The organism is Neoalteromonas flava (assembly GCF_002807685.1).
GTDB lineage: Bacteria > Pseudomonadota > Gammaproteobacteria > Enterobacterales > Alteromonadaceae > Alteromonas_E > Alteromonas_E flava.
Window position 1 is genome coordinate 115,344 of the sequence record NZ_PEAX01000005.1, and the last position, 57,671, is coordinate 173,014.

The window sequence follows — 57,671 nt, forward strand, 5'->3', positions numbered from 1 at the left end:
TAAACGTTGACGCTCTTAGTGTCGAGCTGCAAAAAGCTTATTGGCAGGAACAACTGTTGGCACAGCGAGCGCTTGGAGCCGGCAAAGAAGCTTTGTCCAGTGCAGCCAACTTGCATCAACTAAACGCGCTTGCCGATGTTGTAGCGCAAGAAAAAAATGTGGAACTCCATTTAGAACGGATCAGTGCTCTGAATATGGCAGTGTTGCGTGAGCAGTTTAATTTTAACGTGCCTCTTAATCCTGTATTTATTATCGGTTTTCCGCGTTGCGGTAGCACGTTAGTGGAAAAGCTGCTGTTTGAAAATTTTGCCTGTATTAACGGTGACGAGAATATCGCCTTCGAGTCAATCGAGCGCGATATTTATACAGTCACGGGAAAGGCATGGTGGGACTTAGAGGTTAAAGATATACAACCTGAGTTATTGCAGACATTGAGTCAGACATTGTGCGCACATTATCTTACCGATAATGCAATGAGCGACAACGGCGCATGCGGTCAGCTGGCAGTTACGGATAAAAATTTAACTAACCTGTCACGTCTGCCGTTGCTCAATCTATTATTCCCAGATGCACCGATTATTAAAGTCATACGGCATCCATTGGACACCGTGTTGTCGACTTATTTTAATGCTTTTACGGTTGAGCATCCGTGGCAACAAGAGCTAGCCACCATTGCAAGACATTATGCACGCCTTGAAACGCACGCAGAAGAAGTACTCGCTAACATTTCAAACCCAGTTTATACGCTACACTATGAAGATGTGGCACTCGCAAAACAGCTACCGGTTGATTTAATGGATTTTCTGCATCAACATTGGCACGCGGAAAAGCGCGTTCACGCTGATGGAGTTGATGCGCAATTTTTTACGCGAACTGCATCATACGCTCAGGTACAAGCACCGGTGCACAACGCAAGTATTCTGTTTAGTCAGCCTTATGTGGAGTTCATCGAGGATGAAGTTCATGCAGTGCTGGCTCCCTACAATCAGCAATGGTTGGAGTATTGGTCGAAAAAAGGAGAATCGAATGAATAGAACATTGCTAGCACGAATTATGAAGGGACTCATTCCAATCAGTTTGCTCGGCGCAATGTTACTGCCGGTCAATTTACAGGCTTCTATCGTCACAGAAACGTACGATGAGCAGATGTATAAGTTATCTGAATCGGAATTGTTTGAATTGCTCAAGCAGCAGAATTTGGCTCTCAGTGGGCTTAATTTTGACAGTTTCATTGTCCCTTCAGAAGTTAGAGCGCAAATCGGGGATCGCAACGCACTGCAAATCGTTGGTCGTTTATTAGCTGGCGATGATTCCCGTGGCCCCAGAGCTTTAGCCAACTATTTACTACGTTTCCCCAACGATTTGCTTGCACTGTATTTGGCAGCCAGCGAATTGGTTGAACAAAAAAAATACCGTGAGGCTGAATTAACCCTGCAGAAAATATTGCAAGCGCAACCGGATTTTCATGCGGCAACGAATTTGCTTGGACTATTAAGATTATCGCAAGAACAATACGAAGTGGCCGGGCAGATTTTTACCCGCGTACTATTGCGTGACGAAAACCCAAACGGAATGGCTGCTCGCTATTTGGCATGGTTGGGGATGCGTAATGGCAATCTAGAACAAGCGGAAACGGCATTGCTAGTGACATTGGCAAAGATGCCGAAACCAATCACAGAGGCTTCACCAATAGTACTAGAACTAGCGGAGCTCTATCGCCGCCTAGAAAAGCACTCAGCAATTGTAGAACTGTTTGCCGATATCACGCTTGGAGAGGGCTCAGGCGATGTTGCGCTTGAAGCTGTTGCCAGGCGCTTTGAAGCTGCAACCATGGCAGGACTTATTGAGACAGCCGTAGAGATATTGCCTCAGCTCAACGGTACAGCCGCGTATCAAGCATTCCCAATTTTATTAAGCCGTGCTCGTTTGAAAGCGCAGCTGGGAGATTTTACCGCAGCACTTGAGCTTATTGCTAAGGCACAAGGGGAGAATGCTGATTTTGAGAGAAACCGTTTGTTAGAGAAAGCTAAGATCCTGACCGTCGCGAAACGTTATGCTGAGGTTGAAGCTACGTTAACTGAGTATCTAGGGGACACCAGTGAGGCATCATTGGAGCAATGGGAAAACTATGCGGATTTGATGATTCGAATTGGACGAGGAAATTCTGCATTGGCACAGTTACGCAGTGCAGTTGGGACAATTTCAAAATCTGTAGGAATTCAACTACTACTGATTGATTCACTCATTCGAGCTGGTGATATCCAAGGTGCAAAGCGGCAGATTGATCGTACTTTGAGTACGAATCCCCAACCTGCTCAAGCACATTATCTAAAGGGTATCTTGTTATTTGATGAAGGCAACAACGACCTTGCAGCGGATGCGTTTAGAGCAGCAGTGGCTGCCGATCCGAATGACATTAGTGCATGGATGGCCTTGTTCGGCGCTTTGCATGATCACCGAGTGCATAATCATGCGGCAGGCATGGCAGCAACTGATCACGCTGATTTAATGCCGTTGTTTGATCAGGCGATAGCGGCCAATCCCGATTCAACACTGTTGTACTATGAGAAAGGGTTAACGGCTTATTCAGGTAGTGAATTAGACATTGCACGAGAGGCGTTTGATAAAGCAACCGCAAAAGCGCCATTATACGTTCCAGCCATTGCTATGGGAGCTATTGTTAGGGCTGATCTGGATAAGGCGCCGCAAGAGAGTCTCGCGCTTGCCCGGCGCGGAGAGCAGCTTGCACCGCAGAATCCTGCCGTGCTTGACGCGGTGGGATGGGCGCTGATCCAAAACAACCAGTTAGATGAGGGCCTAACGTACCTAAACCGCGCCTTGCAGCTGATGCCTGGTGATGAAGCGGTACTGGCGCATTTGGCAGAGGCCTATTTGCAGATGGGTGATGTACAACAGGGCCTGACCTACGTCCGAGATGCCCTTAAAGGAACTTTGCCCGATCATACTGACGCCGCACTGCGAGAGCATTTGGTAAAACATGACCCACAAAGCCGTCTGTCACTACAGGTCAACTTTATCAACGGCTTTGGTGTAGGTGAAAGTGCCGGCAATATTCTGATTACCCAAGAAGAAGGCGGCGTGAGAGTCGTTGCTGATGTGGCTGGACTGCCAGCTGGGTTGAATGGTATGCATTTTCATGAAAAACCGAGCTGTGAGGCCGGTTTACAGCAAGGCGAGCGTGTAGCAGGCCTTGCGGCTGGTGGGCATTATGGGCATGGCCACATGATGATGGATATGGGTGATATGGACATGAGTTCCATGACTCCAGAAGCGCACGCGATGCATATGCAGATGATGAAGCCAAAGGGGGATCTTCCGCCACTGCCGATCGCTGCAGATGGCACTGCAACTGATTCTGTTTTCGGTGCCAACTTGACCATAGAAGAATTGCGCGGGCGCAGTTTAATGATCCACCAGGGGCCTGATGTCGACGGGGTATCTGGGCCTAAAATTGCTTGCGCGGTAATTCCATAATCTCACTGCTTTCTATCGCTTCGACTAATTAGATGGGTTAGTCGAAGCGTATTTCAATTAATACTTCAGTGTCGAACTAGACTGCTACAGCCAGACTAATTACGGCTATTCTTTATTCATCAAATTCGGTTCGGAGGCGATGGGATGAAGAGATTGCTCGTAGGCTTTGCAATGTTGCTGTGGCTCCTGCCATTGAATACTTACGCCAAGTCGTCCACCGTCCAAAAACACTTGTCGAACTGGTTAGATACGGTCGTCGGCGAGGAGTTAGAGTTTTCATTTGAGAAGCGCAAAATCCAGTTTCGCGGCTGTAAACAAAAAGCCTACGATCTGGTTATTACGCGCCAGTTTGGCGATGATTTCTCGGTCGATATGTCGCTTGGTTATGCTAAAGGCCGAAATAGCTTTGGGGTTTATTCTCATACCGTATTAGTCAAAGAGTTTGAGCTAATGCCGCGTTGGCAGCTCGGTGAATTTACGATTGGTTTAGGGCTTAAAAAACAATCGTCGCATTCGTTGCGTTCTTCACATGCGGCAAGTATCCAACTGCCGCTACGTCAAGCGTGGGCATTTGAGCTAGATTTGCCTACATTCAACAAAGCACACGCCTTTCGCATGAAATTGGAGCACGAAAAATGGCAGCATGTGGATTCTATCGCAACAATCAACAATGCTGCTTCAAACAATGCGATAGCGCTTGAATACGCAATCGCATTTTAAACGCGCCGCAGTACCAGCGTTTCTGATATTTTATCTTGAATAGCTTGTCGATTGGGGTCCCAATAGACTTGTAAAAAACCCATCAAACCTGTGGCCAAGCCAGCACCATAGCCACCATAACGACCAAAGCTTTCCCATAAGGTTGGGATACGACCATCTATCCTGATCACATAAATACCCATTAAACGTTTGCCAGGCGTAGCTCCTTGCCAGATCGTCGGAAACGCGCTGAAATATAGGGCTGCCCAGCCGACACCAATGCCTAAATCTTTGGCAACGGCTTCGATTGTCTCAATCACACTGAAAAGTGGGCCTTCAGATTCGTGTTCTGTCACCGGCTCTGGTTCTACTTTCACAGGAGTGCTAGGTGAATCTTCATCACTGACCTCAGCCCCAGCCTGATCCGATAAATCATTTTTCGCTGTTGCAAACTTTTGCTCGGCCAAGCGCGCAAGTTGAGCTCTCTCATCTGAAGTTAGAGTTTCGTCGTTAGCTAAAAATTCCGCGGTTAAAGCCGTCATTTCTTCAGCGCTAAGTTCAGAATCGGCATAGACTTTGGCATAGTCATCAACCAGTTCTTGTTTACAGGGCAGATCGCTACAACTATTCCAAGCTAGCATGAGAGCCCCGGTGGCGATCGCTTGCGTGCCGGTCAGCGGTCCCTCGTTAACCTCTGATGTTTGTTCATTAATCGCTTCAACGATGCCGTAAATAACAGCAAACATTAAAATTGCGATTACCACACTTAGCACTATTCTAGTGCGTCGGAAGCGTCGCTGACGAGCGAGGCGAATGTTCGTGCGTAGAAATGTGACTGCAGTAAATCCCGCCAAGAAGAGCGCGTTCAACGAACTCAAAATAACCACACAGAATAAATCGATAAGCAGAGCAAGCAAACGGCGTGTCGGTGACGCTATGGGTAGGCCTAATAGATGATCGGCGATACCGAAGGCGTATGGGGTTACTGTGTTTTTATCATCGCGCTCGGGTTTACTGGCTTGGCTTTGTGTTACATCTGAATCTGGTTGAGTAACTTCGCAAAGATCAGGTTGTTGCATACAAATGGCCACATAGAAAAAATTAAGTAAGCAAAGGATAGCGAGTTTTTGACAGTGGTAAAATATTCGCTAAAAAAAAGGGCGCCGAAGCGCCCTTACGAAACTTAATTTAGTTTATTCAGTTTCATTGACCGGGAAGCCACGATCGCGCATGAGTGCCTCAACTTTGGCATCACGACCGCGGAACTTGCGGTAAGCTTCGGCCGGATCCATCGCGTTGCGGATGGAGAACAAATACTTCACTAAGCGATCACCCACTTCTTTGTCATAAAAACCACCTGGTGCTTCAGCAAATGCTTCTGCGGCATCTGAGGTCAAAACTTCTGCCCACATATAGCCGTAATACGCTGCAGCATAACCTTCACCAGAGAAAACGTGACCAAAATGCGGCGAACGATGGCGCATCACAATTTCTTCCGGCATACCTAATGCGGTTAATTGATCGCGCTCGAAAGCATCCGGTTCGATGGTTGCAGGATCGGTGGTGTGATAAAGCAAGTCAATGATCGCGGAAGCCATGTATTCAGTGGTTTTAAAGCCTTCATTGAAGGTTGCGGCGGCTTTAATCTTATCAACCAATGAAGCCGGGATAGGCTCGCCAGTTTCGTGATGGACAAGATATTGATTAATCACTTCGTCAGTGAGTAACCAACGTTCCAATAACTGTGATTGGAACTCGGTATAATCGCGTACACCAGAGTGTGATGTAGGGTATTTCACCGTTGCTGATAAGAAGTGCAAGGCATGACCAAACTCGTGGAAGTAAGTTTCAGCGTCATCCCATGAAATCAGCGTCGCTTGGCCTTCTGGCGCTTTCACAAAGTTACTGTTGTTTGACGTAAGCGCACTTTCCTTGCCGTCAAAAGTCGTTGGGCTGCGATACATTGTCGCCCATGCACCAGAGCGCTTGCCTTGACGCGCGAACGGGTCGAGATACCAAAGACCAATATGTTCTTTACTGGTTTTATCTGTCACTTCCCATACTTTGACATCCGGATGAAATACCGGTACTGAGCCTTCAGGCACTGGCGTAAATTCAAAGTTAAATAAGCGTCCAGCAACATAGAACATCGCATCGCGTAGCTTGTCGAGTTGTAGATACTGTTTAACTTCATCAGAATCTAAGTCGTACTTAGCTTTACGCACTTTTTCGGCGTAAAAACGATAATCCCAAGGCTTAATCGTGATATCGGCACCTTCTGCGTCAGCAATGGCTTGCATATCGGCGACTTCTTCTTCAACCCTAGCGATAGCCGCAGGCCAAACTTTCATCATTAATTCCATGGCATTTTCAGGATTCTTTGCCATACGGTCTTCAAGCCGCCATTGGGCATAATTCTCATAGCCCTGAAGTTGCACACGCTCATGACGTAATGTCAGGATCTGTTTGATCAACTCGTTGTTATCAAATTCGTCGGCATTGTCGCCGCGATTGTAGTAGGTCTTCCAGACTTTCTCGCGCAGCGCTCGATCAGTACTGTAAGTTAAGAATGGATCCATCGATGAGCGTGTATTGGTAATAGCGTACTTACCTTCTTCTCCACGCTGTTCAGCGGCTGCGGCTGCTGCGGCAACAAATGATTGCGGAAGACCATCAAGTTGCTCTGCAGTGATATACAACACATAGTTTTCTTCGTCAGCTAACACATTGTTCGAGAACTTGGTGTGCAGCTTGGATAACTCTTGATTGATATCGGCGTAGCGTTTCTTAGCTTCAGCATCAAGGGTTGCACCATTACTGGCGAAGCCATTGTAGGTTAACCAGGTGATACGCTGCTCTTCGTCGGTTAAAGACTTTAACTCTTCACTTTCATAAACTGCTTTGACGCGGGCGAAAAGCGCTTCGTTTTGGGTTATCTTTGAAAAGAACGCAGATAACTTTGGCGCCATCTCGGCCTGAATTTCACGGAATTCAGGGCTCGACATATTTGAGCTCCAGATCCCCCAGTAAGTAAACACACGGTTTAATTCACCACCTGCTCGCTCCATGGCGACGATAGTATTTTCGAAGGTTGGTGCTTCAGGATTGTTTGCAATAGCTTCGATTTCAGCCATGTTAAGCTCCATCGCTTTTTCAAGCGCGGGCTTTAAATCACTGAGTTGCATTTTGTCAAACTGCGGCACGCCGCCGTAGGGGCCAGAATACTCAGCCAACAACGGGTTTTGATTGGTTGCTTCAGCTGCGGTTGATGCAGCAGCTTCTGATTGAGCTGTGTTTGTTTGAGTTTGTTTCGATTCAGAGCAGCCACCTAATGCCAAAAGGCAGGCCATGGCCGTTGCGGTTAAGAGGGGTTTGTTCATGTTATTTCCAAACAGTTGTCGTTAGTTTGAGACTATTGTATTTATTCTATTATTAGGGGCATTGAACCCATTTAACGCTATATATCGCGAGCTCTAGTGTAATCCATTCCACCGCCAAGCACCACGGTCTGTGAGGCAAGTGGCTATTCAAATACGATGGTTTTATTACCGTGCACAATCACGCGGTCTTCCAAATGATATCGAACCCCATTAGCCAGCGCTGTTTTCTCACAATCTTTGCCCTTTCGGACCATATCTTGGGCACTGTCTGAGTGACTGATGCGCATTACGTCTTGCTCTATGATTGGGCCCTCATCTAAGTCCGCTGTCACGTAGTGACAAGTTGCACCGATGAGTTTTACTCCGCGATCATAGGCTTGCTGATAGGGCTTCGCACCAGCAAAAGAGGGCAGAAAGCTATGGTGAATATTGATTGCCCGACCAGCCCAACGTTGGCACATTGAGTCGGGAAGAATTTGCATAAAGCGGGCGAGTACCACTAAGTCAACTTGGTGTTCTGCTAATATTGATTCGATTTGTTCAAAAGCCTCAGCTTTTGGCTGGGCTTTAAAGTCGACATGGTAGAACGGGATCTTGTACCAAGTCGCAAAGGACTCAATACTTTTGTGATTGGCAATAATACAGGGGATATCGCAATGCAACTCGCCGGTATGATGGCGGTGTAATAAGTCAACTAAGCAATGCGATTCGTGACTCGCAAGGATCGCTACCTGTTGCTTTTGGGCAGAATCAGTTAGATGCCAACGCATGTTGAATTGATCGGCGAGCTTCGAGAAGGCGTCAGTAAAACTCGAATGGTCAACTTCGACGCTATCCGCTCTTATTTCGTGTCGCATAAAGAAGCGACCGGTACTGAGATCGGTATGATGGCTAGCTTCAATGATACTGGCTTTGTGTTCAGCCAAAAAGCTGGCGACAGCGGCGACAATCCCCACTTGATCGGGGCAATCTATTACGAGTCGATAGGTTTGTTGCATGTGGATAAGTTAAATCGATGGACTTAGCTCCAGCATATCATCTTATCCTGAGCAAACTAGTAACAGTTGTTCTTAGTTATGCGATTTAGCCGCAACGATTTAACTCACTAATAGATATTTACTTAGTAAAATCATTCGATTAGTTATGTCTTAGGGCCTGGAGAGGGATTGTTGTGGTCAAAACACGACCGCCAAGCGTAAATTAAGTACTATATGCACAGTAGGGTAACTTCGAATGGCAAAGTACCTCGATTTAGCATTACGCGTACTCAATGATGCACAACAGACAGCAGCGGCACGGGAGGTCGCTCGGCAAATTTTAGAGAATGCAGGCTTTACTAAGGACGAAATAAAACGCTGCGAAAAGCTGAGTAAAGCGGCAGCTAATAATCTTGACCTGCCGTTTTTTTTCCTAGCCTAACGGCCAAGAATGCCGAATCGGGTAACTTACCCCATGTGGACCAGAAACAGACTCGAACAAATGAATATGGGTTACCTCTTGCGCAAAGCTAAAATTGTCCTTGGGTTGGGGGGCCACATGACGAAATTTCCGTGCCAAAGTAACGTGCGGTCTATATGCTGAATGAGTATGTAAATCAGGCACTACCAGCTCTTTGATTGTCGCTTCGATGTTAGACTGGAGTTCCAGCAACACCTGTTCGGGATGTTTATCAGTTAAGTAGGCGATGGGTGGTTTGTGCCAGCACCCTGTTTGATTCAGCCTTACTTGAAAGGGGCGCATAATCAGCTTGTCAACGCAGGTGATCAGTTGCTCTTGCTGGGCTTGGTTTACCTGGCCGATAAATAACAAAGTGAGGTGATAATTGCTTGCGGGCACCGGCTTGCTGCTTGTTATTTCCGGCCAATTTGCGCTAGCCCACTGCTCAATTGCACGCTTATTAAGGGCGCTTAAATCAATACCAATAAAACAACGCATGCACATTCGCCTTGGGATCAGCAGACATTGTCGTTTATCCTAATGGAACTTGCAGTCATCCCGCAACGAAAAGGCATCAACACAGGTGGCACTCACTGAACTTCCTATCCAGCAACATTTGCCCACGCTAACGCAGCGACTCGTTGAGCGCAACGTCATTTTAACTGCGGCACCAGGAGCGGGTAAATCCACTGAATTACTGCTTTATTTACTCAAACATTATCCAAGGCAAGGTAAAATCGTAGTGTTGCAACCAAGGCGTGTAGTTGTGCGCGCTCTGGCGGAATATTTGGCGAATCGTCTAGGCGAGTCGGTAGGACAGCGGGTAGGTTATCAGATAAGGGGTGAACGCAAGATATCAGCAGAGACACGCTTAGAGTTTATTACTGAGGGGATTTTAGCGCGTCGTATTCAACATGATCCTGAACTCACTAATGTCAGTGTTTTGGTTTTTGATGAGTTTCACGAACGCAACATTCATAGTGACTTTGGCTTTGCTTTGGCACTTGATGTGCAGCAGGCATTGCGCGAGGACTTGCGCCTACTTGTCATGTCAGCAACGTTGCTTACCGATACCATATTGCCGTTGCTGCAACCTGCCCATGTACTTGAGGTAGAGGGTCGTCAGTTTCCGATCACCTATCACTACAACCCAATCACTACGCAACCCTTGAATACCCAGCAGTTGAGTATGATTATCGTGAATGCATTAATCGAGCACACGGGCGATATTCTCGTATTTTTGCCCGGCCAACGCGAAATCGAAGCGACATTGCACACTTTACAGAGCAAACTGAGTGCATTTCCTACGGTTAAGTGTTTGCCTCTTTACGGTGCTTTAGGCAAAGCCGTTCAAGAACAAGCGCTTGCGGAACCAAAGGAAGGGCAACGCAAAGTCATTTTGGCAACCAATATTGCGGAGACTAGTCTGACAATCGAGGGGGTGCGAGTTGTTATAGACACTGGATTGGAGCGTCAATTTAATTTTTCGCTGGCACTGGGTACGGAGAAAATTTCCACCCGCCAAATTGCGCAAGATTCAGCGGCGCAACGCGCCGGCCGGGCTGGTAGGACTGGTCCAGGGGTTTGTTATCGCCTTTGGCCTGAAGAGCAGCAAGGGCGCTTACCAAAAGCTCGTGCAGCCGAAATTTTACAGCGTGATATTAGTGATCTATATCTTCAAGCTTTAGCATGGGGCTGCGAGCTAAGACAATTAGCATTGCCTACGGCACCGACACCGAACCAATGTGCGCATGCGCGAGAGGTTCTGCGCGCAATTGGTGCCATAGATGAAGATGGCAAACTAACCCAACATGGAAAGGCAATTGCTAGAGTACCGCTTAACGTTCGCTTGGCGCATATGATGTGCACACTTCAAACTAAGCTGTCTGCCAAGCCAGAGTTACTAACCGTTGCGGCGGTTGTCGCGCAAATACTGGATGGTAGTGAAGTCGGCCAAAATGTATGGCTAACAGACTTCTTGAGCTCATCAACATTAGGCCGGCTCAGTCAACAGTTAAAGGCGGCTGAACGGTTATGTAAAACACTGGGCATTCAGTTTCAACAGAATTGGTTAAATGCTGTAAGTTCAGAATTTGTAGCCGAAATTGTTGCTATGACATTTCCAGACCGGGTGGCTAAGCTCATGGCAGGAAGTGAATATAAATTAGCGAATGGCAAACGCGCCTATTTTAAGGCTGCTGATAATCAGCGCCTACCTGACTGGTTGGCAATAGCACAAATGGTAATGCACACCTCGGGTAAGCTGTTCATCAGTAGCGCCCAGCCAATAGATTTCAATAGGCTCACCGAATTGTTCAATGCGCAAATACAAGACAGTGTTGAATTCGGGTGGGACGACAAGACGCAAAAGCTGACCCTCTCACAGGTTCAGCGATTGTCTCACATCAGCATAACAAGCCAACCTATCGACGGCCGAGACGGTGATTATGCTACGCAGATCATGCATGCGTGGGAGACGGTCATACAACGCAATGGTATTGATTGGCTGCCGATTTCAGAGGCCGGACTTATACTTCTGAATAGAATGCGGTGGGCACGCTTGCTTTGCCAACGTGACGCTCTGCTGCCATTTCCTGATATGCGCAATGAGGCCTTATTAGCAGATTTGAAAGAATGGTTATTGCCACATATTTCTGCTCATCGTTCACGCAAGTCATTAGCAAATATAGACTGGTCGCAACTGTTCCAAAATCAATTGGATTGGCCCCAATTACAATGGCTTGAGCGCGCTATTCCCACACATTTTCAATTGCCCAGTGGGGATCGTTTAGTCATCGAGTATCCACCTTGCCCCCAATACTTTGATGCACAATCCCAGTTACCCAGCATTTCCGCACCGATGCAATGGCTCTACGGATTTGAACAATCGCCGAGTGTTGCAGAGGGCCGGTTGGCGCTGCAAATTGAATTGTTGTCACCGGCTCGCAGGGTACTGCAAAAGACGCGGGATTTAGCTACATTTTGGCAAAGTGAAAGCTACCAACAGATCAAAAAAGAAATGCGTGGTCGCTATCCGAAGCATTTATGGCCGGACGACCCCGCAAATACTAGCGCAACAAAAGTAACCAAGAAACGGATGCAAGCACAGTCGCAGTAACTTGCTGAACTTCAACGAGAACTCTGCTATGCGTTAACTTTGGTTACTAGTGTGCCGATTGAGCAAGTCTCGTAATGAAGGACTCGGGAAACCGTCCGCAATCAGATTCCGGTCGGCTTGAAACTGTCGGATCCCTGCACGTGTTGCGGGTCCAATTATCCCATCGGCACCACCCACTTCGTATCCCAGCGCACTGAGTTGCTGTTGCATCAGTTTGACGTCGGCGCGAGCAAGTGCTGGAATTTCTGGCAAAGGTGCTACGAGCGGCGCACCGTTGATTATCCGATCAGCAAGGTGGCCAACAGCGATTGCGTAAAATTCGGAGTTATTCCAGCGCATAATGATGCCAAAGTTTTCGTAGGTCAAAAATTTGGGGCCTTGGTGGCCTGCTGGAACGCGCAGCACTGCTATAAGTTCACTGTCTGGCAGCGGCGCCAGTTGAGTGTCGGTGAGACCCAACGCTTTCCAAGCTTTGACACTGCGACGTTGTTGATAGCCAGCCAAGGTGTAGTCGAAATCCGCTGGAAGCATGACTTCTCGTCCCCAGCGACTGCCCGGTTGCCAGCCTAATTGAGCTAAAAAGTTAGCAGCAGAGGCTAAGGCGTCACGCTCACTGTTCCAAAGATCAATGTGATTATCACCATCGCCATCAATGGCGTAGTGAGTGTAAGTAGAAGGCATAAATTGGGTATGTCCCATTGCACCAGCCCAAGAGCCCAGCATGCTTTCGGGCTGTAAGCCTTCGCGGTCGACGAGTTGCAGAGCAAGCAATAACTCTTCAGTGAAAAATGCGCGGCGGCGGGTATCGCAGGCAAGCGTTGCTAGCGAATCAAGCGTAGGCATCGTGCCCTTATAACCGCCGAAATTGGTTTCTAGCCCCCAGAACGCAAGTAAGTATTGAGCCGGTATGCCAAACTTTTCATTCAGTTCAGTAAGAAACTCTTTATGCTTCGCTAATAGTGCCTGGCCTTTTTCAATTCGCCATGCATTTACTCGCTTAGAAAAATAAGCTGGAAATGTTTGCACAAACTCAGGTTGGCTGCGATCCAGTTCCAGTACTCGTGCCTGCAATTGCAGTGATGCCAATGATTGGCGTGTTTGCGCACTGACACCGCGCTGTTCGGCTAATTGGTCGAAGTGCGTCAGGCATTGGTTAAATTCAGATGTTGAAAGTGCTTCTGCATGACTTGGCAGGACACTGAAAGCAGCCATTAAAGCGGAAAACAATACACGCATGAAAAAAACTCGTTCGAAGAAAATTCAATTCCATGCTACTTGATTTTTCCCCTCAGCACCAAGCGTTGCTATTGTTGGAGCGAATATTTGTCGTCGTGCTCTTAGGGTAGCCTTACGGAACGCTTGCGAAGCTCTGCTCCGATATTTGATTGGAATGACCAGCGAAGCATTTTATACTGCAAACTCAAGTCAGCACCGAGCAGTTACTTTGCCATCCAAGAAGAAAAATAATCAAGCAGCCAAAGCCAAAACGAAAGTGAGCCCCGTGCGAGAAAATAAAGCAGCAAAGGGCCGTCGCTGGTGGTGGTTGTTGTTCAAGCTTATGCTTGTTGCCATGGTAGCGATGGGCGCTTATTTGTTTTATTTAGATGCGACTATCAAGCACCACTTTTCAGGTAACAAATGGCAAGTTCCGGCACAGATTTTTGCGCGTGCGTTAACCATCAATACAGAGCAAGAAATCACGCCACAAGAAATTATCGATGAGTTGACCCTACTCGGTTATCGAAAAGTCGCTCAAGTAACTGATACGGGTGAATACCAGCACTCGCGCAATCAATTAACCTTTAACCGCCGAGCCTTTGATTTTGTTGATGGCCGTGAGGAGGCTCGGTTGATCCGTGTGCGTTGGAAGGGTAGTCGAGTACATGAGATCCTTGAAGCCCTGCCACGCCAAAGCTCATTCAACTCCGCAACGCAACTGGATATGATCCGACTTGAGCCATGGTTAGTCAGTCGCCTAGTGAGCAGTCATCGCGAAGATCGTATGCTGTTGAATATTAATGAAGTTCCACCGATGTTGGTCAACGCTTTGACCCTAGTGGAAGATCGCGACTTTTATCAGCATCATGGCGTTGCACCACTTTCGATCGCCCGTGCCTTGATTGCCAATCTTGCAGCAGGACGCACGGTACAAGGGGGAAGTACCTTAACGCAGCAATTGGTTAAGAACCTGTATCTGACCCGTGAAAAGTCGTTAGTACGTAAAATAAAAGAAGCGTTAATGGCAATTGTGATTGATGCGCGCTACAGCAAAGATCAAATTCTCGAAGCCTACCTCAACGAAGTATTCATTGGACAAAATGGCGATCTGGGCGTGCATGGTTTTGGTTTGGGGAGTCATTTTTATTTTGACCGACCCATCACGGAACTGGACACCGCTGAAATTGCATTGTTAGTGGGCATGGTTAAGGGGCCTTCGTATTATAATCCGCGACGCTATCCTGAGCGCGCTATGGAGCGCCGCGACCTCGTGCTAAAAGTTTTGTTTGAGAACAATGAAATCTCAGCACAGGATTATGAAACTCTGGTGAATCAACCGATACAGATTGCCAGTGGGGCAAGTCTGGCCAGCGGCAAACATCCCGCTTATATGGATAAAGTAAGGCGCGAATTACAGGATATTCTTGCGGCCCCTGATATTCGTGAGTCTGGGGTAAAAGTGTTTACTGGTTTAGATATCAATGCCCAACGCCGCGCAGAGGCGGCCCTTACCAAGCAAGCTGGGGCGTTGACGAGAGCGCGCAAGCTTGACTCGCTACAGGGTGCCATGCTGGTAACTGACATCGCTAGTGGTGAATTGCGTGCGATTGTAGGTAGCACCGATCCCGCTTATAGCGGATTTAATCGGGCATTGGATGCGTTAAGGCCGGTAGGCTCCTTAATCAAACCAGCTATTTACCTGACAGCGTTGGAGGAACCGTCGCGCTTTAATCTGGCGACGCCACTGCGTGACGAGCCGATCAGTCTAGATGACAAGGGAGGGCAGCAGTGGCAACCGCAAAATGCGGATAAAAAATTTCGCGGCACGGTCGCATTAGTCGATGCTTTGGTTAATTCTTTGAACGTGCCAACTGTGAACTTGGGTTTGGACGTTGGCCTTGAAGACGTCGCTGATACTCTGCGTCGACTGGGTATTCAAAGAGACGTGCCATTGGTACCAGCGATGACGCTAGGAGCAATCGACCTAAACCTGGTCGATGTCAGTCAGATGTATCAAACCATTGCCAATGCCGGGCTGTATAGGCCTTTACATGCAGTTGTCGCAGTGGTGTCACCGGATAACCGTCTGATGTGGCAACATTCCAACTATGCGGAGCAGCGCGTTGACGAAGCGGCTTCTTATTTGACCAATTATGCGCTGCACAAGGTCACCATAGAAGGCACCGCGAAGCGGATCCGGGACACATTCGAAAAGGTTAATATGGCTGGCAAAACCGGAACCACTGATGATTATCGAGATAGTTGGTTTGCTGGGTTTGATCGCAATAGTCTAATCACCACATGGTTAGGTGACGATGACAATCAGCAAACAGGCTTAACCGGAGCAAGTGGTGCGCTTTCTGTATTTATTGACTACCAACAACGCCAAGCACCTAAATCACTCTCTCGGCGCTTTCCTGCAGGGCTGGGGATAGCCCATTTTAATCGCACAACCGGGGAAGTCAGTTTGCCTGGGTGTGCAGAAGCAATCAGTGTTCCGGCGATCTTAGACGTGTTGCCAGCACCTCAAGTTGATTGTTTCGGTGCACCCGCGCCTGAGTCAAAACCGCAACAAGATCAAAAACAAAAAGAGCCCTGGTGGAAGCGGATTTTTGGCGAGTAAAAGAATTTTGGGCTCGATTTCTTAGTCAATCTTTTTGACTCAAGAGGCACTATTAAGTGTGTTTTGGGTAATACTCTGTTTGTACGCGAGCGGCGAGTCTCCGGTTATGGATTTGAATGCGCGATTAAAAGACGCTACCGAAGCGAAACCGCTTTCCATGCTGATCACGATGATTGGCCACTGCTCAGCAGTTGGTGAAGCCAACAAGTGCTTGGCATATTCAATGCGATATTGATTTACTAGTTGATTAAAATTCTTAATCGCTAGTGCACCACGAATAGCACGACTCACCCGATATTCAGACACCTGTAAGTGTTTGGCTATGTCGATAATCTTCAATTGATGCTGGAGGTACATTTTGTCCTTTTCCATCAGCTGTACAATGCGCTCCCCTAGGATTTGGTCATCATTAACCGTGTCTGCATGGTGAGTCATTGCGGGTGCAGCTTCAGCACTTATTGCTTTGCGCTTCCAGAGCAGCATCATTTGTGTCGCGAGCATTATTTGTGTTGCTGCGACGACCATAAAAAAGGGAAATAATGTTGCACTCTGGCTAACCGGCACTACTGCATTGAAAACGACACTGCAAAGTAATACAGAGCTTAAAAAAACCGCTGCGAATAAATAGCGCTGCCAGTTAGCAAAATAATCAGCCTTACTTTTACGCACAGCTTCCCAAAATGTCAGCATTAAAATGGTCGAAGATAACAATTGCGTAGTGTCGCTAACCAAGCTAGCGATAGTGCTTTGAGTGGTCTCTGAGATCAGGGTTTCTGCACCAATAAATCGGTTCAGTTGACTAATAATCACCAAGCCTGAAATAACCGCAGCTACACCAATATGCACAGGCTTGATGGACTTTTCACCATGAAACATTGAGCGTGCAATCAGCCACATTGCATTACAGGTAGCACAGGTACCAACGCCCAATAGGTATTGGTAATGGCCTAAGGTATCAGCACTTAATTGTTTCACCGCAACAATGCTGAGTGACCCGCAAAAGACCGCAAAAAGTATATGCTCCAATTGTTTCTGCTTAACCGTAAGTTGCGCCAGCATTAAAGAAAGGCTGCACATAAGTAATGCGAATAATGCGATTTCTACGGTCATGTTTCGTCCCCCAAACTGAATGGGTCTAGTCTAGGCAAAAAAACATGTCGAATTAGCGCGTAATTGTTAGCGGATGTAACAGGTATATCCAACTTTCTATATGCAAATTCTGATTTTGCGCAGCGTCAAAGCAAGAGTCAGGCAAAATACACCCAACTAAAACATGAAGTGGTTCTAGCAAATGAAAAATCAGTCTTCACTCTCTCTCACCTCCTTCGCGTTTACGCGCCATGCAATGACATTATGGGTTGGAATAATTTGGCTTGGACAATGGCTGTTTGCCGTGTATATTTTTTTCCAGTTTTTACAGCCTTCATTGGTTGGCAATTTATCTGCTGCCCAGTTTTCGCATATGATCAAAGGCCATGTCGCCGGTGACTCATTCGGTAACGGCGTACTTATACTCCATGTTTTACCGGTATTTCTGCTTAGTGCAGCGGGTGTTTTACAGTTAATCCCGAGCATCCGAACCCGATTTCCAACCTTTCATCGGTGGAATGGCAGAGTGTTTCTTTTATTAGGCTTAGCTGGTGCGTTGACAGGACTCTATCTGACGTGGATCAGGGATGCTCGCTTGAGTGATCTTGGAGCGCTTGGGATTACGTTAAATGGCCTGTTGATCCCAGTCGCGATTGGGTTTGCTTGGCACTATGCCCGCGCCCGACAGTTTGCTAAACATCGACGTTGGGCAGTGCATGCATTTATTCTAGTGAATGGGGTTTGGTCGCTGCGCTTGCTGCTGATGGGATGGTTTATGATCAATCAAGGAGCGAATGGCAATAATGCGACGATGGACGGCCCTGCAGATATTATTTTTAGCTATGCGTGTTACCTTTTACCCATGCTTGTCGCCGAGATTTATTTCGCGGCTGAACGTAAAAAATCCGCAGTCTTTAACGGCGTAGTTAATTCAGCACTGATGGCAGCCATTGTAATAACTCTGATAGGAACTGTCGCTGCATTTATCATGATGTGGTGGCCGCGGATCAGTGCGGCAATTTAACGGCAATTACGGGGCGGCATTGAACTCGTTTACTAACGTGCTTTCTAGCTGCTCCTCATGTTGCCGACGAATGGCGGTGAAATCACCGTTCTCGACTGCGCTTTGAATGATCGCTTGCAGTCGCTCTTTGTGCGCATAAAGCGGTGAATCAGTGTGGATAGCGACAAAATAGTCGAGTGGCTGACTAAACTGGAAATTGGCAGCAACAATTTCATCTTCGAATCCAAGTATCTTAATCATATAGCGAGCACTGGATTCAAAATGAATAAAGGTATCCACTCTGCCTTTAAGTAGAAGCCGGATTTTTTGCTCTAAACTGGTTACTTTTACAATGCCATCAAATATGGTTTGCGCTTCCGTAAGCATTTTGTTGTCGTCAATAGAAAAGGCGGCATTGGCGTGATTAAAAGCTTCTATTGAGGAAAATTTCTCAATGTCTTCAGCACGAATAAAGTACTTCGATTGTATGGTCTCGTAGCTGGGTCGTATGAACTCGAAACCGACTTCTTTATGTAGCGATTTTAACCCAACCATTAGATTTATTTCGCCAGAGCGCAACGAAGCGACGCGTCTGGCAAATGGCATGGGGATGATTTCGAGCTCACACTTGGCTTTACGCGCTAGATAGTGCAGATATTTTGTGTGTAAGCCATCAATAAATTCAGGCGAAACAGAGCTTTGTATTTTGCAAGCGGCTGCGATTGATGGGAATACCAACAATAGAACAAGTATTACTGCATTTACGGCGAAGCGTACTAAATGAATTTTAGACTCCCAAAAACAAAGCAGTGCTATTTAACGAGTATCGAGTATAAGACTCAATTAGTCTTTTGCCAACCTTCTGGGATCTACGTCTGAAGTCTTATGTTCCTTTAGTGACTATTCGGCTAGGCTTGGCGGCATAGCAATGAATCGAGTTTCGTTATGCGCCTAGAGCAAGATAATTACCAGACAATTTACACGCAATCTATAGAGCAACCAGAAGTATTTTGGTCAACTCAGGCCGCCAAATTACCTTGGTTCAAAGCGCCAAAGCAAATCCTTTCAAGCAACCCACAGGGAATGCCCTGTTGGTTTGCGGATGGCGAGATGAATACCTGTTACATGGCTCTTGATCACCACATTAAAAATGGCCGTGGCGATCAACTCGCCTTATGTTTTGATTCACCCGTTAGCGGACAAAAGAGCAAGTATACATATGCTCAGTTGCTGGACTATGTTGCGCGCTTCGCTGACGTTTTGCGTCAGCAAGATGTGCAAAAAGGTGATCGTGTCATAATCTACATGCCGATGATTGCAGAAGCCGTGATTGCCATGCTTGCTGTAGCGCGACTGGGTGCCATACATTCTGTTGTATTTGGTGGATTTTCTGCCAATGAGCTGGCGCTGCGTATCAATGATGCCCAACCTAAGGTGCTAGTTACTGCTTCCTGTGGGATTGAAGTCAATCGCATTGTCGAATACAAACCTATGGTTGACCAAGCCATTGAACAAAGTCAATGTAAACCATCAAGCGTGATTTTATTGCAGCGCGAGCAATGTATCGCGTCATTGCAAAGTGGGCGTGATATCGATTGGCATGAGGCCATGAGCGACGCATCGCCAGTAGATTGCGTCACCGTTAAAGGTAGCGACCCACTCTATATTTTGTATACCTCTGGAACAACGGGTAAACCAAAAGGTGTAGTCAGAGAAAATGGGGGCCATGCAGTGGCCTTAAATTATTCCATGCACGCAATTTATAACATGCAACCTGGCGACGTTTTTTGGGCGGCCTCTGATGTGGGCTGGGTCGTGGGGCACAGTTATATTGTTTACGCTCCGTTGTTGTACGGTTGCACCACCATCGTCTATGAGGGTAAGCCGGTAAGAACCCCCGATGCGGGTGCCTTTTGGCGAGTAATCGCTGAATACGGTGTGAAAGCTGTATTTGCAGCACCCACGGCATTTCGCGCAATCCGCAAAGAAGATCCCGATGGCAACTTACTCAAACGCTACAACCTTAGTCGCCTGGAGCAAATTTTTATGGCCGGTGAACGACTGGATCCTCCCACCTTGGAATGGGTGGCAGAAAAAACTACGAAACCGGTCATCGACCATTGGTGGCAAACCGAGACCGGGTGGGCAATTGCTGCGAATCCGACCGGACTAGCAAATATGCCTATTAAGGCTGGCTCAGCAACGCTTCCAGTACCAGGATTCCAAGTACACATACTAGACGAGTTCGGCCAGCAAGTAGAAGCAAATCAGCAAGGTGCTATTGCCATTAAGTTACCTTTGCCTCCAGCCTGCCTCAATACTATCTGGGGTGATCATCAACGCTTTACCCATGGCTATCTGCAGCAATTCCCGGGCTACTATTGTTCAGGCGACGGTGGATATATTGACGAAGATGGTTACTTATTCGTTATGGGCCGCACTGACGATGTCATTAATGTGGCAGGGCATCGCCTATCAACCGGTGAAATGGAAGAGGTATTAGCGGCCCATCCAGCAGTCGCGGAGTGCTCGGTCATCGGCATAAATGATAGTTTAAAGGGGCAGGTGCCGATTGGATTTGTATTGTTGAAAGATGGTGTGCAGATGCAAGAAGCTGAGTTACAACAGGAATTGGTCAATAAGATCCGCCAAGACATAGGTGCGGTTGCGTGTCTAAAACAGACGCTGATTGTTTCGCGTTTGCCCAAAACTCGCAGTGGTAAAATCCTGCGCAAACTGTTGCGGCAGATTGCTGACAATGAATCCTTCGTTACGCCATCAACTATTGATGATCCAGAAAGTATTGACGAGATCCGAACCATCATGCATCAACATGGTATTGGCTCGCCTCAGCAGAATAGCGCCTTATCAGCTTAGTCTGCAGCTTAATCTTTAACCAATAGCTTAAGCTGGAAACTGGCAGTAACTTGCGTTAACTCTGCTTTAAGTCGAGCGACTTTGGTTGGTGATGTGGTCCAATAAAATGGTGTCATCATCAGTAATTGCTCACGAACCTCAGGCGTATCAAGCCTAATTCGGAATGTTAACTCTTCTGTACTTAGCATTGAAAACCCTGCGGGAACAGCAGTGTCAGTGTTGTGCAAGCTGGGTTTATCATAAACCAACTGCTTGAGTTCTTGCAGATGATATTCATTCGGATCAACACAAAGCCAAATGCCGCCGGGTTTTAAAATACGATGCACTTCAGTCGGCGAAGCTGGCGCAAAAATTTGGATCGCCGCATCGAAAACGTCTGCCTGAGTGGGAATATGAAAAGTGCTAGCAACAGCAAAATGGCCATTTACTGTTTGTTTGGCAGCTTTTTGTACGGCAGCTTTCGCAATATCAATACCATATATGCTGACTGCCTGCTGCTGTGCTGAGAAAAGTGCACTGAGTGTTCTTGAGTAATACCCCTCACCACAGCCGACATCGAAAAGGCGCAATGTGTCGGTTGTGACGCAGTGGTATCTTAACAACGCTAGGATAGCGTCAACAAGCGGAGCGTAGTGCCCTTGATTAAGAAACTGCTGGCGGGCAGCCACCATCGCTTTTGAATCACCCGGGTTCTTGCTGTTCTTGTGTTGCGCTGGCAGCAGATTGACATAACCTTCTTTAGCCCGATCAAAGCAGTGCCGATTGGCACATTGCCATTGTGATTGGTTGAGCGTAAGAGGCGTTTCGCAAAGCGGGCATTGCCAACAACTAGACTCAGTGTGTGTCATAGTAGATCCAACTAGAAGCACAAATAGGAATAATTCACGCGCATGCTGCTTAGTCTGCATCCGCAGAAGTAGATATGCTTGGTTTTAGCCTTTGCCATAAGGTTGTTATCATTACAATTAGTGCGCCCGCAACAACTCCGATAATGCCTTCAACACCAATAGCGATAAATGTTTGTAACCAACCCTCAAGTGCATTTGTCAGGGTCTCAATTGGCATAATTAAGGCGTGCACAAAGCCGACGTAATGAGTAATGATACCACCACCAACTAAAAACATGGCTATTGTACCGACAATAGAAAGTAGTTTCATCAAGAGCGGAGCAACAGTAAGAAGAGTGCGTCCAAGCTGTCTTTTTAGCTGACGCAGCGAGCCTGATAGTGAGGCTTTTAACAGGTACAGACCGGCATCATCAAGCTTAACAATAAGTGCGACTAACCCGTATACGCCGACGGTAAATAATATCGCTAGACCACTCAGTACCACGATCTGATTGGTCAAAGAGGTACCCTGCAACGTGCCAAGAATAATAACAATAATTTCAGCAGATAAAATAAAATCGGTACGGATTGCACCTTTGATTTTTACGCGTTCCAATGTGAGTAAGTCTGCTACTGAAGTTTGCTGCAATTGCTGCACATGTGCTTCAGCCTGAGCAAGAGTGCGATTGCGTTTCGTCTGCCAGACATGAATTAGCTTCTCTGCGCCTTCAAAACAGAGGTATAAACCACCGGCAACAAGTAAGTAGTTTACCAGCCACGGTACGAATGCGCTGATCACTAATGCACTGGGTACCAGAATAAGTTTGTTAACAAACGAACCTTTGGCGACGGCCCAAACAACGGGCAATTCTCTGTCGGCTTTGACACCGGAAACCTGCTCAGTATTCAGAGCAAGATCATCACCTAATACACCCGCTGTTTTCTTCGCAGCGACTTTTGATAAAACGGCAATGTCATCGAGAATGGTAGCTATATCGTCTAATAATGTAAGGAGACTACCTGCGGCCATAGGGATCCCTTGGGATAGGAAAAATACAAGGTTACCTGAGCGGACAAAGAAAGCAAAGCAGGCTGCGAGTCGGCGTTTTTAACGACTCGCGTTGTGAAAAACAAATGCCTGCTTGGCTGTTTGTGTTAATGGTCTAATGGTGTGAATATTACGCTTAATCTTATTCGTTTGGCTAAGCGTTGCAATGGTCGCTCCGGCGATAATAAACGCAGCGATGGGAACCATTAAAACCAACAATAATACAATCGGATCAATCATGACTTAATTCCTACTCAGCACCGTTTTCTGGGATTGCTTTAGCTTCTTCCGCGGTTAAGGTTTTAATCGAAACTTTGGCTACCATCGTTGCTTCGTCTTCACCGTCAAGGGCGAATTGATACGCAGTATTGGCTACAATTTGCTGGGTGTTGTTGTTCAGTTCAAATGTGGTTTCGGCGACATGGGACGCAACAATTGTATCCATGTAGCTCTCGATTGATGTTTCATGCGCTAACGCACCAGTGCTCAATAATGCAAGTAGACAGGCGGCAGCAGTTTTAATAGTTGATAAGCGTTGCATAATATTTTCCTCTTTAATTCGATCTAACTGCGCTGTTGTTTACTGCGTGGCAGTTGTATTACTAAGTCGCAAACACTATTGCGATAGTTGTGCCATCTCTTAATTATTTCTTAAATTGTTGAAAAATATAGATAAAAATTAATTTAAAATTAGGTGCACGAGATCTGAAAAGGTTATGGAAAACAAAAAATAATCAATTTGACCACTCAATTAGTCAAATTGACGAAATGATCGACGTTACTTTTTATCAACCCGTTCTTCAATAAAACGATTGAAATCCGTACTATCGCGACAACGCAAGTTTCCTCCAGCAATTTGACTCACTATTCGCAGTACATTGGCAGCCGTACGGTCACAGTTGATAATTTTATCTTTGACTAGTGGCGAGGGCAGTGTGTCTTGATATTCAGGAATTTGTAAATCAGGTGATTGCTTTTGTTGTTGAAACTGTGTGGATTGCTGTTGGGCGAGCGCATGCTGTTGTTGTTGCTGCATTAGACCGATATGGTTTCGCATACGTGTCAGACTGCTTCCTGTGCGCGTTGCAGAAGTTGATGTTGAAGCTTGCTTGGGTTCACTTTGGGGCTTTTCGTCCAGCCCGACTAGAGGTTGTTCGGACGTAGCTTCAATTAATTGTGGGTTCTGCTCCTGGGAAACTTGCTCTGTTGGTGCATTTGCAGGTGCACTTTTTTCAGCACTAGTGGCGTGCTCACTGTCCATTACGTTTATCGCCTCTTTGGGGCGTGGCAACGTGGGATATACAATCCTTGCTTTAATGGCTTGGGCAGGTGGTTTGGCACTTGGTTCTAATGGTTTTTTATGCGCGCTCAGCAAAGCAACTATTCCGACATGGACCAACAATGAAACAGCCACAACGAAGCGCAGTGAAGCTGGCTTTTTCACTGCATGGTTGGGGCGAATATCATCACTCATGAGCATCATGGTCAATCAGAGCAAAGAGTTATCAATTAGTTCCCATTTGAGCAAGCAATATCCAATGCACTATTGTGGTGCATTTATTTCAATTAGATCAAAAATAGTGCAAAAGTAGCGGGTTATCCATGCACCTCAATCTCTAACCCATTGAAATTTATAATCTAAATTTTTGGCATAAGACTTGTGAGGGAAGCTCAAACAACAGAAACACACACAACCCGTGGGAGCAATCTATGAAACTAGTAACCGCCATCATTAAGCCGTTCAAGCTTGATGATGTAAGAGAAGCTATCTCAGAAATAGGCATTGACGGTTTAACCGTTACTGAAGTGAAAGGTTTCGGACGCCAAAAAGGCCACACCGAGCTGTACCGTGGTGCTGAATACCAAGTCGACTTTCTACCTAAAGTGAAATTGGAAATAGCAGTCCTAGACGATCAGGTCGAGCGTTTAGTGGAGGCGATCGTAGGCGCAGCTAAAACCGGCAAGATCGGTGACGGTAAGGTCTTCGTGTATGACCTTAATCAGGCCGTACGTATTCGTACTGGCGAAGCAGATGCTGAAGCGCTGTAACCTCAGAAACTAGATTTGCGGAGAACTCATAATGGAAATCACATTTGAACTCGGGTATGCACTCGACACATTTTACTTCTTAATTTGCGGCGCGTTGGTCATGTGGATGGCCGCTGGTTTTGCCATGCTTGAAGCTGGCTTGGTGAGAACCAAAAATACCACTGAAATACTGACTAAAAACGTGGCTTTGTACGCAATTGCTTGCATCATGTACATGATATGCGGCTACGCAATAATGTACGGCGGCGGTTTCTTCCTTGACGGCCTAATGGCAGATGGTGCCACTGGTGTCGCAGAAGATCCTGCTACCTATGCGCCATCAGCGGACTTTTTCTTCCAAGTGGTTTTCGTAGCAACTGCTATGTCCATTGTTTCTGGTGCTGTGGCTGAGCGCATGAAGCTGTGGGCATTTTTATTGTTCGCGGTTGTTATGACTGGATTCATCTATCCTATGGAAGGTTCATGGACGTGGGGCGGTAACCCAGTATTTGGCATGTATACATTAGGCGATCTTGGTTTCAGTGACTTTGCTGGCTCAGGTATTGTGCATATGGCAGGTGCTGCTGCAGCGTTAGCAGGGGTATTAATTCTGGGAGCTCGAAAAGGTAAGTACGGTGCTGATGGGTCAGTCAAAGCAATCCCAGGTGCTAACCTACCGCTGGCTACTTTAGGTACATTTATCCTGTGGATGGGCTGGTTCGGTTTCAACGGCGGTTCAGTGTTAGCCACGGCAACAGTCGAGAGTGCGAATAGTGTTGCGGTGGTATTTTTAAATACTAATGCTGCTGCGGCAGGTGGCTTGGTAGCTGCCCTATTACTAGCGCGTATCATGTTCGGTAAAGCAGATTTAACCATGGCATTGAATGGTGCATTAGCTGGTTTGGTTGCAATTACTGCGGAGCCAAGCACTCCAACGGCATTACAAGCAACACTGTTTGGTGCACTAGGTGGTGTTCTAGTAGTATTTAGTATCGTTGGTTTAGATAAGATGAAGATTGATGATCCGGTTGGCGCAATTTCTGTGCACGGCGTGGTTGGCTTATTGGGTCTATTGTTGGTTCCAGTTACCAACGGCGATTCTAGCTTCTCAGGTCAAATCATCGGCGCATTAACCATCTTCGTTTGGGTATTCGTAACTAGCTTGGTTGCTTGGTTAGTAATCAAAGCGATTATGGGTGTACGCGTCTCAGAAGAAGAAGAGTTTGAAGGTGTTGATCAAAGTGAGTGTGGTTTGGAAGCTTACCCAGAATTCACTAGCGGTCGCAGCTAACTAGCTTTCCAGCGTTTCTGACAGGCGACGCGCTAACGATAATAATTATAAAAGCCTGCTCACCTCATTTAGCCCCGCATTGCGGGGCTTTTTTCGTGTTCTAACCGAGAAAAATGCATCGAGCGTCTAGTTTCAATCTATACCACATGGCAAATGCGCAATGATGTCGTTATATTAGAGCAATGTGATGTAAATCAAGAGCTAGCAGAATGCTAAAACGGGCGATATTAATACTGACGCTGTTAAGTGTTTTTTCACCACTTCATGGCTATGACCGGATCACTGGTCAACCGTTTGCCTCACGATCAGAGGTGATTGCAACTAATGCCATGGCAGCTACAAGTCAACCATTGGCTACTCAAGTCGCATTGGATATCATGCGACAGGGCGGCAATGCCATTGATGCCGCGATCGCAGCAAATGCGATGTTGGGGCTTGTTGAGCCAACTGGCTGTGGTATTGGTGGTGACTTATTTGCGCTGGTGTGGGATGCCAAAACGCAGCAATTGATTGGTTTGAATGCTTCCGGCCGTTCTCCGCAAAGCCTGACACTGGATTACTTTAAACAGCAGTCGTTGACTGCGATTCCGAAGTTCGGGCCATTACCGGTATCAGTGCCTGGTGCAGTAGACGGTTGGTTTATGTTGCATGAACGGTTTGGCAGTATTCCCATGACAGCAGTGTTAGCGCCATCCATTACTTATGCAAAAGAAGGTTTTCCAGTATCTGAGTTGGTGGCTTATTACTTCGCATTAAATAAGTCACGTATTGGCGAGTATCCCGGTTTTGCAGACGTTTTCATGCCCAACGGTGATGTGCCGCAAAAGGGAGAAATATTCACTAATCCACACCTTGCTGCTACCTATGAAAAAATTGCTACAGGCGGGCGCGATGCCTTTTACAAAGGTGATATCGCGCGCAGTATTGCTGCCTATATGCAGGCACAAGGTGGTTTTTTACGTTACGAAGATTTGGCAAACCATAAGTCAAACTGGGTCGACCCGGTGGCGACTAATTACCGCGGCTATGATGTATGGGAATTGCCTCCAAATGGTCAAGGTATCGCGGCTCTTCAAATTTTGAATATCATGGAGCAGTTTGACGTTGAAGGCATGGGATTCGGCTCGTCTGACTATGTACATGCGTTTGTCGAAAGTAAGAAGTTGGCTTTTGAAGACAGGGCCAAGTTCTACGCTGATCCCGCGTTTGCCGAAATCCCTGTGGATTGGCTTATTTCGAAACCTTATGCGCAACAACGACGCAAGCTGATCGATTTGAATCGTGCGGCGAAGCGTTATGATGCAGGCAAATATGAAGGTGACACGATATACCTTACCGTTGCTGATCAACAAGGTAATATGGTGTCTTTGATCCAAAGCAACTATCGCGGCATGGGCTCTGGAATGACGCCGCCCGATCTCGGCTTTGTACTGCAAAATCGTGGAGAGATGTTTACCTTAAAAGAAGGGCATGCGAACACTTACGCCCCCGGTAAGCGACCATTTCATACCATCATCCCGGCGTTTGTAACGCACAATGGCAAACCGTGGTTAAGTTTTGGAGTAATGGGAGGTGGAACACAACCACAAATGCATGCGCAAATTGTCATGAATCTGATCGACTTTGGAATGAATCTGCAAGAAGCGGGTGATGCGCCGCGAATAGTGCACAGTGGCTCCAGCCAACCTACCGGCGAGATAATGCAAGATGGCGGCTACATTAGTTTAGAGTCTGGTTTTGCACCAAAAGTACGCAGAGAGTTAATGCAAAAAGGCCACACATTGCGCGATACGCTCGGTGTCTTTGGGGGCTATCAAGCGATCATGCGCGACCCTAAGACTGGTGTATACTATGGAGCATCAGAGTCGCGAAAAGACGGACAAGCTGCTGGTTTTTAATGGAAAACACATGACCCAACCACAAAAAGGTGTTTGCGCTGAACCCAATTTACATGCTCAATATCTGCTGCTCAACGTGGTTGATGAAGATACTCATGCTATTCGCGCCAAGCTGGCAAAAACGCTAGAACTGTTTGACCACTACGACAATGAGCATTATGAGGCAATGGTTACAGGTATGGTGGCAATCGGGGTCAATTATTGGCCCGAAGTCTACCCTGAAGCTTACCCCAGTGAGTTGAGTCCATTTCCAGATATGCAATGCGAGGATCGCTGCGCACCCGCAACACCATGTGATCTATTTATTCAGATCCGTGCTGACCGACAGGATATCTGTTTTGCACTGGGTTTGGATATCATGGATTTGTTTCGCTTACATGTCGAACTGGTCGAGCAGGTGCATGCCTTTCGTTATCTAGACGGGCGCGACTTTACGGGTTTTCTGCTGGCGCCTGATAATCCGCGCGGACTAAAGAAGTTGGATATCACTATTGTTGGTGACGAAGACCCATTATTCGCCGGTGGTAGTTATATTCATGTACAGCGCTTTAGACATGATTTCCGGCGCTGGCAAGCGTTAACCGAACGTCAGCAAGAACAGATCATGGGTGTTACCCAGCAGCACCATACTGAAAGTGCTGAAGCAAGTGCCAGTTCACACTTCTTGCGAATGCAAGCTTTAGACGCTGATGGTAAGCCTGTTCCCATATTGGATCAGTCCATGCCGTATGGCGATATGCATGAATTAGGCTTGTTTATGGTCACCTGTTCTGCCGCGGGGAAGGCCTTTAAACGGCAACTGCACAGTCGGATTTTTGGGGATGATAATGGTGACTACGATCGTTTATTAGATTTCACTGCTGCAGAAACTGGCGCAGCGTTTTTTGCGCCATCAGTGAGCTTTATCCGCGACCAAGCTACAAGGTAAAAGCACCATCCCAATCGTCAGGAAGATTTAGCTTTTTGTAGCGATGACAGACGTCAATGTGGTGAATGATCAATGGGTCATTCGGGCTTTCGACTAATGCTTTGTGCAATAGATCCAAGGCATCATCGAAACGTTGTTCTATTCGCGCCTGCAGACTGCCTTCTATGAGCTCACTGATCGCCAGTTTTTCAGACTGTAAGGCTTTGGGCATGTGCCCCAAGACTTCATATATTTTTAATGGCGTTTGGCGCCCTCTCACTTTAACCCAATCCAAAGTACGATAACGGATATCCGGATTGTTAGCCGTGATCAGTAACTGTTCACTAACGACAATGTCAGCATGGTAAATAGGAGCCAGTGCCTCCAAGCGATTGGCAATATTAACGCTATCGCCAATGACCGTTGTGTCCATACGGTCATCAGAACCAACCGTACCTATGATTACGGCACCAAAGTGAATACCGATACCGATCCTTATCGGGTCATAGCCTGAGTTAGCGCGGTGGTGATTATACACCAGTAGCGCTTTGTTTAGGTCGATTGCTGCACTCAGCGCATCATTGGCTTTGTCTTGTTCCGTGCCATCAGGATGATCAAAGAGTGCCATAATGGCATCACCAATAAACTTATCGATGAATCCACCGTTTTGATGAATGGGATCGTTCATGCGCAGAAAGTATGAGTTGAGAAACTTCATTAGCTCCTGCGGTTTCATTTTCTCAGACAAGCCAGTAAAGCCGCGAATATCACAAAACAAGATTGCTACGTCATCTTCATCAGCGCGGCCAAGCTCGAGACTACTGGAGCCGTGCTTGGCAAAATGATCAACAAACTGGCGCGGCACAAACTTTTGAAATGTTTGAGTTAAGCGCAAAGCCTCATCAGCCTTATCCTGAAAACGCGACTGTTCGTTGGCAATATCGCCTTCGACCAAAGCGACGTAGGGAGAAATGACTGGAGTCTCCGCTGGTGAAGTTAGTTCGTTATCGGCGTTTTGCTCGGGTGATGATTTGCGTCGCATTAACAATACTGTCACCACAATGCTGTAGGCGATTAATAGTGCTAAAACCCAAACCATCATATCCATTACTTATCTACTCTCGTTACATCGCTGCGACTTTAGCAAATGCCTTGTCTGCAGCAGCAAGGGTTGCGTCAATTATCTCTGATGTATGCATTTTGGACACGAACCCAGCTTCGTAAGAGGCGGGCGCTAAATAAACACCTTCATCTAGCATAGCGTGATAAAAAACATTAAATTGCGCTGTATTGCAACTGATGGCTTGCTGATAATTAGTCACCTTATCTACATCGGTAAAGAAGATACCGAACATGCTACCAGCTATATTATATGTCATTGGAATACCGTGTTGCTCTGCACATGCGGTAAAACCTTTAGCCAAACGCTCAGTTTGAGTGAAAATCTCTTGATACATCGCGCGGTCACGTAACTGATTTAATGCTGCTAAACCTGCAGCCATTGCAATTGGATTTCCTGATAGTGTGCCCGCTTGGTATATCGGCCCAGTGGGGGCAACATATTCCAAGATTTTACGTTTACCACCAAATGCGCCTACCGGCATACCGCCACCGATGACTTTACCCAAGCAGGTTAGATCTGGAGTCACTGCATAGCGTTCTTGCGCTCCACCACGCGCAACTCGAAAGCCGGTCATGACTTCATCAAAAATCAGTACCGCACCAAACTCATCACAAATATCCCGCAAACCTTGCAAGAAGCCTTCAACCGGCGGAATACAGTTCATATTGCCGGCCACGGGTTCAACAATAATACAGGCAATGTCATCACCGTGTTCCACGAAGGCCTGACGCACACTGTCTAGATTATTGTATTCTACAGTTAAGGTATGCTTTGCAAAGTCTTCTGGCACACCCGGAGAGCTTGGGACACCAAGTGTCAGTGCACCACTGCCCGCCTTGACCAATAGCGCATCAGCATGGCCATGATAGCAACCTTCAAATTTCAACGTCTTATTACGATTAGTATAGCCACGCGCCAAGCGGATGGCTGACATTGTTGCTTCAGTTCCCGAATTAACCATGCGCACCATTTCCATGGACGGAACCAACTCAGCAACCAGTTCTGCCATTATGATTTCTGCTTCGGTTGGGGCACCAAAGCTAAGGCCGTTCTGTGCTGCATTGACAACTGCTTCGCGGATTGTCGGATTGTTGTGGCCCAAGACCATGGGGCCCCACGACTGGATATAGTCGATGTATCGCTTACCATCAACATCATAGATATAGGGGCCGTCAGCTTTGGTAATAAACCGCGGGGTTCCACCGACCGCTTTAAACGCTCGAACGGGAGAATTCACACCGCCGGGAATCGTTTTCTGGGCGCGGGTAAATAGGACTTCTGATTTTTGCATTAAACTCTCATCTTTTACTTATTGGTATGCCAAACGACATCACGATCGTATTGGCTAACGATATTTTCGACACCTAGTGTAAGGGCAAAGAGTGCCATTCGAACCAAAACACCGTTATCTGTCTGTCTGAATATGGCTAAATTCGGATTTAGGTTTAGATCATTGTCGAGTTCATTTGCCTCTGCTCGGGAATCACGCGGTAGCGGATGCATAATGACAGTGTTTGATTTGAAGTGTTTGGTGTAAATATCTTGATTAAGGCGAAACTTACCGCGGTATCTATTCGCTTCTTCTTGCGAGGTAAAGCGTTCTTCTTGAATACGGGTTTGATAGCAAATATCCGCATCTACGCTACCACTTAATTGATCAGTGATCGTTACTTGATGACCATACTGAGTAATGACATCAATGACACTGTCTGGCATCGCAAGTTCGGTTGGCGAGATCAAGGTAAAGTGCACTTGCTTGAATAAGGCTAACAATTTTGACAACGAATGCACTGTACGGCCATGTTTAAGATCACCGATCATGGCAATATGTAAGTGATCGATTTTGGCCCCGTGAGCACGTAATTCTTTATCAATGGTATACAAATCAAGCAGCGCTTGGGTGGGGTGTTCATTAGCGCCATCGCCACCGTTGATCACTGGCACACGACTGCCTTCTGCAAATTCTGCTACAGAGCCTGATTGCGGGTGGCGCATCGCAATAATATCGGAATACCCGGATAACACCCGAGCTGTATCAAACAGCGATTCTCCTTTTGCCAAGGCCGAAGAGCTCATACCTGTGGTCTCGCGCACCTCGCCGCCAAGCAAGTTAAATGCGGTACCAAAGCTGACCCGAGTTCGAGTGCTAGCTTCAAAGAAAAGGTTGCCCAGAATCGCCCCGTTCAACACGGTTGTGCGCTTTTGCCTAAGGGCATAAGGCTGCATGCTGTCTGCGACGCGAAATACTTGTTCGATGGCGGCTCGATCAAATTGCTCTACCGATAAGATGTGTTGACCAGTAAATGAATTCATCGCAATTCTTCAGGCTAGGATTGAAACGCCGCAATTGTAGCAAGTTAATCGGCGGGCGTCGTTAGACTTTAGTCTTTTGCTGCACGTAATCTCTTATTTTTATCCCAACGGGCTAAACCGACGACATTGCGGGTACGTAAGGAGAGTTAAACTGTGTTTAAAAAATGTTCATGCGTTATTACTTTTTCGTATAATTATCAAACTGGACAGTCCAGTAAATTTGAACTACGATTCCACATAATGAACTGGATAGTCCAGTAATTATTTCAGGAAACCATTGAATGTCTGATACCAGATCTAAATTTTCCCTCTTGGGTATCGTCGTTGTTTGCTTTTTAAGCCTCTTTACTCTGTTGTTTATGTCTGGACAGGGTAAAGCGACAGGCACAGAAACACCTCGCAATATTGCAACGGTTGAGGTCAGCGCACTGCAATGGCAAGACAGTTATCAAAAAATGCATCGCATCGTCGGCCGGGTTGAATCAGCGCAAGCTGCACGCACTGGATTTGAATTAAGCGGTTTAGTAGCAGAGGTCTTAGTGGACGATGGTGACAGCGTTGCTCAAGGTCAGTTGCTCGCACAATTGGATGTCGTGCTACTCCAGAGTCAATTAAAACAAGGTGCGGCAAGACTTCAACGGGCACAGGCTGACTCTGCCTTAGCGCAGAGTACATTGCAGAGAATTACTGATTTAGTCGCCAAGGGGTTGGAATCACAACAACGTTTAGATGAAGCTCGCCAACGTGTAGATGCTGCTGCAGCGGCAGTAAATGAAGCTCAAGCCGGGGTTGAAAGCATTCAGGTTAACATTGACAAAAGTCAACTGCGGGCCCCCTTCGCAGGTGTTGTGACAGCACGCTTTGTCGATCAAGGAACTGTCGTGGCCGCAGGCCAGGCGGTTTTTGAGCTATTAGCAGACGGTGCGACGGAAGTCCGTCTGCCAATGCCTGCGGATTTAGTGCAGCAGATCAGTATCGGTGAAACTTACACTTTGCGCGGAGAAAACCACGCTTACCCTGCTATGTTGCGGGCTGTTGGCCAACAAAGAAATCAAATGACGCGTAGTATTGATGCGGTTTTCCAACTGCAACCGGCAGCAGAAACGGCGAGCAAGTACTTGTTGCCAGGTGATTTACTTGCACTTGATTTGAATATCACGGTCAACGAAGCGGGGGCCTGGGTTCCGTTGGCTGCACTGAGCCACGGCGTTCGTGGCTTATGGAATATTTATACGGTAGAGCAGCCAGGCGCAGCAGTAGTGGTTCCTCGCGCCATCGAGATTTTATACAGCGACGGAGAGTTTGCGTTTATTCGTGGCGCAATTGGCGAAGATATGCAAATAGTTGTTTCCGGTACCCATCGGTTGGCACCGGGGCAAAAAGTCGCAGCCAAGTCGGTAATTAATGATGCTATTGCGGAGCGCAGATAATGCAACCTACCAATCAGCATGAAGCTTATAGCTGGTACTCGTTGTTTTTTCGGCGCGGTCATTTACTGCTACTAAGCATGGTCATTATTTTAGTGGCGGGTTACTCAGCGTTAACCAATTTGCCGCGCTTGGAAGACCCACGCATTGATACTCGCAATATGCTAGTCATCACGCCCTATCCGGGGGCCTCATCTGAACGGGTAGAGGCTCTGGTTACCGATGTAATCGAAGACAGGTTACGCGAAATATTTGAAATAAAAGAGATTGAATCAACGTCACGGGCCGAGATTTCGGTCATTTCAATCGAGTTACAAGATTGGGTTGATAACTCCACCAATGAACAACTGTTTTCAGAGGTTCGTGATGCCATCGCAGAAGTGGCTGAACAGTTCCCTGATGGCGCAGGTGAGCCGGTGTTGGATGAAAAGCGTGGCGCGACTGCGTTTACTGTACTGTATGCACTAAAGCCAAACTTTCCAGCCACAACCCCAATGTCGATGGTTACACGTCTAGCCAATGAATTTGCCGATCGCATACGCAATGTGTCGGGAACCGAGTTGGTGCGAATTTACGGTGATCCAGAAGAAGAGATTGTGGTAAATATTGATCCGCAACGTTTATCGCAGGTCGGTCTCTCTATTACTCAAGTCGCTCAGGCTATACGTGCCGCTGATCCCAAGCTGCCAGCGGGTGTTATTTACACTGAAGCAAAAAACATTCGCCTCCAAGTGGCAGAACCTTTGGCTGGTCTTAATACAATACGCAATATTCCACTACTGAATGACGACGGCTTGTTCTTGCGGCTGAGTGATGTTGCTACTGTTCAACGTCAATATCAGGAGCCGATGAACGATATTGCTTACGTTGATGGTGAACAAGTTATCTTTGTGGCTGCACGCATGCAGACAACTGTTCGTGTCGACCAGTGGACCACGGCCGTAAAGGCGGTAGAAGAGGGTTTTACCAATGAGTTTCAGGGAACCCTAAGCACTGCTCTGGTGTTTGAACAGAACACCTACACTGAGCAACGCCTTTCTGAACTGTCTCAAAATCTTTTGATGGGTTGTGCGGTTGTTATGCTGGTTGTGCTGATTTTCATGGGTATTAAGGCCTCCGTTATCGTAGGTATCGCCTTACCGCTATGTGCGGCATTCGCATTATTCAGCTTGAGCTTTTATGGCGAACAAATTCATCAGATGTCGATTTTTGGGATCATCATTGCTATCGGATTATTGATCGATAATGCCATTGTGATCACCGATGAAACTCGTCTTAACTTGCAAGATCATAGTCTGTCGCGCACTCAAGCGTTGGAGAAAACCTTAAAGCATTTGTTTGCGCCACTCACAGCTTCGACGCTAACTACCATTTTAGGTTTTATGCCGGTGTTTTTGCTTAGTGGGAATATTGGCGACTTCATTGGTGGAATAGCCATCAGTGTGGTGATGGCTCTGATCGGTTCTTTGTTTATCTCTTTAACGATTATTGCGGCACTAGCTGCGCGCTTCCTGTCTCGAGCACCAGCGGCTTCTCGCGCTTGGTATTTAGCCGGCTGGCAAATGCCGGCAATTAGCAGCATGTTTCGCGCCTTGGTGCTCAGTGCAATCCGGCGACCGTTAGTAACACTGCCTTTGGTGACCCTATTTTGTTTAAGTGGCTTTGTGCTGTCAGGGCAACTAGCGAACGTATTTTTTCCAAGTGCTGATCGTGATCAGTTCGAAATCTACGTATGGACAGCCGATGGTACTGGTATCGAACAAACGCAGGCTGATACCTTGCGGTTAGACAATGCCTTACGTAATTATCCAGCAATTAAGCAAGTGACTTGGCTCGTTGGAGGTTCGGCACCATCCGTATATTACAATCAGGTCATGAAGCGCGATAATACGCCCAATTTCGCTAACGCTGTTATCACTGCAGAGTCAGTAAGTGCGGCCGCTGAATTGATTGGGCAGTTGCAAGATGAATTAAGTACCCAGTTTACCAATCTGAAAATTGTGGTGCGCGCGTTTGGACAAGGCCCACCGATTGCTGCGCCTATTGAAGTTGATATTTTTGGACCTGATTTAGAAACGTTGACCGAGCTTGGTATGCAAGTCAGCTTGGCTATGACAGAGATCCCTGGGATCACGCAATCAATTGCCTCAATTACCCAAACGGAGCCCGAGCTACGGCTCAATACTGTCAGTGATGAAGCGGAACTTGCAGCGCTGTCGCTGTCGAGTATTGCGCAACAGCTACAAACCGCATTGCGCGGCCAGATCGGTGGTTCGGTGCTAGAAGGAACAGAAGATATTCCAGTGCGGGTGCGATTAAGCAATGACTTACGTGAATCGATGATCGACATTGCCAATCAACCCTTGCAAGGAGGTGCAGGAAATGGTTCTGCAGCAACCACGGTTGCGGCATTAGGGGATTTTATCTTAGAGCCAACAATCTCAGGTATTACCCGCAAAAATGGTGAGCGCCTTAATCGTATTCAAGCTTTTTTATTGCCTGGCGTCCCGGCGATTGACGTCTCTAATCAACTGCGTGAAAAACTAGAGAATGGCGATATTGTATTGCCGCAAGGGTATCGCATAAAAATGGCGGGCGATGCTGACGAGCAACAACAAGCGGTAGGACAGCTTGCAACCTATGCTCCAGTGTTACTGGTACTCATGGTTACGACCTTGATCCTTACGTTCAGTAGCGTACGCATGGCCGGAGTGATTGTCTTGGTGGCGATTCTTTCCGTCGGATTAGGCTTTTTCAGTCTCTGGATCAGTGGATTACCGATTGGTTTTAATCCTTTGCTTGGATGTGCCGGTTTGATAGGGGTAGCGATTAATGGCTCAATTGTGGTGATAGCTGCGATTAATGGAAACCCTGAAGCCAAGCAGGGAAACACCCAGGCGATTATTGCTGAAACCATGAGTTGTAGCCGACATATCTTGTCAACGACCTTCACTACGGTTGGCGGACTTGTGCCTTTATTATTGTTCAGTGAGGGGACCTTCTGGCCACCGTTGGCCGTTGTGTTGGCTGGTGGGGTTGGCTTTTCGGTTATCCTTTCATTGCTATTCACTCCATCAATTGTGGCTTGGTTGTGTCGTGTCAGAGCGAAAAGGCATCAGGTCAATGCTTCCAGTACACCACAAGTGACGGCGTAAAATTCTGTTGGTGAGCTGAATAAGTCATACTATCGTATATACCAATTAAACAAATAAGTGTCCTTACTCGATGACAAAACGCAAGCAAACAGACAGTTGGTGGAGCACAAACTGCCCAACATGCAGGCGTTGGCGCTTTATTATCTTGTGGGGCTGTATCATGTTATTGGTGTATTTTTATGTCTGGCAATGACCCTATTATTCACATCCGCGCACAGTCAAAGCGCAATGGTATTACGACAACGCTTATTGGTTGTGCGCTAATTGTCGCGGGGTTTACTATTCTCTCGTTGTTTCGGGAGTATTTGTTTTTGGCTGGGGTTTTTGTCGCTAGCGCCGGCATTGTCGGCGTTATCATGGGTTGGTTCAAGATCCGTGAGCCTGACTTTAGTCTGGAAATATCTGCTGCTGGGATCCGCTATAACCATCGTAATGGCCAATGGCTGGTGAGTTGGGATAATATTCAACGCATTGACGCACCGCGTGTCACGCGAGGTTTAAATAGTCATGATCTGGAAATGGTCGGCATACGGCTGCGCGACCCCGCTTCTGTTATTAACGCAATTTCGCCACGCTTAGCTACCAATATTTTGATGGAGCAGCGCCCATTACTTTTGCAAAATCCAGAGGCTAACTGCGCTACGGGCAGCTGTGGCAGCGCTGACTTGTTGGAAGACGATACGTTTAAACTGGATAGTGGTGAGGTCTTGCGCGGAATCAAAGCCATGCTGGCGCACCGGATGCGCAAATTGCGTGATCGATTAGGCTATGACTTATACATTGCAGCCGCTGAACTTGATCGTCCAGTCGCTGAATTTGTCGTATTGCTGCGCAGTTGTCAGGAACAAATTAGTCAGCGTCAGCAGGAAAACACCCCCGTCTAGTAACGCCGCTTATCTAAACATTCCAAGCCTTCCTTTATGACCGACTCACTCTCGGTAATTAAGTTAGGTATTAAGTTCGCAAGAATGTCCAACTGATGACGTTTTAACGCTGACTCTAACTCGTCGCATAACGCCTGAAAATGACTCACTCCAGTATAACAACTAGCGCCATGGATGCGATGAATTTGCTGCAACAGTACTTCATACTGGGCGCTATGCCAGGCGTTCTCAATTTGTTCGATGCAGGAAGGTAACTGACTGATAAACGCATCTAACAGCTCGACCGCGGTATTTTCATTACCATTGGCTCGTTTTAGTGCTAACGCCCAGTCGATACTGGGCTGTTTTTCGGGCTTCACGTCATGGTTCACGCACCAGCGATTGATGACATCGATAAGCTGAGAGAGTTCGACAGGTTTGGGTAAGTAGTCGTCCATTCCTGAAGCCATCAAACGCTCCTGCTCTTCTTTGAATGCGTGAGCGGTTACCGCAATAATGGGCGTCCCCGCGTTGTTTTCGCTTTGCCGGATGAGTTGGGTAGCTTGTAAGCCATCCATATTTGGCATTTGCACATCCATCAAAATAATATCAAAAGCCTGTTTTTGGCAAGCCTGAACCGCCTCTGCACCACTTTGTGTCAGCGTCAACAATACCGGAGAGTCACGCAACCAGGTCTCAATTAGACGCAAATTCATTTCCATATCATCAACTGCGAGCACGGTAGCTTTTGGCAGTTGATTAAGACGCGCGTTGTCAGGGCTGTTATCAGTTGATTGTTGTGTCTGTAACAAGCTATCGATTTTGTTCGGTGTTAAGGGCATTCTAAGTTGGGTATTAAAGTGCTGACTTAAGCTTGGATAATGATTGAAGGGGTCCGGTCCTGAATACATTAAGATCCGTTTACCGGCGTTAAAATGCAGTAAGTGGCTCAGCACATCATTGCGATGTTCCAGTTTATACTGAGGTAAGCAAGCAAACAGGAAATCAACATTATGCTCCTGCCCATCATATTCACTCAGAAATGCGAGTGATTCGATGCTGGTGACATTTGCGCCAAGTAATTTTAATAATTTGGCACTCGCATGACGCGTTGTTGGCAATGGATCATAAATAACCACATGCTTACCACGCCACTCCTCGCTAGGGCTAAGATAGTAGCGGTTGCTGAGTTGATTCATTTGCAGTTTCACACAAAATGTACTGCCCTGACCGGGTGTGCTTTGGAGAGTTAACTGGCCACGCATTAGACGCACCAATTCCTGGGAAATAACCAGACCTAAACCCGTTCCCTGGAAATTCCGGTTCAGTGCGTCATCTACTTGCGAAAAGGCATTGAATAGTTTCTTTCGATCTTGGCGACTGATGCCAATTCCAGTGTCTGCGACAACCAGCTGTAATTCGTACAATCCATGCGGCAGATGTCTACCTTGTGCGCTAAAAGTGATACTGCCGCTAGCGGTAAATTTAATCGCGTTGCCGAGTAAATTGTTGAGAATTTGCTTGATCCGATAAACGTCGCCAATCAGTTTGTCGGGTAATTGACCGAGCTCAAAAATAAATTCTAGCTGTTTTTGATGGGCAGACTTAGCCATCAAACTCACCATATCTTCAAGCAATTGGTTGGGCGCAAATGGCTGGTTATTGAGTTGCAGTTTGCCGGCTTCAATTTTTGAAAAATCGAGGATGTCGTTAACGATGGTGAGCAACCCATCGGCAGCACCATTAATAATTTTTACCTGTTCTTGTTTGTCCGGGGGCAGGGCTGCATGCAAGAGTTCCCGACTAAATCCTAAGATGGCATTTAATGGGGTGCGAATTTCGTGACTCATATTCGCCAGAAATTGAGATTTTACGTTACTCGCTTTAATTGCATCTTTGCGGGCAATATCTAATCGCGCGTTTTGTTCTTCGATTAACTCCATGTTATTGCGTAAATCGGTTGTCGCTTGTTCTACTTCGCTTTCCAACTGAGTGCGACTTTTTTCCATCAGCGCCAAGGAGAATATGCAGGCTTCAAGAAAAACCCCGACTTGAAAACAATACGCGGTAAAGCGATTGGAGGGTAAAAAGCCGATCAAACTTAAAATTCCAACGACTGCACCGACCGCCAACATCCCCCAAGCGAAAATAAAATAGCGAGCAGGTTGAAATTGATTGGAATAGCTTTCAAAACCGGCGGCAATGTAGCTGCAGATGGCGAGAACACCAACAGCATAAATAGTTCCATTCAGCCAAATGGGGGGAATAAAGTTAAGCAATGATGCTACGCCTAATATTGCCTGCAGATAGAGCATGAGCATGACAATAATGTGAGCCTTAGGCGCTGTTTTAGCAGTATCGAGAAAGGTAAACGTAAATATCCCACTACTGAGGCCAATAATGATAAAAATTAAGTGGGTGTGCTCAATCAGCCAAGGGTATAAAACGTCGCTCTCGAGTAGGTGAATATGCCCTCCCCAAACGAACTGCCAGAGTAAGACTGTTGAAATATAGCCAACGTATGCAAGCAGGCTTTGCTCCTTAACGTTAAAAAAGAGCACCAGGTTGTATATGGCTAAGATAATCAAGCCACCATAAAACATGCCCCACAAAAGACTGTCGATCAACATTGATTTAACGTGTTGTGCTTCAGAGCGGATGGTGACTGGAGCAATTAAGCTTGAGCTACTACTTTGAATACGCAGATATAGCTGGATAGGCGTACTACTTGGGATTTCTGCACGCAAAATTGGAATGCGATAGGCCTGCTCGGCGCGCAACTTGCCTTGCTGTGAGCGGGCGATAATTTCATTGTTCGCAACTAGATAAAAGTCAACCTTTTCTAACTGGCTGAAATCGACATCAATAGCCCAATTAAGATTGTCAGTAAAATGGGTGAACGTGGCCATCAACCACAAGCCATTGTCGCTAAAGCCATAGTTCGGATTCTCTTTGGAAGTCCAACTAAACAGTTGACGCGAATCCATCACTTCGCCTATCTGCAGCTCGTTACTACCTTCACGCAAAACTAAAAAATTATCTGACAACCTGACGCTGTCATCCTTATCTAAAATCTGCATCGCGATTTGGGCATGGGCGAGTTGCGACGTGCCAAGCACAAACATCAGTAATAAATTGGTAGCAACAATGCTCCCTTTAGATATGAGGCTATTGAGGTGACGCTTAATTTTTATTGGCATATTACACGTAAAGCTCATATCACTCTGGCATTGAATCGTTTATGATGAGAAAACTCAAACGTCATTGTTACCAAAACAACAGCAAAAATACAGTACAACTAGCTTATGAGTGACAACATTACGATCAACGCGGATGGCGTTGAGCAACTTCCCCTGCAGCGCTTCACCGAAGATGCTTACTTAAATTATTCCATGTATGTGATCATGGATCGGGCTTTGCCACACATTGGTGATGGCTTAAAGCCGGTGCAGCGACGCATTATTTATGCGATGTCAGATCTTGGCTTAAGCGCTAATGCCAAATACAAGAAATCCGCCCGGACAGTGGGTGACGTGCTTGGTAAGTTCCATCCGCATGGCGACAGCGCGTGTTATGAAGCCATGGTGCTAATGGCGCAGCCCTTTTCCTACCGCTATCCATTGATCGATGGTCAAGGTAACTGGGGCGCACCGGATGACCCGAAATCTTTTGCGGCGATGCGTTATACCGAAGCGAGGCTGTCGAAATTCAGTGAAGTGTTACTGAACGAATTGGGCCAGGGAACTGCCGATTGGATCCCCAATTTTGATGGCACACTTAAAGAACCTAAAGTGCTACCGGCACGCTTACCACACATTTTACTTAATGGCGTCACTGGTATCGCTGTTGGTATGGCAACGGATTTGCCTCCGCACAATGTGCGTGAACTGGCTAATGCGTGTGCTCAACTATTAGATAATAGTCGTACTGAACTGTCTGAGCTGTTAGAGATAGTGCAGGGGCCTGATTATCCAACAGAAGCCGAAATCATCACTCCAAGAAGTGAGATCGCTAAGATTTATGAGAGTGGTCGTGGCTCGATCAAAATGCGTTCAGTTTTTCACGAAGAAAACGGTGATATTGTCATTACAGCACTACCGCACCAAGCTTCTGGCGGCAAAATTTTGGAGCAAATTGCAGCGCAGATGCAAGCTAAAAAGCTCCCTATGGTGAGTGACTTGCGTGATGAATCGGATCATGAAAATCCAACTCGCTTGGTGATCACACCGCGCTCTAATCGTGTCGATACCGAACAGTTAATGCAGCATTTGTTCGCCACGACTGATCTTGAGAAGAATTATCGCGTCAACCTTAACATGATCGGCCTAGATGGGCGCCCGCAGGTTAAAGATCTTAAAACCATCCTGTCTGAATGGTTAGTTTACCGCAAAGACGTAGTCACGCGCCGCTTGCAGTATCGCCTTGATAAGGTATTAGCGCGCTTACATATTCTTGAAGGTTTATTGATTGCTTTCCTGAATATCGACGAAGTCATTGCGATTATTCGCAACGAAGATAAGCCCAAACCTGTGCTGATGAGTCGATTCGGTCTGACTGATACTCAGGCAGAAGCCATATTAGAGTTAAAACTTCGTCATTTGGCCAAACTGGAAGAGATGAAAATCCGTGGTGAGCAAGAAGAACTTGCTGCAGAGCGCGACAAATTACAATTGACGTTGGGTAGTGACCAGCGCATGAAAACTCTGGTCAAAAAAGAATTGCTTGCTGATGCAGAAACCTATGGCGATGACCGCCGCTCGCCAATCGTAGAGCGTAGTGATGCAAAAGCACTGTCAGAGAAAGAGTTAGTGCCTTCCGAGCCAGTTACCGTGGTGTTATCGGAAAAAGGCTGGGCTCGCTGTGCCAAGGGGCATGATGTGGATGCCGAGGGCTTAAGCTATAAATCTGGCGATAAGTACCTTGCTAGTGCAACTGGACGGAGTAATCAGCAAGCGGTATTCATTGATACTTCCGGCCGTGCCTTTGCTTGTGATGCACATTCTTTGCCGTCTGCGCGCAGCCAGGGTGAGCCAATGACAGGGCGCTTCTCCATTGTAGCTGGCGAATCCTTTGCGCATGTTTTAATGGCAGCTGATGCGCAAGCGTACCTGGTGGCCTCTGATGCAGGATACGGCTTTGTCGGTAAGTTTGCTGACATGGTGAGTAAAAACAAAGCGGGTAAGGCCTACCTTTCATTACCGACTGGAGCAAAAACGCTCACGCCGCAACGGGTGGTCGATATCGAGACCGATTGGTGTTTAGCAATCACGACTGAAGGTCGGATGTTAATGTTCCCACTTAAAGATTTACCCACATTAGGCAAGGGCAAAGGTAACAAAATTATTAATATCCCCAGTGCACGGGCACAGTCACGTGAAGAGTATGTCAAAGTACTTAGCGTAGTTCCGCAGGGAGCAAGTGTGCGGATCATCGCAGGTAAACGCGGGATGTCACTCAGTGCCGGTGATCTCGAACATTATAAAGGCGAGCGGGGCCGCCGTGGTAATAAATTACCCAGAGGCTTGCAACGCGTTGATTCAATCGAACTGGAAGCGCCAGTATTGCGAGACTCGATGGAACCAGAGCCGCCAGCTGACGAACAAGACAATTCAGATTTATGATTAGATTAAGGCTGTATTGAACTAGCCGAAGCCATGAGTTTTAACGTAATTCAATTTGGGATCTATCAGAAGATAAAAAAGCCGTGAGGTTACCCGTCACGGCTTTTTGTGCGTGCTAAACGCTTATTCCATGTAGTAGTTAACCCCAATGAAGAACGTACGTCCTCTTGGGCCAACCGGCCATGCAAGCTCTGTCAAGAATGGGCTTTCATCAGCAAGGTTATTCACGCCCCCGAAGACCATAAGGTTTTCATTGATCTCATAACTTGCGTTGATGTCATGGATAGTCACGCTACTATAGAAACCGCCATCGGCATATAGCGCTTCGTTACCATTGATACCCAGTGAGCTTTCAACTGCACCGTAGGCTTGACGGCTTTGGTATGTTGTCTGGAAAGCCATGCTCAACGGACCACGTGTCCAGCTGAGCTCGATATTGCCGGAAGTTTTTGGTGTTTGAACTTCTTCCAGAACAACATTCACATCACTTGGATCAGTGGGGTTGAAGAAACGATTTAATGAACTCTGGCGAGTTCCTACTAAATTAATACCAAACTCGTTCTCATCCACCTCGAAGGTGTAGTTGACAGAGAAGTCATAACCATCTGCTTCGATTCTAGCGAAGTTAATTTCACCGGTCGTTAAGCTATTTAAACCACCGTCTGCACGACGCGTAAACTGATTACAGAATCCAAGATTAGGGAAGTTCGCAGAGTCGTAACAACCATCTAAGATGTCAGACGCACTAACCGCATCAATAGCGTCTTCGATTTGCATGTCCCAGTAATCCAGCGTTAGGGTCAAACCTTCGATGAAAGACGGTCTGAATACTGCACCTAAGGTGTAAGTTTCTGCCGTTTCTACGTCAAGGTCAGGATTACCACCGGATGTTCCGCTGAAGCGTGCTGTTAATGGGTTCAACCAAATGTAGTTACCATTGCCATCAACGATGTCCGAAGTTGGTACTCCAACCGCTTGTAGTGAGGCAACACAGTTCGCTTGACGTTGGCTGGTGCCCGCATTTACGTTGGCTGGGTCACACGGATCTTCGTTAAGGTTAACAGTAATGGGTAACTGCGGGTCAAATAACTCAGTAATGTTAGGCGCACGTACCGCTTCTGATACAGTACCACGGAGGTTGAAATCTTCGATTGGACTGTATGAGAAACCCAGCTTCCACGTTGTCGCGCTACCAAGCGTTGAGTAGTCAGCCATACGAATGGCACCGTCAACGGTAAATTCATAGGCAAATTCACGATCAAGGAAAATCGGTAAGCGGACTTCTACAAAGGTATCCCAAACATCATACTCACCGGCGGTATTGAATTGTTGAACGTTATCAATACCGGTAATGAAGTTTAACCAAGGCGAGACTTCACTAACTAAAACGCCCGGAGTATAGGACGTACCCTGTGGCAAGATCCCCAACTCAATCGGGTCGAGGCGGTTGTCGCTCGACTCTTCGCGATATTCAATACCGGCTGCGTAACCAATCGCGTCATCCAAGATACTGTCTAGTACTTCAAATGAACCAACAGCTGTTAATGACAATACGGTTTGCTCGACTGTGAGTTTGTCTTGCTTACGCACTGAAATAAAGTCTTTAGCTTCTTGACTAAGTGCATCTGTACCAAATGGATTTAGTGGCGCACATTGACCATCACCTGGAGTAAAGGTGTAGTACTGGTCACTGAAGAAGTTGCCGTTGGCATAGTTAACGTTATAAGCAAAGTAATCGATTTCATAAGCAGCATTTGGATCTAAATCTGAACGACAAACGATATTACCGTTAGCATCCGTTGTCGCATCTATCGCTGCAAAAATACGATCGATATATTGGTCCGTATAGTCCGTGGTATTGGTGAAACGACCATGGTTCACGGCAAACTCTAGCGAGTGATTAATATCATAATCCCAGGTAAAGCCACCAACAAAGCGTATGGTTTCACGCTCATATGTGGTTGGGTCATCATCCCAAGCAATAGCGTCCTGAGTCAGTAATAAACCGCCAGTTTGGTCAACAACCGGTAATAGCTGCTCAGGAATAAATGGGTTATCCGGTAAAATAAACAAAGTGTCATAATAGGAGTCGTACTCTGTGTACACATTGCTTTCAGTGTTAACATACTTTGCTTCAAAGAAAACATTTAAGTCATCGGTAAGCTGATAGTTACCGTTCAAGTTAACCACGACCTTGTCGGTATTCGGCATCAAGGTGTCGTTGTCAAAATTAAACTTACCGCCGTCACCGCCACTACTTAATAGACCATCATAAATAGGACCATCGGTATTTACCCGCACCGTTCCATCCGGGTTGGTCACCCAACAGCCTGCTAGAAAGCCGACTTGTCCGCCGCGTGACTCCTGACAGTCAGGGATACCGTTGTTGTTGATGTCTACATAAAGAATGTCCCGACCACCAAAGGTTGGTGCGATTGAACCTTCATTAGAGGTCAACCAGTAACGGATATCATTGGCTAGGATCCGACGACTGCTATCATTTGGATCGGGTACCGATGAGTACAAACCATTATTGCGCGACCATTCGCGGTCGCCGTGCAGTAATTCTTCTTCTTTTTCCAAGGTAAGGGTTAACACCACATTACCTTTATCATCGTCAAAGTTTTTACCAAACGCGCCGTCAAAGGCAAAGCTTTCACCGCCAGATTCTTCTGGGATCGCGCTAGTGGCATTTAACTGAATACCTTCAAAGTCATCTTTTAAAATGAAGTTAACTACCCCAGTTACCGCATCCGCACCGTAAATCGCTGATGCACCACCGGTAGTTACTTCAACGCGCTCAACCAAAGCACGAGGGATAGTACTAATATCAACAGCTTGTGAACCGCGGAAGCCCGCAACATGGCGACGGCCATTGACCAGGGTCAAAGTACGGTCGGCGTCCAAACCACGCAAGTTAAGCGCGTTGGCACCGGTTAAACTGTTCTCAGAGGTCGTTGAGGAAATCAAAGCTGGAATGTCATTAACGATATCCGCCAGGTTAAGTTCACCTGACATTGCAATGTCTTTACTATCCAATGACTGAATAGGAACGGAAGAGACCACGTTTGGGTCGGTTGGGATCCGTGAACCCGTGATGCTGATCACTTCAACTGCAGCTTCCTGCTCAGCTTGCGATTCTTGTGCAACGACAGTTCCTGTTGCACCTAAACCGAGCGCGGTTGCAATGCATAACGACACTGCGGAGCGCTTTATACCATGATGTTGTGTGTGTGCTTTCATTTCGTTTACCTCAACGAGCTTTTTATTTATGTTTTTTGAGCATACTTTATGCCATCTCTGACGAACGCCGTATGAAGCGCTTTAACGTCGGTGTAGTGCAAATTTTCACCGAGTTATGCTAAATGCTAGTGCAACCTGACGCACAAAGATAGTGCAATTGTAGGTTTTAATCGAAAACATCTGAGTTATGTTGAAGTAGGTCAACATCTTAGTGACGATGCAGTGGATTTGACTCCGCTACAATAACGTGGGATGCAAATGCTGTTGCAGTTCTGCCAACTCGCTCTCGACCCTACGCCATACGTCAATACTTCTGGTATACAGAGGTTCTCGCACTTGCTCACTGCTTGCAGTATGTATTTTGCGGGGGTTGTGATGAAAGTGTAAACACCGTTCGTCATAGCATACCCCCACTTTATCCAACAAGCGCCGTATTTCTTCTTCTGGCTCCGTTACTAAACTCTCATATTGTACGGTAATGATGCGCTCGGGAAGCATCGCATGCCAGTGTTGCATTAGTGAATCATAAGCATTTATTGCCTTTGCAATATCGCGTAAGTGATAGCTAAAATCGACACCCGCATGAAAAAACTGTTTGTATAAACTGAGACCACAATCCAGTGGATGGCGGCGCACATCAATAATTCGAGCGTTCGGTAGTATCTTGTGGATGAGGCCTATCAAGCGAAAATTGAATGGCTGCTTGTCGATGAAGTAGTTACAACTCTCTCGTCTGAACAGCGCACCTTTATCAAGGTACGTTTGGCCAAGCTGGGTGAGCTCCTTTTGATCCATCTGCGATATGGCAGTAAAAAAATCTGACTGATAGTGTTTTTGACTCAATTGTTGAGCGACACGTTCAATTGCTGGTAGCGTGGGCTGTTCAATGGTGCCTTCAATTTCTGGATGGCTGGCGAGAATTTGTTCAATTAACGTTGAACCAGACCGGGGCATGCCGACAATAAAGATAGGGCAGGGTTGGTTGTCTAGTCTCTCGGCTTGGGTCTGCAATGCGGCAATTGAAAACGCCTTTTTGCGGCGCGCAAACTCCGTTTCCATTTGCTGCAAACTCGTATTTTGGGTTGGCAACAGCTGATTTGCGCGAGTATACAGAGGCATGCTTGGCTCAATGCCACTCGACAATTCTGTAGCTTTAGCCAATGCGAAGGTTGCAATAGATCTAGTTCTACCAGGTAGCCGTTGGTTCTCTGCAAGACGCTGAATAGCTCTGAACTCTTCCGCCGAGAAACGATAATTCTTCATATCCGCCAATGCCCACCAGGCATCAGCATTATTAGGGTCAGCGTGAAGGCTATCCTGTAGCGCTTTTACACTCTCGTCGCGTTGACCAAGTATGCGTAACGTTTGGCCTCGTATTAATGCCAATTGACTTTGTTTTAATGGTTCGCGGTGAGCAAATTTTGCTGCTCTGCTGCAAGCATCTAACAGACCTCCCGTTTGGCTATATTTTAGTAAAAGTCCAATCCAGCGCCACAACGTTTCAAAACATTCGTTCAAGGCAACCAGCGCTTCAGCGGCTTGCAGAGCCCCTGTGTAATCGTCTGCTTGGAGATAACTATCCAGTAACAACTGCCGTAGCGATAAATTTGCGGGAACGTACTCTAAGTGCTGGGTGATTAATGCAACACTCTCTTGAGGTCTTGCATGCGACAAGGCAAGATGCGCCAAAGTAAATAAGGCCCGAGGATGGTGTGGACATGCGGTCAGGATCACTTTGGCGATTTGCGCCGCTGAGTCATAATCTTTCTGTGCAATAGCTTGCTGAATTTGCTTGAACTCGGTTGTCAGCGGATCGAATTGTTCTGCATGTTGGGCAATATCTCGCGCTTGGGGCAAGTAATTCGCCTCATATAAACATTGGCTTAATTTCAACCAGCCTTGATAAAAGCTCGGTGTTTGCTTGAGCGTCTGATTTAGCAGCGCGATCGCGTGGGCGTGTTGCTGGTTTCCCATGAACTGCTCAGCATGGGTTAAAACCTGTTGCAATTGCTCCATATGCATAGGGAATTAGTGAGTCGTCATTATGCTGATCATGGTGCTAGCAAAGCAGAAAGACTGGGCACTTGCAACCACTGCGAACATTTATGCTCTCAGTGCTGCAACACCTTGTTGAATTGCTCCACAAATAGGGGATCAGCAAGCACAGCGGCATGTGAACCCGTGAGCCCGAACATTTGCGTAGCTTCTTGCTGTAATTTGAGCGGAATTTGACTCTCAAGTGACACCACGCCGTCGTCGCCACTGCCGCTTTCATAGGTAAAGAAGAGGAAGTAGGGAATACTCTCGGGTAAATCCCAAGCCATTATGTCTTGAATGAATTCGCTTCCCGCTGCTACATCTCGCCACGACGGAATAATGAGTGGCGAGTACTTTACCCCTGAGTTGGCGCTATCCATACCCAGCATGGGACTATTAATCGTTGTGAATAAGCCTATCTCAGCTGCGCGCGCAGTGGAAAGATATTTCTTAATGAAGGAACGACTGACCAAACCGCCCATGCTGTGGGCGATTACATAAAATTCGTTGAAGCCGTATTGTGATTGGAGTTGATTCACACCGTTCAAAATCAAATCACTGATCAAGTCTAACCTCAGTCCACTGGCATAGTAGACGCCGACCGCCTGATAGCGTGAAGTATCTAAATTCGAAATCAAGGTTTCCCAGTTGCTGAGACTGCCACCAATGCCATGAATAAAGAGTACTGGGATCCGCTGTGGGTCGTATTCTTCAAACAGATAAAGGCCGCCGCCGATGCTTTGCACAAACTCGATGGGGCGGATCATGCCGAGCAGTGCATTGCGGCGGGAAAAAATCGGATCGCCAAGTGAAACGATTTTACCGCTGGCGATCTTCGAAGTAGGTAAATCAATGGTGACCGAATAGTTACCAGAGTTAACTAATGTGCCATTGATCGTCATTTGTTTAGCTTGGTAACTTCTGGGCTCCTCGATAACAATCATGGTCGGTGGGCCATTCGATTGCCCATAGTAGGTGGCAATCTCATCATCACTTTGATAAGTCGTATCACCGTTGGCGTCGTGATAGGCAACTAAGAAGTACTCGCCTGGGGCTACGGCAAATTTATAGTCGCCGTTGGCGTCGACAGTGGTTTGGTTGATCAAAATCAAATCAAAATCATCCGCCTTTTTCATCAACAATACGTGGACAGAACGAAGCTGTATTGAGTCTCGTATTGCTACCTGCCCACTGATCACTGACAGAGAATCTGCCACGGCAAGCTCTTGCTTAACATCCTTTATCACCGAGCAAGATGAAAGGAGTAACAGCAATGGAATAAGAGCAAAATACGCGTTACGAATGTTAAGCATTAAAACCAACACAATTAAATTTAGTGTCTAGTATGACCTAAAAATCACGGAAAAGTTAACCCCTCAATTTTTGGCGCATTTTCTAGCGCTATCTTAACCGTATGGTTGAATGAAATTTTACCTCAGGTTAATCCTTGATTAGCCTCATAGCGTAACCAACAGTTAATTGTCATTCGTTTGTGAGGCTTCTATGCCAAAGATTAGTGTCAGCTTTCTACTTATAATGCTACTGAGTCTCAGCATGTTGAACGGCTGTGCGAAGACGTCTCCACAGTTTGAAACTGGGCCAAGGACATTTTCTGATGGACTGACTGCAGAGCACATTTTTCAGCGCTCATGGAAGGCCCACGGGGGCGAGCATTTAACTGAATTGAATGACGTAAACGTCGCAATTGATGGTGAATGGCACTATCTCATTACGAAAATCCAGCCGTTGGTAACGGACCATCTTTATCGCCAAACCTCAGAGGAGCGTATCATTGTGACACCGCGGATCTATTCGGCACTCTTTAACGGCGAGGCTGGAGTCAAGCTGGTTTATCGGTCAGAAAGTTCCACGCGCGTTAGCTACAACGAAGAGCCCAGCCAGGATCCACAAATCCAAGCTGCAGCTGCGCTAACTTCGGATGCTTTTTACTTGTTTACGTTGGGGCCATTAGCATTAACTAATCGAGTCAGTGATTGGCAACGCTTGAGCGATAGTAACGAAGACGGTGAAGGTTACTATCGCATCAACGGAGTGTTGCGCCCGGGTATTGGTGAGTCTGATCAAGATTATATAACGCTATGGGTTAATAAACGCACGTTATTGACGTATCGCTTACACATAACTCTGGAAGGATTTGAAAGCACGCGAGGCGCACATGTTGATACCAGTTACCTCAAGTATCAGACTTTCGATAACTATGTTCTACCAGTACACTTTTTCGAACGCGTTGTGGGGCCAATCAATATTGATGCGCACGAGTGGTGGTATACCGGCATAGACATTAACCGAGGCCTCACTGCAAAAGACCTAAACGGCGAGGAATGGTCTGAGCGGGCAAAACAAGCCGCAGCGTCGATAGAGCATAAATAGGCTTGTGCTGCTAAAGCAGCCTGCTAACTTCGTTAAGTTGTCACACACTCTTATGGGCTAACGTATGAGCGTTAGCCTCCCAGTTTTGCCCATCAAACTCAACGATAGTAACGTTGGGGGGGCGTTGGTCGAAACAGCGTAAATTGACATCAACCCCGTCTGGATTAGAACGGGGAATATAAAACGGCTTTACTCCGCAGTTGTTACAAAAGTAGTGCTTAGCGATACCACTGCCAAAGGTATACAGGCGCAAATCGTCTTCACCTTGGACGAGCGAAAAGGCTCGCTTGGGCACAATGACATGTAAGTAGCCTGATTTCTGGCAAATACTACAATTACAGTCTTCTACCTCTATACTGTCAGGCAATTCAACGCTGAAACGTACTTTGCCGCAATGGCAGCCGCCTTGATAGTTCATTGTATTTGCTCCGTTTGTTTGGCCAATGGAAATTGCTTAAGCAAACGATCTAACATTTTGTTGTGCAGTTCATTCATGCCCTTGCCGTCGCGAATGCTAATCTTGGCTTCATCCTGAGCTGTCCAGACGACTTGTTGATCAACAATTAAGTCTAGCTGCATTATCTGCCAATCAACGGTTCTATCACCAATTGGAAGGTTAACCGAGGTACCGATCCCAATGCTGGAGTGACGCCCACCACTTTGCGAGCCAAGACCGATAGATATTGATTGGTCATTCGTACGTTCTTCAACATACACGCTGAACTGTAATAATGCATTGGCGTCTTCAGTTATCGTCACAAAGTTTTTGCGAAGCTTGGATTTTAATAATTCATGCACGTAGGGCAGGGCAAGGTACTCTGCATCGTCCATTGCAAGTACATTCACAGACTTGATCTGAGTAAAATCGAAATTTGGGTCGCGGTCGGTAATGACTTTTTTGTTGGCACAACCCATTACAAAGCATGTCAAAAATAGAATGCATATAGCACGCATAAAAAAGCCCATTCGTTATGAATGGGCTTAGCATATCAGGTCTGCGAGCTATCAGCTATGCGCTGCTCTAACCAGCAGTGAAGACCCGTTAGTTAGCGTTAGTGCTTTCAAATATCTTGTCCGCGGACGCTGCAACAAAACCTTGATAAAGCTCGCCATTAGGTAAAGTGTAACGCTGCGCAAATTCATAGAAACAGCTTGGGATAGTGAGCGTTTCGTCAGTGAATTCCACGGCTTGCTTGTCTGCCATTGTTGATGACTGAGCCAGATAAACGTCTTCGCCACCTTTGATTTCGCCGCCAGAGGTATTGAGCTTGAAGCCATTGTCTTTCAACAATTCGTTGACTTCTGCCAGCGAAAGGCCACTTTGTAATTGATTAATACTCACCGTGAAATGGTTTGCTCGGAACCCCCAAGCGGCCATCCAAGAGGCATATTCTGACTCTTCAGCGAGTTCGCGGAAATCAGCTGCGCTAACTTGCCACTGCGCGCCTGAGTAGAGGAAATCCGTTCTCATTGCCGCGTCGTCATCAATCTGCTCCACCAGCTTGTCGATAATCGCAGCGGCTTTTGTTGATAATTCATCAACGCGTAGTTCACTGATAAACACTTTAGGGTAAGTGGTGTTCGGATGCTCGAAGTGCTTCGCCGTTAACTTCTTGGCTTCAAAGTTATAATCACCTTTGGCTTCATAACCAAGCGCCAAAAAGTGGGCTGCTAACTTGTCCAAATTAATCTTGGCACGATCAAAGGTACGAAAAGCAACGTGGTCGTTAATAATCGCTTCGCCGTCACTGGCAAGCAATTTGTGTACTTCGTGTGCTGAAGGCGTGATCGCAATATAGTCTTGCCATAATGCATCAAATAAACTTTCAACTTGAGTGTGCATGTGTGTTCCTGTAGTTAAAACGACAAACCCGGGCTCAGTGTGCCCGGCATAGTAACTTTATCAAGTTCGACCGAAGCTACCGGGTAGGCACAGTAGTCGGCTGCATAATACGCGCTGGCACGGTGATTGCCGCTTTCGCCAATACCACCAAAAGGTGCAGCACTTGAGGCTCCGGTGATCGGTCGGTTCCAATTAACTATTCCAGCTCGAATATGAGTGAGGAAGTGTTCATAATCACTGCGATCATCGGCAAGTAATCCAGCCGAAAGACCAAAGTTAGTAGCATTTCCCCAACGGATAGCATCATCAAAGTTGTCGTAGCGCACAACTTTTAACAAGGGGCCAAAATGTTCTTCATCTGGCATTTCGTCGATGATCGCCGTAACGTCTAAGATACCAGGTGTCGCAAAGCCTTTTTCTGTATCTGGTTGAGTTAATTCCAGTAGCGGTGTGGCACCCATAGCTTGTAATTTCTCTTGTGCAGCAACCATTTGTGCAGCTGCATTAGCTGAAATCATAGCGCCCATGAAGGGTTGCTCTGCAGCGTCATAATCACCCACTTTAATGGCTTTGGTCACTTCAATTAACCGTGCGAGGATGGCATCTCCTTGCGCGCCATTTTGGATAAATAGTTTGCGCGCACAGGTGCAGCGCTGACCAGAGGTTACGAATGCTGACTGCACGATGTCGTGCACCGCAGCATCGATGTCCGCTACGTCTTTTACGATTAATGGGTTGTTACCCCCCATTTCAAGGGCCAAAATCTTACCCGGGTGGCCGGCAAACTGCTCGTGTAACATTTTGCCTGTACGCGAGCTACCGGTGAAAAACAATCCGTCAATATCGCGGTGTGAAGCCAACGCTTTACCCGTCTCAACTTCGCCTTGGACAAGGTTAATAACGCCGGCTGGAAGGCCAGCCTTTTCCCACAACTTTAACGTATGTTCAGCAACCATAGGGGTTAGGTCACTGGGTTTGAAAACGACGGTATTGCCGGCAAGTAATGCAGGTACAATATGTCCATTCGGTAGATGACCAGGGAAGTTATAAGGACCAAATACCGCAACGACACCATGTGGCTTGTGACGGATAAATGCCTTTCCCTGTGGCATAGCATTTTCAACTGTGCCGGTACGCTCATTATAGGCGCGCACAGAAATGGCTACTTTACCGACCATTGCTGCGACTTCAGTCGCCGTTTCCCACTGTGGCTTACCGGTTTCTTTGGCAATGGTTGCCGCCAATTCACTTTGATTGGCTTTTAATTGCTCTGCAAACGCTTCAACGATAGCTAGACGCTCAGCAAAGCTGCTCTGTGACCAGGTTGGGAATGCGCTTCTTGCAGCTTTTACCGCTGAATCTACATCTTCAGCTGATGCGCTGATACCTTGCCAAATAATGGCATTTTTGGCGGGATCGACAGAATGGATCGCATGGCCGTGTCCTATCGTCCATTGACCGTTAATAAATAGGGTGTTCTGTGTCATTGAGTATCTCCTAATCGAACCGGCGCAAAACGGATAAATTCACCGTTTTGGATTTGTAAAGCGGCCGCTACGTCTGCACTTACCTGCGCGACTTGGCGTTCCTCATCCACGGAAACCGGATTCACGACGCCTCTAAAATTGGCGATGGATGTATTTATAATTATGCTGTCGATGGCGTTTTGTGGTGCCGAATCAACAATCTCAATCGGCAATTTTCGACTCGCCTGTGCGGTGCGAATATTCTGTAATTGCGCCTCTACAGTTGGACCTGCATCAAAAATGTCTACGTAGCCGCGACAACTAAAACCTTCTTGCTCTAATAACTGCAGGGCGGGTTTGGTTTTATCATGAACCTTGCCGATCACCGCTTGTGCTTCAGGTGATAATAAACTGGTATATATCGGGTATTTGGGCATGAGTTCGGCAATAAATACCTTATTTCCAATGCCAGTTAAGTAATCTGCGGTTGGGAAGTCCATTGAAAAGAAATGTTCTTCCAGCCATTGCCAAAAAGGTGAACAACCATTCTCATCGCTGACTCCTCGCATCTCGGCAATGACGGTATCGGAGAACCGTTCTGGATGCTCTGCCATAAACAAAAAGCGGACTTTTGATAAAAAGCGCCCATTCACTCCGCCGCGAGCTTCTTCACGCAAAAACAACGTACAAATTTCGGTGACACCTGAGTAATCGTTGCAAAAGGTGAGGATATCCACAGTGTTGTGAATATTCAGTTCGCGTGATGCGTGTACGACTTTGCCTACATGGTAATGGTAAAATGCATCATCAAGCCCAACTGCAGCTTCGATACCCGTGGTTCCAACCACGTGCTGATTAGCTGTGTTCTCCATCACAAATAAGTAACTCTGATTACCTGGCTCGGTAACGCCGTCAACAAAGGAGCTTTCTGACTTCTCAATTTTTCGGCGCAATAGTCCTTCATTCACCGGCAGTGATGTAAAGCCAATGCCAGATTCTTCGGCAATGGCGTGCAGAGCGGCGTAGTCGCTACGCTGAATAGGGCGAATAACATTCATAGTAATGTTACTGCTGCTGTTAAGCGGCAGATTCCTGCGTTGCAGCGACAACTTGAGCAACCGCTTTTTCAAAACGCTCTAAACCTGCTTCGATGTCAGCATCTGGGATAACTAACGAAGGCGCAAACCGGATCACGTTGGCTCCAGCCACCAAACACATTAAGTGATGTTCAGTTGCCGCCATCATGAAGTCGCGCGCACGCCCTTGATATTTCTCGTTCAGCGCACAGCCAAGCAGCATGCCTTTGCCGCGCACTTCACTGAAAACCTGGTATTTTTCATTGATACGATCCAAGTGTTTTCTGAATAACGCCTCTTTCGCCAAGACGCCTTCCATCACCTCTGGTGTATTTACGATATCAAATGCTTTTTCAGCAACGGCGCAGGCCAGCGGGTTACCACCGTATGTACTACCGTGAGTACCTGGTTTAAGGCTTGCAGCAATGGCTGTAGTCGTCAGCATGGCCCCAATCGGGAAGCCACCGCCTAATGACTTTGCTGTGGTCAGGATATCCGGCGTTACACCCAAGCCCATGTAAGCGTATAGGTGTCCAGTGCGCCCAACACCTGACTGCACTTCGTCGAAAATCAATAGAGCGTTGTGTTTATCACACAGTTCACGTACGCCTTTCACGAACGCCACGTCTGGTTCAATGATACCGCCTTCACCTTGTAATGGCTCCATCATGACGGCACAAGTTGCGTCTGAGATAAGCGCTTCAAAGGCAGCTAAGTCATTATAATCACAATGTTGGATCGCACCAGGTTTAGGCCCGAAACCATCTGAATAGGCAGCTTGACCGCCAACGGTCACGGTGAAGAAAGTACGACCGTGAAAACCTTGTTTAAACGAAATGATTTGATTTTTTTCTTCGCCGTAATGATCAAGCGCAAAACGACGTGCCAGTTTCAATGCTGCCTCGTTAGCTTCAGCACCTGAATTGGCAAAATAGACGCGCTCAGCGAAGGTAGCATCGGTAAGCTTTTTCGCTAAGCGAATCGATGGTTCGTTGGTGAATACGTTACTCAAGTGCCAAAGTTTTTCGCCTTGCTCCTTGAGCACAGCAACTAATTTTGGGTGGCAGTGTCCCAATACATTTACTGCGATGCCGCCAGCAAAATCGATGTACTCGTTACCCTGTTGATCCCATACGCGTGAGCCTTCACCTTTAACGGGGATCATTGCTGCTGGGTTATAGTTAGGAACCATCACATCATTAAACATTTCACGAGTTACATTCATTTAGTTACCCTCAATTAATTTGCAACTGCACACAGGCAATAGCATAAACTTGTGCAAAATCTAGCCGACAAGTATGCCATTTCTTCTCCATCTTGTCTCGCTTGATCTGGCTGGAGTCCTTGAAAATAAAGGCTTTATGCAGCAATTTGCAAAAAAACTGCATAACTATTTGATTTGCTGAATTTGAGCTAAAACCAGAATGCCGCGCAGGCCAACGAAGAACCTGTTATCGGTTATGATCATGTTAATAAAATGTAGAGTTGCATAGTTATCTGCAAAAATATTTAGCAACCGAAGGATGTTGTGGTTAATTATTGTGCAGATTTATGGCTGCGTAAGCAGATTGCTGTTACCTAACAATAAACGCGATTGGCGACGACTGACATATCGTACTCGTGAAAGCCTACTCTAACTCATCCAATGAAGAGCTAAAGTTCAAAGGTAAATGGCGTAAGTCAATTCTATTTAGTGCCAACACCTTGGGTTTATCAAGCGCAGTCGCACGAATTAAACAGTTGGCGTCACTGTTATCGAGAAGCTTACTGGCCTTAAGCATACGGTATTTTGCATACCAGCGTGAGCGCTCAGTTAACTGAGCGAGTGGTAAAGCGTCTTTCGCTACCGTTGCCGAGGCGATCGATTGCATCGCTGCTGAAACCCCCAATCGTTTAAATTTCATATATTGCAGAATTTCCGCGGTGACGATATCAGCGTAATCATTCCACAGCGCGCTGAGAAAATTGTTAGATGGAGTTATTTGCGTCAACGCATCATGCAAGTCACGCTTTTTATTCGCTTGGGCTTTTTCCAACGCTTCTCTTTGTAAGCGTTCAAATAGTTTAAAGTAAATTCGAGTAACAGCATTTCGACCAAGCGCTTGCAGCAACCCTAGCACGTAGGCGTCGTTTGCCCTGATTTTATAAAACGGCGCTAAGTATCGGTTGGTTAGC

Annotated in this window: 43 protein-coding genes (2 of these 43 cut by a window edge); 17 read left to right on the plus strand and 26 right to left on the minus strand. The window is 46.7% G+C overall.

Features of this window, described 5'->3' with window-relative positions; all coding sequences use genetic code 11:
* From CSH92_RS12510 to CSH92_RS12520, 3 genes are all read left to right on the plus strand, one after another.
* Positions 1-1,034, plus strand: the 3' portion of a protein-coding gene (locus CSH92_RS12510; protein WP_100657977.1) for a tetratricopeptide repeat-containing sulfotransferase family protein. Its footprint begins 790 nt before the window's first position; only the last 1,034 of its 1,824 coding nucleotides appear in the window; its start codon lies beyond the left edge, outside the window; the stop codon is at positions 1,032-1,034.
* On the plus strand, positions 1,027-3,495 hold the full coding sequence (locus CSH92_RS12515; RefSeq protein WP_164084732.1) for a tetratricopeptide repeat protein: 2,469 nt from the start codon (positions 1,027-1,029) through the stop codon (positions 3,493-3,495). The genes CSH92_RS12510 and CSH92_RS12515 overlap by 8 nt, the downstream gene beginning before the upstream one ends.
* A 144-nt stretch (positions 3,496-3,639) precedes the next feature.
* Positions 3,640-4,215, plus strand: a complete 576-nt coding sequence (locus CSH92_RS12520; protein WP_100657979.1) for a hypothetical protein — start codon at positions 3,640-3,642, stop codon at positions 4,213-4,215.
* Here CSH92_RS12520 and CSH92_RS12525 read toward each other — a convergent pair.
* From CSH92_RS12525 to purU, 3 genes are all read right to left on the minus strand, one after another.
* Entirely contained in the window at positions 4,212-5,273 is a 1,062-nt protein-coding gene (locus CSH92_RS12525; protein WP_100657980.1) for an RDD family protein, read from the minus strand. The genes CSH92_RS12520 and CSH92_RS12525 overlap by 4 nt on opposite strands.
* A gap of 114 nt (positions 5,274-5,387) precedes the next feature.
* Positions 5,388-7,574: a M3 family metallopeptidase gene (locus CSH92_RS12530; protein WP_100657981.1), complete on the minus strand. Its 2,187-nt coding sequence runs from the start codon at positions 7,572-7,574 to the stop codon at positions 5,388-5,390.
* Between the two features lie 143 nt (positions 7,575-7,717).
* Positions 7,718-8,572, minus strand: a complete 855-nt coding sequence (gene purU, locus CSH92_RS12535) for a formyltetrahydrofolate deformylase (RefSeq protein ID WP_100657982.1) — start codon at positions 8,570-8,572, stop codon at positions 7,718-7,720.
* 235 nt (positions 8,573-8,807) lie between these two features.
* On the opposite strand from purU, the gene CSH92_RS12540 reads away from it, so the two are divergent.
* The gene (locus CSH92_RS12540) at positions 8,808-8,993 is read left to right on the plus strand and encodes a hypothetical protein (protein WP_100657983.1); all 186 of its coding nucleotides are present in this window, start codon (positions 8,808-8,810) and stop codon (positions 8,991-8,993) included.
* On the opposite strand, the gene thpR is transcribed toward CSH92_RS12540, so the two are convergent.
* Positions 8,985-9,509 carry an RNA 2',3'-cyclic phosphodiesterase gene (gene thpR / locus CSH92_RS12545; protein ID WP_164084733.1) on the minus strand — a complete coding sequence of 175 codons (525 nt, stop codon included), beginning with the start codon at positions 9,507-9,509 and terminating at the stop codon, positions 8,985-8,987. The genes CSH92_RS12540 and thpR overlap by 9 nt on opposite strands.
* A gap of 85 nt (positions 9,510-9,594) precedes the next feature.
* Between thpR and hrpB the strand changes: the two genes are divergently transcribed.
* Positions 9,595-12,129 carry an ATP-dependent helicase HrpB gene (hrpB, locus tag CSH92_RS12550; RefSeq protein ID WP_164084734.1) on the plus strand — a complete coding sequence of 845 codons (2,535 nt, stop codon included), beginning with the start codon at positions 9,595-9,597 and terminating at the stop codon, positions 12,127-12,129.
* A gap of 33 nt (positions 12,130-12,162) precedes the next feature.
* On the opposite strand, the gene CSH92_RS12555 is transcribed toward hrpB, so the two are convergent.
* On the minus strand, positions 12,163-13,365 hold the full coding sequence (locus CSH92_RS12555; RefSeq protein ID WP_100657986.1) for a lytic murein transglycosylase: 1,203 nt from the start codon (positions 13,363-13,365) through the stop codon (positions 12,163-12,165).
* Positions 13,366-13,519: 154 nt separating this feature from the next.
* Here CSH92_RS12555 and mrcB point away from each other — a divergent pair, with 154 nt between their 5' ends.
* The gene (gene mrcB / locus CSH92_RS12560; RefSeq protein ID WP_100657987.1) at positions 13,520-15,970 is read left to right on the plus strand and encodes a penicillin-binding protein 1B; all 2,451 of its coding nucleotides are present in this window, start codon (positions 13,520-13,522) and stop codon (positions 15,968-15,970) included.
* Positions 15,971-16,009: 39 nt separating this feature from the next.
* Here mrcB and CSH92_RS12565 read toward each other — a convergent pair whose 3' ends face one another.
* A complete protein-coding gene (locus CSH92_RS12565; protein ID WP_100657988.1) occupies positions 16,010-17,080 on the minus strand; it encodes a helix-turn-helix domain-containing protein in 1,071 nt (356 codons plus the stop codon).
* A 181-nt stretch (positions 17,081-17,261) separates the two neighbouring features.
* On the opposite strand from CSH92_RS12565, the gene CSH92_RS12570 reads away from it, so the two are divergent.
* Complete coding sequence (locus CSH92_RS12570) at positions 17,262-18,083, plus strand: DUF2306 domain-containing protein (protein ID WP_240612806.1); 822 nt, start codon at positions 17,262-17,264, stop codon at positions 18,081-18,083.
* Between the two features lie 6 nt (positions 18,084-18,089).
* On the opposite strand, the gene CSH92_RS12575 is transcribed toward CSH92_RS12570, so the two are convergent.
* Entirely contained in the window at positions 18,090-18,803 is a 714-nt protein-coding gene (locus CSH92_RS12575) for a substrate-binding periplasmic protein (protein ID WP_164084735.1), read from the minus strand.
* 204 nt (positions 18,804-19,007) lie between these two features.
* Here CSH92_RS12575 and CSH92_RS12580 point away from each other — a divergent pair, with 204 nt between their 5' ends.
* Positions 19,008-20,939, plus strand: a complete 1,932-nt coding sequence (locus tag CSH92_RS12580; protein ID WP_100657990.1) for a propionyl-CoA synthetase — start codon at positions 19,008-19,010, stop codon at positions 20,937-20,939.
* A gap of 8 nt (positions 20,940-20,947) precedes the next feature.
* On the opposite strand, the gene CSH92_RS12585 is transcribed toward CSH92_RS12580, so the two are convergent.
* The 5 genes from CSH92_RS12585 to CSH92_RS12605 form a co-directional block, all read right to left on the minus strand.
* A complete protein-coding gene (locus tag CSH92_RS12585; protein WP_100658226.1) occupies positions 20,948-21,787 on the minus strand; it encodes a putative RNA methyltransferase in 840 nt (279 codons plus the stop codon).
* Between the two features lie 49 nt (positions 21,788-21,836).
* Positions 21,837-22,796 carry a DUF808 domain-containing protein gene (locus CSH92_RS12590; protein WP_100657991.1) on the minus strand — a complete coding sequence of 320 codons (960 nt, stop codon included), beginning with the start codon at positions 22,794-22,796 and terminating at the stop codon, positions 21,837-21,839.
* 78 nt (positions 22,797-22,874) lie between these two features.
* Positions 22,875-23,054, minus strand: a complete 180-nt coding sequence (locus CSH92_RS12595; RefSeq protein WP_100657992.1) for a hypothetical protein — start codon at positions 23,052-23,054, stop codon at positions 22,875-22,877.
* 10 nt (positions 23,055-23,064) lie between these two features.
* On the minus strand, positions 23,065-23,355 hold the full coding sequence (locus tag CSH92_RS12600; protein ID WP_100657993.1) for a hypothetical protein: 291 nt from the start codon (positions 23,353-23,355) through the stop codon (positions 23,065-23,067).
* 237 nt (positions 23,356-23,592) lie between these two features.
* Positions 23,593-24,288 (minus strand): hypothetical protein, encoded by a 696-nt coding sequence (locus CSH92_RS12605; protein ID WP_124916956.1) that lies wholly within the window; start codon positions 24,286-24,288, stop codon positions 23,593-23,595.
* A gap of 236 nt (positions 24,289-24,524) precedes the next feature.
* Here CSH92_RS12605 and glnK point away from each other — a divergent pair, with 236 nt between their 5' ends.
* The 4 genes from glnK to CSH92_RS12625 all read left to right on the plus strand — a co-directional run bounded on the left by glnK (position 24,525) and on the right by CSH92_RS12625 (position 28,959).
* On the plus strand, positions 24,525-24,863 hold the full coding sequence (gene glnK, locus CSH92_RS12610) for a P-II family nitrogen regulator (RefSeq protein ID WP_100642816.1): 339 nt from the start codon (positions 24,525-24,527) through the stop codon (positions 24,861-24,863).
* Between the two features lie 31 nt (positions 24,864-24,894).
* The gene (locus CSH92_RS12615) at positions 24,895-26,133 is read left to right on the plus strand and encodes an ammonium transporter (protein WP_100657995.1); all 1,239 of its coding nucleotides are present in this window, start codon (positions 24,895-24,897) and stop codon (positions 26,131-26,133) included.
* Positions 26,134-26,342: 209 nt separating this feature from the next.
* A complete protein-coding gene (gene ggt / locus CSH92_RS12620) occupies positions 26,343-28,031 on the plus strand; it encodes a gamma-glutamyltransferase (protein WP_100657996.1) in 1,689 nt (562 codons plus the stop codon).
* A gap of 10 nt (positions 28,032-28,041) precedes the next feature.
* Positions 28,042-28,959, plus strand: a complete 918-nt coding sequence (locus CSH92_RS12625; protein ID WP_100657997.1) for a Dyp-type peroxidase — start codon at positions 28,042-28,044, stop codon at positions 28,957-28,959.
* Here the strand turns inward: CSH92_RS12625 and CSH92_RS12630 are convergent.
* The 3 genes from CSH92_RS12630 to CSH92_RS12640 are packed head-to-tail and all read right to left on the minus strand — an operon-like array spanning position 28,949 to position 32,374.
* Positions 28,949-30,046, minus strand: coding sequence for an adenylate/guanylate cyclase domain-containing protein (locus CSH92_RS12630; protein WP_240612807.1), 1,098 nt, complete (start codon positions 30,044-30,046; stop codon positions 28,949-28,951). The two genes, CSH92_RS12625 and CSH92_RS12630, sit on opposite strands and share 11 nt — an antisense overlap.
* A gap of 16 nt (positions 30,047-30,062) precedes the next feature.
* A complete protein-coding gene (hemL, locus tag CSH92_RS12635; protein WP_100657998.1) occupies positions 30,063-31,352 on the minus strand; it encodes a glutamate-1-semialdehyde 2,1-aminomutase in 1,290 nt (429 codons plus the stop codon).
* 14 nt (positions 31,353-31,366) lie between these two features.
* Positions 31,367-32,374, minus strand: coding sequence for an aspartate carbamoyltransferase (locus tag CSH92_RS12640; RefSeq protein ID WP_100657999.1), 1,008 nt, complete (start codon positions 32,372-32,374; stop codon positions 31,367-31,369).
* A gap of 281 nt (positions 32,375-32,655) precedes the next feature.
* On the opposite strand from CSH92_RS12640, the gene CSH92_RS12645 reads away from it, so the two are divergent.
* From CSH92_RS12645 to CSH92_RS12655, 3 genes are all read left to right on the plus strand, one after another.
* Entirely contained in the window at positions 32,656-33,804 is a 1,149-nt protein-coding gene (locus CSH92_RS12645; RefSeq protein WP_100658000.1) for an efflux RND transporter periplasmic adaptor subunit, read from the plus strand.
* Positions 33,804-36,956 carry an efflux RND transporter permease subunit gene (locus tag CSH92_RS12650; protein ID WP_100658001.1) on the plus strand — a complete coding sequence of 1,051 codons (3,153 nt, stop codon included), beginning with the start codon at positions 33,804-33,806 and terminating at the stop codon, positions 36,954-36,956. The genes CSH92_RS12645 and CSH92_RS12650 overlap by 1 nt, the downstream gene beginning before the upstream one ends.
* Before the next feature lie 179 nt (positions 36,957-37,135).
* Positions 37,136-37,840, plus strand: a complete 705-nt coding sequence (locus tag CSH92_RS12655; protein WP_100658002.1) for a DUF2982 domain-containing protein — start codon at positions 37,136-37,138, stop codon at positions 37,838-37,840.
* On the opposite strand, the gene CSH92_RS12660 is transcribed toward CSH92_RS12655, so the two are convergent.
* A complete protein-coding gene (locus tag CSH92_RS12660; RefSeq protein WP_100658228.1) occupies positions 37,837-40,944 on the minus strand; it encodes a hybrid sensor histidine kinase/response regulator in 3,108 nt (1,035 codons plus the stop codon). The genes CSH92_RS12655 and CSH92_RS12660 overlap by 4 nt on opposite strands.
* Positions 40,945-41,124: 180 nt before the next feature.
* Between CSH92_RS12660 and parC the strand changes: the two genes are divergently transcribed.
* Positions 41,125-43,440: a DNA topoisomerase IV subunit A gene (gene parC / locus CSH92_RS12665; RefSeq protein WP_100658003.1), complete on the plus strand. Its 2,316-nt coding sequence runs from the start codon at positions 41,125-41,127 to the stop codon at positions 43,438-43,440.
* Between the two features lie 123 nt (positions 43,441-43,563).
* Here parC and CSH92_RS12670 read toward each other — a convergent pair whose 3' ends face one another.
* The 3 genes from CSH92_RS12670 to CSH92_RS12680 all read right to left on the minus strand — a co-directional run bounded on the left by CSH92_RS12670 (position 43,564) and on the right by CSH92_RS12680 (position 50,033).
* The gene (locus CSH92_RS12670) at positions 43,564-46,683 is read right to left on the minus strand and encodes a TonB-dependent receptor domain-containing protein (protein ID WP_100658004.1); all 3,120 of its coding nucleotides are present in this window, start codon (positions 46,681-46,683) and stop codon (positions 43,564-43,566) included.
* Between the two features lie 237 nt (positions 46,684-46,920).
* Entirely contained in the window at positions 46,921-48,690 is a 1,770-nt protein-coding gene (locus CSH92_RS12675) for a tetratricopeptide repeat-containing sulfotransferase family protein (RefSeq protein ID WP_164084736.1), read from the minus strand.
* 104 nt (positions 48,691-48,794) lie between these two features.
* Positions 48,795-50,033 carry an alpha/beta hydrolase gene (locus CSH92_RS12680; protein WP_100658006.1) on the minus strand — a complete coding sequence of 413 codons (1,239 nt, stop codon included), beginning with the start codon at positions 50,031-50,033 and terminating at the stop codon, positions 48,795-48,797.
* Positions 50,034-50,223: 190 nt separating this feature from the next.
* On the opposite strand from CSH92_RS12680, the gene CSH92_RS12685 reads away from it, so the two are divergent.
* Positions 50,224-51,111, plus strand: coding sequence for a hypothetical protein (locus CSH92_RS12685; protein ID WP_124916957.1), 888 nt, complete (start codon positions 50,224-50,226; stop codon positions 51,109-51,111).
* A gap of 40 nt (positions 51,112-51,151) precedes the next feature.
* Here CSH92_RS12685 and CSH92_RS12690 read toward each other — a convergent pair whose 3' ends face one another.
* The 7 genes from CSH92_RS12690 to CSH92_RS12720 form a co-directional block, all read right to left on the minus strand.
* Entirely contained in the window at positions 51,152-51,529 is a 378-nt protein-coding gene (locus tag CSH92_RS12690; protein ID WP_100658008.1) for a GFA family protein, read from the minus strand.
* Positions 51,526-52,026, minus strand: coding sequence for a DUF4136 domain-containing protein (locus tag CSH92_RS12695; RefSeq protein WP_100658009.1), 501 nt, complete (start codon positions 52,024-52,026; stop codon positions 51,526-51,528). Before CSH92_RS12695 ends, CSH92_RS12690 begins: the two co-directional genes overlap by 4 nt.
* Positions 52,027-52,153: 127 nt before the next feature.
* Positions 52,154-52,954: a DUF1338 domain-containing protein gene (locus CSH92_RS12700; protein ID WP_100658010.1), complete on the minus strand. Its 801-nt coding sequence runs from the start codon at positions 52,952-52,954 to the stop codon at positions 52,154-52,156.
* Between the two features lie 14 nt (positions 52,955-52,968).
* Positions 52,969-54,441, minus strand: a complete 1,473-nt coding sequence (gene astD / locus CSH92_RS12705; RefSeq protein ID WP_100658011.1) for a succinylglutamate-semialdehyde dehydrogenase — start codon at positions 54,439-54,441, stop codon at positions 52,969-52,971.
* Positions 54,438-55,478: an arginine N-succinyltransferase gene (astA, locus tag CSH92_RS12710; RefSeq protein WP_100658012.1), complete on the minus strand. Its 1,041-nt coding sequence runs from the start codon at positions 55,476-55,478 to the stop codon at positions 54,438-54,440. Before astA ends, astD begins: the two co-directional genes overlap by 4 nt.
* Positions 55,479-55,497: 19 nt before the next feature.
* Complete coding sequence (locus tag CSH92_RS12715) at positions 55,498-56,721, minus strand: aspartate aminotransferase family protein (RefSeq protein ID WP_100658013.1); 1,224 nt, start codon at positions 56,719-56,721, stop codon at positions 55,498-55,500.
* A 403-nt stretch (positions 56,722-57,124) separates the two neighbouring features.
* Positions 57,125-57,671, minus strand: partial view of an HDOD domain-containing protein gene (locus CSH92_RS12720; protein WP_100658014.1) — the 3' end only. Its footprint extends 635 nt past the window's final position; only the last 547 of its 1,182 coding nucleotides appear in the window; its start codon lies off the right edge, out of view — the gene reads right to left on this strand; its stop codon occupies positions 57,125-57,127.

Excerpts from the sequence above, each read along its gene's own strand:
- CSH92_RS12515 (WP_164084732.1), top strand. The coding sequence starts at position 1,027 with ATGAATAGAACATTGCTAGCACGAATTATGAAGGGACTCATTCCAATC.
- CSH92_RS12520 (WP_100657979.1), top strand. The coding sequence starts at position 3,640 with ATGAAGAGATTGCTCGTAGGCTTTGCAATGTTGCTGTGGCTCCTGCCA.
- CSH92_RS12525 (WP_100657980.1), bottom strand. The coding sequence starts at position 5,273 with ATGCAACAACCTGATCTTTGCGAAGTTACTCAACCAGATTCAGATGTA.
- CSH92_RS12530 (WP_100657981.1), bottom strand. The coding sequence starts at position 7,574 with ATGAACAAACCCCTCTTAACCGCAACGGCCATGGCCTGCCTTTTGGCA.
- purU (WP_100657982.1), bottom strand. The coding sequence starts at position 8,572 with ATGCAACAAACCTATCGACTCGTAATAGATTGCCCCGATCAAGTGGGG.
- CSH92_RS12540 (WP_100657983.1), top strand. The coding sequence starts at position 8,808 with ATGGCAAAGTACCTCGATTTAGCATTACGCGTACTCAATGATGCACAA.
- thpR (WP_164084733.1), bottom strand. The coding sequence starts at position 9,509 with ATGCGTTGTTTTATTGGTATTGATTTAAGCGCCCTTAATAAGCGTGCA.
- CSH92_RS12555 (WP_100657986.1), bottom strand. The coding sequence starts at position 13,365 with ATGCGTGTATTGTTTTCCGCTTTAATGGCTGCTTTCAGTGTCCTGCCA.
- mrcB (WP_100657987.1), top strand. The coding sequence starts at position 13,520 with ATGACCAGCGAAGCATTTTATACTGCAAACTCAAGTCAGCACCGAGCA.
- CSH92_RS12565 (WP_100657988.1), bottom strand. The coding sequence starts at position 17,080 with ATGACCGTAGAAATCGCATTATTCGCATTACTTATGTGCAGCCTTTCT.
- CSH92_RS12570 (WP_240612806.1), top strand. The coding sequence starts at position 17,262 with ATGAAAAATCAGTCTTCACTCTCTCTCACCTCCTTCGCGTTTACGCGC.
- CSH92_RS12580 (WP_100657990.1), top strand. The coding sequence starts at position 19,008 with ATGCGCCTAGAGCAAGATAATTACCAGACAATTTACACGCAATCTATA.
- CSH92_RS12585 (WP_100658226.1), bottom strand. The coding sequence starts at position 21,787 with ATGACACACACTGAGTCTAGTTGTTGGCAATGCCCGCTTTGCGAAACG.
- CSH92_RS12590 (WP_100657991.1), bottom strand. The coding sequence starts at position 22,796 with ATGGCCGCAGGTAGTCTCCTTACATTATTAGACGATATAGCTACCATT.
- CSH92_RS12595 (WP_100657992.1), bottom strand. The coding sequence starts at position 23,054 with ATGATTGATCCGATTGTATTATTGTTGGTTTTAATGGTTCCCATCGCT.
- CSH92_RS12600 (WP_100657993.1), bottom strand. The coding sequence starts at position 23,355 with ATGCAACGCTTATCAACTATTAAAACTGCTGCCGCCTGTCTACTTGCA.
- CSH92_RS12605 (WP_124916956.1), bottom strand. The coding sequence starts at position 24,288 with ATGAGTGATGATATTCGCCCCAACCATGCAGTGAAAAAGCCAGCTTCA.
- glnK (WP_100642816.1), top strand. The coding sequence starts at position 24,525 with ATGAAACTAGTAACCGCCATCATTAAGCCGTTCAAGCTTGATGATGTA.
- CSH92_RS12615 (WP_100657995.1), top strand. The coding sequence starts at position 24,895 with ATGGAAATCACATTTGAACTCGGGTATGCACTCGACACATTTTACTTC.
- ggt (WP_100657996.1), top strand. The coding sequence starts at position 26,343 with ATGCTAAAACGGGCGATATTAATACTGACGCTGTTAAGTGTTTTTTCA.
- CSH92_RS12625 (WP_100657997.1), top strand. The coding sequence starts at position 28,042 with ATGACCCAACCACAAAAAGGTGTTTGCGCTGAACCCAATTTACATGCT.
- CSH92_RS12630 (WP_240612807.1), bottom strand. The coding sequence starts at position 30,046 with ATGGATATGATGGTTTGGGTTTTAGCACTATTAATCGCCTACAGCATT.
- hemL (WP_100657998.1), bottom strand. The coding sequence starts at position 31,352 with ATGCAAAAATCAGAAGTCCTATTTACCCGCGCCCAGAAAACGATTCCC.
- CSH92_RS12640 (WP_100657999.1), bottom strand. The coding sequence starts at position 32,374 with ATGAATTCATTTACTGGTCAACACATCTTATCGGTAGAGCAATTTGAT.
- CSH92_RS12645 (WP_100658000.1), top strand. The coding sequence starts at position 32,656 with ATGTCTGATACCAGATCTAAATTTTCCCTCTTGGGTATCGTCGTTGTT.
- CSH92_RS12650 (WP_100658001.1), top strand. The coding sequence starts at position 33,804 with ATGCAACCTACCAATCAGCATGAAGCTTATAGCTGGTACTCGTTGTTT.
- CSH92_RS12655 (WP_100658002.1), top strand. The coding sequence starts at position 37,136 with ATGTCTGGCAATGACCCTATTATTCACATCCGCGCACAGTCAAAGCGC.
- CSH92_RS12660 (WP_100658228.1), bottom strand. The coding sequence starts at position 40,944 with ATGTTTGTGCTTGGCACGTCGCAACTCGCCCATGCCCAAATCGCGATG.
- parC (WP_100658003.1), top strand. The coding sequence starts at position 41,125 with ATGAGTGACAACATTACGATCAACGCGGATGGCGTTGAGCAACTTCCC.
- CSH92_RS12670 (WP_100658004.1), bottom strand. The coding sequence starts at position 46,683 with ATGAAAGCACACACACAACATCATGGTATAAAGCGCTCCGCAGTGTCG.
- CSH92_RS12680 (WP_100658006.1), bottom strand. The coding sequence starts at position 50,033 with ATGCTTAACATTCGTAACGCGTATTTTGCTCTTATTCCATTGCTGTTA.
- CSH92_RS12685 (WP_124916957.1), top strand. The coding sequence starts at position 50,224 with ATGCCAAAGATTAGTGTCAGCTTTCTACTTATAATGCTACTGAGTCTC.
- CSH92_RS12690 (WP_100658008.1), bottom strand. The coding sequence starts at position 51,529 with ATGAACTATCAAGGCGGCTGCCATTGCGGCAAAGTACGTTTCAGCGTT.
- CSH92_RS12695 (WP_100658009.1), bottom strand. The coding sequence starts at position 52,026 with ATGGGTTGTGCCAACAAAAAAGTCATTACCGACCGCGACCCAAATTTC.
- CSH92_RS12700 (WP_100658010.1), bottom strand. The coding sequence starts at position 52,954 with ATGCACACTCAAGTTGAAAGTTTATTTGATGCATTATGGCAAGACTAT.
- astD (WP_100658011.1), bottom strand. The coding sequence starts at position 54,441 with ATGACACAGAACACCCTATTTATTAACGGTCAATGGACGATAGGACAC.
- astA (WP_100658012.1), bottom strand. The coding sequence starts at position 55,478 with ATGAATGTTATTCGCCCTATTCAGCGTAGCGACTACGCCGCTCTGCAC.
- CSH92_RS12715 (WP_100658013.1), bottom strand. The coding sequence starts at position 56,721 with ATGAATGTAACTCGTGAAATGTTTAATGATGTGATGGTTCCTAACTAT.